Below are 57,671 nucleotides of genomic sequence, written 5' to 3' on the forward strand. Positions count from 1 at the left end.
TGCTCCGCATCGAGTCTCCTCGGTCCCATGCGACCGACACTGGTGATCCCAGGGTGGGTGTGCGTCCGGGTGATGCGGCGTATGTGATGTACACCTCGGGTTCGACGGGTGCGCCCAAGGGGATCGTGGTGACGCATCGCAATGTCGCCGCCCTGGCTCTGGATCCGCGGTTCGACCGTTCGGCGCATGAGCGGGTGCTGCTGCATTCGCCGGCCGCGTTCGATGCGTCCACCTACGAGTTGTGGGTGCCGCTGCTGAGCGGCGGCACCGTTGTGGTGGCCCCGGCCGGTGATCTGGACGTCCCCGCTCTGCGCCAGGCCGTCACCAGCCGGCGTGTGACTGCGTTGTGGCTGACCAGTTCCCTGTTGAACGTGGTCACCGAGCACGCTGCGGACGCGTTGTCGGGCGTGCGGCAGGTGTGGAGTGGGGGCGAGGCCGTTTCCGGCGCCACGGTGCAGCGTCTGCACGAGGTCTGCCCGGGGCTGACCGTGGTGGACGGGTACGGGCCGACGGAGACGACCACGTTCGCCACCCACCACCGCGTCCCGCGCCCCTACAGCGGCCCGGCGACCGTGCCGATCGGCCGTCCGATGGCCAACACCCGTGTCTATGTGCTGGACGAGCGCCTGCGGCCGGTGCCGCCGCAGGTGACGGGTGAGCTGTATGTCGCCGGGGCAGGCCTGGCGCGCGGCTATCTGAACAAGCCCGGTATGACGGCGGAGCGGTTCGTCGCCGATCCCTTCGGTGTTGAGTGCGGTGGTCGGATGTATCGCACGGGTGACCTCGTGCGTGTCAACGCCGAAGGCGATCTGGAGTACATGGGCCGGGCCGACCACCAGGTCAAGGTCCGTGGTTTCCGGATCGAGCCGGGTGAGATCGAGATGGTCCTCACCGATCATCCCGAGGTCGGTCAGGCCGCCGTGGTCGCCCATCACGACCAGCCCGGCAGCACCCGCCTGATCGCCTACATCGTCCCCGACCCCGGCGGAACACTGGCAGATCTGCGGGAGTTCGTGCGGCAGCGGCTGCCCGAGTACATGGCGCCGTCCACGTACGTCACCCTGGACCGGCTGCCGTTGACGGCCAACGGCAAGCTCGACCGGGCCGCGCTGCCCGAACCCGATCGGGGCGCGCGGGCGGATGTGCCGCGCCGTGAACCGCGGACGGAGCGCGAGCGACTGCTGGGGACGCTGGTCGCGCAGGCCCTGGGCGTGGACAACGTCGGGCCCGACGACGACTTCTTCGCGCTCGGTGGCGACAGCATCGTCTCGATCCGGCTGGTCAGCCTCGCTCGCTCGGCGGGTGTCAAACTGGCGGTCCGGGACGTCTTCGAGCAGCGGACCGCGGCCGGACTGGCCGAGGTCGCCGAGGAACTGGCCGTGTCGGCACTCGATTCCGGCGACTCCGGCGTGGGAGGGCTGGAACCGACGCCGATCATGCGCTGGTTCGACGCGCGCGGTGGCGACATCGACGCGTTCTACCAGGCGATGCTGCTGGAGGTGCCGGCCGGGTTGCGCGAGGACCACCTCGTCGCGGCCGTGCAGGCGCTCGTGGACCACCACGACGCGCTGCGGTTGCACCGGAAACGAAGCGGTCAGGACAACGGGGCGTGGTCGCTTGAGGTGGGCCCGGTGGGGTCCGTGTCGGCCGCGGACATGGTGCATCGTGTCGACACCGCCGGTGCGGCCGTCGACGCGACGCTGGTACGCGCACAGGCGGAGGCGGCGTCCGATCGACTGTCGGCCGAGCGTGGCCTGCTGGTTCAGGTGGTCTGGTTCGACGCCGGACCGGCCGAACGGGGCAGGCTGCTGGTCGTCGTCAACCATCTCGTCGTCGACGGGGTGTCCTGGCGGATCCTGCTTCCCGATCTCATCGCCGCCTGCGAGGCCGTCGGGGGCGGCCGTCCCCCACGGCTGGACCCGGTGGGCACCTCCCTGCGCCGCTGGGCGAGTCTCCTCACGGTCGAGGCCCGGCAGCCGGCCCGCACCGCCGAGGCGGCGCTGTGGGCCGGACTGCTCACCGCGGCCGACCCACCGCTGACCACTGGCCGGCCCGATGCCGCGCGGGACACCGTGGGCCGGGCCCGTGCGCTCACGCTCTCCCTGCCGTCCGAGGTCACCACCCCGCTGCTGACGACGGTGCCCACGGCCTTCCACGCGAAGGTCGACGACGTTCTGCTCGCCGCGCTTGCCCTGGCGGTCGCCCAGTGGCGCCGGACCCATGCACGTGGGCGGCACACGGCTCTCCTCGTGGACGTGGAGGGACACGGGCGCGAGGAGATCGTCGAGGGCGTGGACCTCTCGCGCACCGTGGGATGGTTCACCTCGCTGTATCCCGTCCGCATCGACCCCGGCCCCCTGGCGTGGGAAGAGGTCGTCGGCGGCGGGCCGTCGCTCGGACAGGCACTGAAGCGGGTCAAGGAGCAGGTCCGCTCCCTGCCCGACCGGGGCATCGGCTACGGCCTGCTGCGGCACCTCAATCCCGGCACCGCGCCGGAGCTGGCCGGGCTCGCCGTACCGCAACTCGGATTCAACTACCTCGGCCGGTTCCCCTCGGCGGGCGCCCCGGTGGTCCCCGGCGGCCCGGAATGGACGGTGGCCGCCGAGACGGGCCTGCTGAGCGGCGCCGACCCGGCGACCGCCCTGGCACACGGGGTTGAGGTGAACAGCATGGTCCGCGACCTCCCGGACGGGCCGGAACTGGAGGCCGTCTGGACCTGGGCGCCGGATCTGTGGACCGAACGGCACGTCCGAGCCCTGGCCGACCACTGGTTCCGAGCGATCCGCGGACTGGTCCGGCACGGCGAGCGCTCCGGCACCGGCGGCCACAGCCCCTCGGACTTCCCCCTGACCGAACTCAGCCAGCACGACATCGAGCAGCTCGAAGCAGCGTGGAGGGTGCAGAAATGACGTCGTCGGGCCTGGAAGACATCCTCCCCCTCTCCCCGATGCAGGAGGGTCTGCTGTTCCACTCCCGCTACGAGCAGGACGGCGCGGACGTCTACGCGGTGCAGCACGTCTTCGCCATCGAGGGCGTCCTCGATGCGGCGCGGCTGCGGGCCGCCGTGCTCGCCCTCGTCCAACGGCACCCGAACCTGCGCGCCGGATTCCGGCAGGTGGACTCCGGCCGCACAGTACAGCTGATACCACGTCAGGTAGACGTTCCGTGGGACGAGTTCGACCTGTCGCCGCTTCCCGAGGCCGACGCGGAGGCGGAGCTGGCCCGGCTCGCCGCCAAGGAGCACGCCCGCCGGTTCGACCTGGCCGAGCCGCCCCTGCTGCGCTTCTCCCTGGTGCGCCTGGCCGCCGAAAGCCACCGCCTCATCATGACCACCCACCACATCCTGCTCGACGGCTGGTCGACGCCACTGCTCGTGCGCGAGCTGGCCACGCTGTACGACAGCCAGGGCGACACCACCGTGCTGCCCCGAGTGGCCCCCTACCGGCAGTACCTGGGGTGGCTCGCGCAGCAGGACCAGCCAGCGGCGGAGGCCGCCTGGCGGGAGGCGCTCGGCGGACTCGAACAGCCGACGCTGCTCGCCCCGGTGGACCCGGGCCGTCCCGGCCTGATGCCGGAGCGGATCACCGTGGAACTGGACGAGGACCGCACGGCAGCGCTGGCCGACTGGGCGCGCCGGCACGGGGTGACCCTGAACACCGTGCTCCAGGCGGCCTGGGGGCTTGTGCTGAGCCGGCGCACCGGCCACGACGACGTCGTGTTCGGGGCCGTCGTGGCCGGGCGCGACCCTCAACTACCCGGCGTCGAGAGCATGGTGGGGCTGCTCATCAACATGGTGCCGGTGCGGGTGTCCCTCAACCCGGCGCAGTCCCTGCTGACCACCGTCGAACAGGTGCAGAGCGCGCAGTCGCGGCTCACCGGGCACCACCACCTCGGACTCGCCCGCATCCAGCGACTGGCCGGTCTGGGCGACCTCTTCGACACCTCCCTGGTCTTCGAGAACTACCCGTGGGACGAACCCGGCGAGCGGCCGGAGACCGGGCTGCGGATCACCCCTGACCTGGGTCGCGGGCGGGACGCGACGCACTATCCCCTGACCCTGATCGCCGCCCCGGGTCGTCGTCTGTACCTCCGCCTGGACTACCGCGACGACCTGTTCGACCAGGCGACGGCCGCCGGGTTCATCGACCGGCTGATCCGGGTGCTCGACCTCGTCGTCACGGATTCCTCCCGGCTGATCGGGCGGATGGATCTGCTGTCCGCGCAGGAGCGGGCGGCTGTGTTGGCGGTGCCGGCTGCTGTGGTGTCGTCGCGGGTGACGTTGCCGGAGTTGTTCGAGGCGCGGGTGGTGGCTGCGCCGGGTGCGGCGGCGGTGGTGTGGGAGGGTTCCGCACTGTCGTACGGGGAGTTGAACGAGCGGGCGAACCGGCTGGCTCATGTGCTGGTGGGGCGTGGTGTCGGTCCGGAGGACGTGGTGGCGGTGGCGCTGCCGCGCAGCGCGGACCTGGTCGTCGCGGTCTTGGCGGTGCTGAAGGCGGGCGCGGCCTATCTTCCTGTTGATCCGGCCTATCCGGCGGCTCGGGTGGCTCAGATGGTCGGCGATGCCCGGCCCGTCCTTGTGCTGTCGGCGACCGGGCACCGTCCCCCGGCGGACGCTGTCGCCGCGGCGCCGGTGCTGTTGCTGGACGCGCTCGACGTGACGGATCAGCCCTCGGACAATCCCGTCACCGCACTCGCGCCGGATCACCCCGCGTACGTCATCTACACCTCAGGCTCCACCGGCCGACCCAAAGGCGTCGTCATGCCCGCGGGTGCGCTGGTGAACCTGCTGGAGTGGCACCACGAGGCGATCGGCGGCGAACCCGGCACGAGCACCGCGCAGTTCACGGCCATCAGCTTCGACGTCTCCGCGCAGGAGATGCTGTCGGCCCTGATGTTCGGCAAGACCCTGGTGATCCCGGACGAGGACGTCCGGCGGGACGCGGCCCGGTTCGTCGAGTGGCTGGACGAGCACGAAGTGGAGGAACTCTTTGCGCCCAACCTCGTCCTGGAGGCCGTCGCCGAGGCAGCCGTCGAGCAGGGACGTGCGCTGCCCCGGCTGCGGACCATCGCGCAGGCCGGCGAGGCCCTTACGCTGAGCCGCGTCGTCCGCGAGTTCCACACCTCGGCACCAGAACGCGTGCTGCACAACCACTACGGCCCCACCGAGACCCACGTGGTCACGGCCCACACCCTGAGCGACGACGCCGACAGCTGGCGGCTCACCGCGCCGATCGGCCGACCGATCGCCAACACGCGGGCCTACGTCCTGGGTTCGGGGCTTGAGTTGGTGGCGCCCGGCGTGGTGGGGGAGCTGTACGTCGCGGGGGCCGGTGTCGCCCGCGGGTATCTGGGCAAGCCCGGTATGACGGCCGAGCGGTTCGTGGCGGACCCGTACGCTGCCGAGCCGGGTGGGCGGATGTACCGCACCGGTGACCTCGTGCGCTGGAACCAGGACGGCGAGCTGGAGTTCGTCGGCCGCGCCGACCACCAGGTCAAGATCCGCGGCTTCCGCATCGAACCCGGCGAGATCGAGAACGTCATCACCGAGCACCCCCATATCGCCCAGGCCGCCGTAGTCGTCCGCGAGGACCAGCCCGGCAGGACCCGGCTGGTGGCCTATGTGGTGGCCCGGGAGGCCCTGCGGCCCGAGGAGTTACGGGAGTTCGTCCGTGAGCGGCTGCCCGAACACATGGTGCCCTCGGCCGTCACACTCCTGGACCGCCTGCCGCTGACCGCCAACGGCAAGCTGGACAAGGCGGCGCTCCCGGAGCCGCACATCGCCGTGCCCAGGGCGGGGCGGGAGGCGCGCACGCCGCAGGAGCAGATCATCTGCGATCTGTTCGCACAGGTGCTGGGGCTGCCCCTCGTCGGCGTGGACGACGACTTCTTCGAGCTCGGCGGCCACTCGCTGCTGGCCACCCGGCTGATCGCCCGCATCCGTGCCGCGTTCAGCGTCGAGATCGGCCTGCGCACGCTCTTCGAGGCACGGACCGCGGGGGCGGTCGCGGCCCGGCTCGACACCGCCGGGCCCGCACGGCTCGCCCTGACCAAGCAGCAACTGCCCGACGCCGTGCCTCTGTCGTTCGCCCAGCGGCGGCTGTGGTTCCTGCACAAGATGGAGGGGCCGAGCGCCACCTACAACATCCCTCTCGTCTTACGACTGACCGGCACGTTGGACCGTGACGCGCTGCGGGCCGCCCTCGGTGACGTGGTGTCCCGGCACGAGAGCCTGCGGACGGTGTTCCCCGAGACTGACGGCACGCCGTACCAGCACGTCCTCGACAGCGTGAACGTGGAGCTGCCCACCACGGACATTACCGAGAGGGAACTGCCGGAGGCCCTGAAGTCGGCGGCCCGCTACCCCTTCGACCTGGCAACCGAAACACCGCTGCGCGCCGAGCTGTTCCGACTCGCCCCCGACCGCCACGTCCTCGTCCTGGTTCTGCACCACATCGCGGGTGACGGGTGGTCGTTGGGCCCGTTGGCCGCCGATCTGACCCGTGCTTATACGGCGCGGGTGGAGGGGCGGGTGCCGGAGTGGTCTGCGTTGCCGGTGCAGTATGCGGACTACACGTTGTGGCAGAACGAACTGCTGGGTGATCAGAACGATCCGGACAGTCTGTTCGCGACGCAGATCGGTTACTGGACGCAGGCGTTGGCGGGTCTGCCGGATCAGTTGACGCTTCCCGTGGATCGTCCGCGTCCGGCCGTGATGACCTACCGGGGTGACTACCTCACGGTCGATGTCGACCCGGACCTGCACCGGCGGTTGGCCGATCTCGCGCGGGCGTCGGGTGCGAGTTTGTTCATGGTGCTGCAGGCCGGACTCGCTGCTCTGCTGACGCGGTTGGGGGCGGGTGAGGATGTTCCGGTGGGCAGTCCGGTGGCCGGTCGCACCGATCAGGCGCTGGATGAGTTGATCGGGTTCTTCGTGAACACGCTGGTGCTGCGTACGGACACGTCCGGTGACCCGACGTTCGCTGAGTTGATTGCTCGGGTGCGGGAGCGGAGTCTGGCTGCCTACGCGCACCAGGACGTCCCGTTCGAGTACCTGGTGGAACTGCTCAACCCGACCCGCACCCTCTCGCACCATCCGCTGTTCCAGGTCATGCTGGCGCTCCAGAACGCGCCCGAGGCGAGTTTCCGGCTTCCCGGTCTGACGATCGACGTCGCTCCCGGACGGACCGGTACCGCGAAGTTCGACCTGTTCTTCAGCCTCGCCGAGCAGCGCGGCGCCCATGGCGAGCCGCAGGGCATCAGCGGGGCGATCGAGTACTCCAGCGACATCTACGACGCGCCCACCGTGCGGGCCTTGTTCGAGCGGTGGCTGCACTTCCTCGACATCGCCACCACCCACCCCGACCAGCCCCTCAACCACATCGACATCCTCACCCCCGACGAACACCGGCAGTTGCTCGGCACCTGGCTGGAGACCGAGACCGAGGTCGGCGAGAAGCTGCTGCCGGTCCGCTTCGCCGAGCAGGCCGCCGCCACCCCTGACGCCGTGGCCGTGATCGCCGGGGACACCTCCCTGACGTATGCGGAGCTGGACCGCCGCGCCAACCGCCTCGCGCACGTCCTGCTGCGCCGGGGCGCGGGTCCGGACCGGGTGGTCGCGCTGGCGCTGCCGCGTTCGGCCGAGCTGGTGATCGCCCTGTTGGCCGTGCTCAAGAGCGGTGCCGCGTACCTGCCACTGGACCCGGACCACCCGGCCGGCCGCCTCGCCTACGTCCTCCAGGACGCACGGCCCGCCCTGTTGCTCACCACATTGGCGACCGACTCCCGGACGCCGGACGGTGGTTCGGCGGCACGACTGGTGCTGAACTCCCCGGACGTACACGCACTTCTGTCCGCCAGCCCCGACACCGACCCGGCCGAGACCGGACACGCAGCACCGCCGGCCCCCGAGGCCGCCGCGTACGTGATCTACACGTCAGGCTCGACCGGTCGCCCCAAGGGCGTGGTCGTACCGCACGCGGCGCTGCTCAACTTCCTGGAAGCGATGCGGCGCAAGGTCCCGCTCCGAACGGGGGAACGGCTGCTCGCGGTCACCACGGTGGCGTTCGACATCGCCGCGCTGGAGCTGTACCACCCGCTCCTGTCGGGCGCCACGGTCGTCCTCGCCCCCAAGGAGGCCGTCCCTCAACCGTCCGCGGTGCTCGACCTGATCGCCCGGCACGGCGTCACGGTCGTGCAGGGCACCCCCTCCCTGTGGCAGCTGCTCGTGGCGCACGAGCCGGAGGCGCTGCGGGGCCTGCGTGTGCTCGTCGGCGGTGAGGCGCTGCCCACTCCGCTCGCCGAGTCGATGCGCAGGCTCACCGACGACGTGACCAACCTGTACGGTCCCACCGAGACCACCATCTGGTCGACGGCCGCGGACCTCGGCGGCGGCGCGGGCACACCGCCCATCGGCCGGCCGATCGCCAACACGCGGGCCTACGTGCTGGGTTCGGGGCTTGAGTTGGTGGCGCCCGGTGTGGTGGGAGAGCTGTACATCGCAGGATCCGGTGTGGCCCGCGGCTACTTGGGCAAGCCCGGCTTGACGGCTGAGCGGTTCCTGGCGGACCCGTACGCTCCCGAGCCCGGTGGGCGGATGTACCGCACCGGTGACCTCGTGCGCTGGAACCAGGACGGCGAGCTGGAGTTCGTCGGGCGCGTCGACCACCAGATCAAGATCCGCGGTTTCCGCATCGAACTCGGCGAGATCGAGGAGGTCCTCACCGACCATACGGACATCGCGCAGGCAGCCGTCGTCGTCCGCGAGGACCAGCCCGGCGACACCCGACTCGTCGCCTACGTCGTCGCAGACACCTCGGCGCGCGACCACGACGAGGCTGTGGAGCAGGACCAGCTCAGCGAGTGGCAGAACCTGTACGACGCCGTGTACACCGCGGCGGAGCAGACGGCCTTCGGTGAGAACTTCGCCAGCTGGAACAGCAGTTACGACGGCCAGCCGATCCCACTGCCCGAGATGCGGGAGTGGCGGGACACGACCGTCGACCGCATCCGGTCCCTGAGGCCGCGCCGCGTCCTCGAAATCGGTGTCGGCAGCGGCCTGCTCCTGGCCCGACTGGCGCCCGAGTGCGAGGAGTACTGGGGCACCGACTTCTCCCGCACCGTCATCGACGAGCTTCGGCGGCACATCGACGCCGATCCCGTCCTGGCCACCCGGGTCCACCTGCGCACCCAGCCCGCCCACGACTTCGCCGACCTTCCGCAGGGCCACTTCGACACGATCGTGCTCAACTCCGTGGCCCAGTACTTCCCGAACGCCGGTTACCTGGAACAAGTCGTCCACCACGCGCTCCGCGCCCTCACCCCCGGTGGCGCGTTGTTCTTGGGCGACCTGCGCAATCCGCGGTTGCTGCGGACCTTCGCCTCGGGTGTGCAGACGGCGCGTGCCGAGGACCCTGGCGACACGGCCGCGATCCGCCGTGCCGTCGAGCAGAGCCTGGTCCTGGAAAAGGAACTCCTCGTCGACCCCGAGTACTTCAGCGCCCTCGCCCACCACGTCCCCGACCTGGCGGGCACCGACATCCAGCTCAAGCGCGGCACCGCCCACAACGAACTCACCCGCTACCGCTACGACGCCACCCTCTACAAGACCGGCATCACCACCCACCCCCTCGACGACGCTCCCGCCCGCCCCTGGCTCGCGCACGCCGACGCCCAAGCCAACCTCAACGATCTGAGGCAACAGCTGGCGGTCGACCGGCCCGCGGAAATCCGCCTGACCGGCGTCCCGAACCCCCGCCTCGTCCACGAACTCGCCGTGCGACAGGCCCTCGAAGACGGCGCACCGCTGCCCGACCGCCCCAGCGCCTCACCCATCGGCCTTGAGACCTTCCACACCCTGGGCGACGAGCACGGCTACTGGACCGGCATCACCTGGAACACCCAGGACACCGACGCCGTGGACGTCGTCTTCGTCGACCGGACCCGGCTGTCCGGCCGCGCCCCCGTCGGCACCTACGCCGCGCTCCCCACCAGCTCCGTCACCGCATCCCTTTCCACGTGGGCGACCAACCCCGCCGCCCGCCGCGGCACCGGTGCCCTGGTCGACAAGCTCCGTGAGCACACCCGCGACCGTCTGCCCGACTACATGGTCCCGTCGGCCATCGTTCCCCTCGACCGGCTCCCCCTGATGGCCAACGGCAAGCTGGACCGGGTGGCCCTGCCTGTGCCGGAGTTCGCGTCGGCCGGATCGGGCCGAGGGGCGCGCACGCCGCAGGAGCAGATCGTGTGTGATCTGTTCGCGCAGGTGCTGGGGCTGCCGCGGGTCGGTGTCGAGGACGACTTCTTCGACTTGGGCGGGCACTCACTGCTGGCCACTCGCCTCATCGCCCAGATCCGCGCCGCGTTCGGAGCCGAGCTGGAGTTGCGTGCGCTGTTCGAGGGTCCGACGCCGGCCGCGGTGGCGGCACTCCTCGACACCGCCGCCCCCGGACGCCTGGCTCTCACCGTCCGCAGGCGACCCGAGGTCATGCCGCTGTCCTTCGCCCAGCGCCGGCTGTGGTTCATCCACAAGATGGAGGGGCCGAGCGCCACCTACAACATCCCACTGGCCCTGCGGCTGAACGGCGAATTGGACCGTGACGCACTGCGGGCCGCCCTCGGTGACGTGGTGTCCCGGCACGAGAGTCTGCGGACCGTGTTCCCCGAGGCCGAGGGCGTCCCCTGCCAGCAGGTGCTGTCACCCGAGGCGGCCGTCCCGCACCTCACCGTCCACCCCACGACCGAGACGGAACTGCCGGATGCCCTGAAGGCGGCCGCCCGCTACCCCTTCGACCTGGCGACCGAGATACCGCTGCGCGCCGAGCTCTTCGAACTCGCGGCGCAGGAGTACGTACTGCTGCTGGTTCTGCACCACATCGCGGGTGACGGGTGGTCGTTGGGCCCGTTGGCCGCCGATCTGACCCGTGCTTATACGGCGCGGGTGGAGGGGCGGGTGCCGGAGTGGTCTGCGTTGCCGGTGCAGTATGCGGACTACACGTTGTGGCAGAACGAACTGCTGGGTGATCAGAACGATCCGGACAGTCTGTTCGCGACGCAGATCGGTTACTGGACGCAGGCGTTGGCGGGTCTGCCGGATCAGTTGACGCTTCCCGTGGATCGTCCGCGTCCGGCCGTGATGACCTACCGGGGTGACTACCTCACGGTCGATGTCGACCCGGACCTGCACCGGCGGTTGGCCGATCTCGCGCGGGCGTCGGGTGCGAGTTTGTTCATGGTGCTGCAGGCCGGACTCGCTGCTCTGCTGACGCGGTTGGGGGCGGGTGAGGATGTTCCGGTGGGCAGTCCGGTGGCCGGTCGCACCGATCAGGCGCTGGATGAGTTGATCGGGTTCTTCGTGAACACGCTGGTGCTGCGTACGGACACGTCCGGTGACCCGACGTTCGCTGAGTTGATTGCTCGGGTGCGGGAGCGGAGTCTGGCTGCCTACGCGCACCAGGACGTCCCGTTCGAGTACCTGGTGGAACTGCTCAACCCGACCCGCACCCTCTCGCACCATCCGCTGTTCCAGGTCATGCTGGCGCTCCAGAACGCGCCCGAGGCGAGTTTCCGGCTTCCCGGTCTGACGATCGACGTCGCTCCCGGACGGACCGGTACCGCGAAGTTCGACCTGTTCTTCAGCCTCGCCGAGCAGCGCGGCGCCCATGGCGAGCCGCAGGGCATCAGCGGGGCGATCGAGTACTCCAGCGACATCTACGACGCGCCCACCGTGCGGGCCTTGTTCGAGCGGTGGCTGCACTTCCTCGACATCGCCACCACCCACCCCGACCAGCCCCTCAACCACATCGACATCCTCACCCCCGACGAACACCGGCGTGCCGTGGTCGAGTTCAACGACACGGTGCATGCCGTACCGGATGTCTCCCTGGGCGAGCTGTTCGTCCGGCAGGTGGCTGAGAGGCCCGATGCCCCGGCGGTCACCGACGGCGCGGTCACGCTCACGTACGCACAGCTCGACGCGCTCGCGGACGAGTTCGCGCATGACGTGATCGGCAGGGGAGTGTGGCCCGGTGACGCGGTCGGTGTCCTGCTGGAGCGTTCGATCGGAACGGTGAGCACGGTCCTGGGCCTGATGAAAGCCGGCGCCGTCTACGTGCCCCTCGACGCCCGCTATCCGGCCGACCGCATCCGCCATGTCCTGGCCGACACCGGCGCCACGCTGGTGGTGACGGACGACGCGTCTCAGCCGCACCTCCCGGCCGATGCGGCAGACGTGTTCCTCATCGACTCCACACCCGGGGGAGAGGAACGGCGTGAAGCGCCTGGGGTGGGTGTGCGTTCGGGTGATGCGGCGTATGTGATGTACACCTCGGGTTCGACGGGTGCGCCCAAGGGGATCGTGGTGACGCATCGCAATGTCGCCGCCCTGGCTCTGGATCCGCGGTTCGACCGTTCGGCGCATGAGCGGGTGCTGCTGCATTCGCCGGCCGCGTTCGATGCGTCCACCTACGAGTTGTGGGTGCCGCTGCTGAGCGGCGGCACCGTTGTGGTGGCCCCGGCCGGTGATCTGGACGTCCCCGCTCTGCGCCAGGCCGTCACCAGCCGGCGTGTGACTGCGTTGTGGCTGACCAGTTCCCTGTTGAACGTGGTCGCCGAGCACGCTGCGGACGCGTTGTCGGGCGTGCGGCAGGTGTGGAGTGGGGGCGAGGCCGTTTCCGGCGCCACGGTGCAGCGTCTGCACGAGGTCTGCCCGGGGCTGACCGTGGTGGACGGGTACGGGCCGACGGAGACGACCACGTTCGCCACCCACCACCGCGTCCCGCGCCCCTACAGCGGCCCGGCGACCGTGCCGATCGGCCGTCCGATGGCCAACACCCGTGTCTATGTGCTGGACGAGCGCCTGCGGCCGGTGCCGCCGCAGGTGACGGGTGAGCTGTATGTCGCCGGGGCAGGCCTGGCGCGCGGCTATCTGAACAAGCCCGGTATGACGGCGGAGCGGTTCGTCGCCGATCCCTTCGGTGTTGAGTGCGGTGGTCGGATGTATCGCACGGGTGACCTCGTGCGTGTCAACGCCGAAGGCGATCTGGAGTACATGGGCCGGGCCGACCACCAGGTCAAGGTCCGTGGTTTCCGGATCGAGCCGGGTGAGATCGAGATGGTCCTCACCGATCATCCCGCGGTCGGTCAGGCCGCGGTGGTCGCCCATCACGACCAGCCCGGCAGCACCCGCCTGATCGCCTACGTCGTCCCCGACACCGGTGGACCGACGGGGGACGAGGAGGAGCGGGATCAGATCGGCGAGTGGCAGGATCTCTACGACTCCTTGTACTCGGCGCCCGGTTCGACGCTGGGGGAGGACTTCTCCGGCTGGAACAGCAGTTACGACGGCGAGCCGATCCCGCTGCCCGAGATGCGGGAGTGGCGTGCGGCCACGCTCGAACGGATCAGGGCGCTCAAGCCCGGCCGTGTCCTGGAGATCGGTGTCGGCACCGGTCTGCTGCTGTCCGGACTGGCGCCCGAGTGCGAGGAGTACTGGGGCACGGACTTCTCCCCGGTCGTCGTGGAGGAGTTGCGGCGCCATGTCGACGGTGACCCCGAGCTGGCCCGGCGGGTCAGGCTCCGGGTGCAGGCCGCCCATGAGCACGGCGACCTTCCGCAGGGGCACTTCGACACGATCGTGGTCAACTCCGTGGCCCAGTACTTCCCGAACGGCGGATATCTGACGCAGGTCGTCGAGCAGGCCTTCCGTCTGCTCGCGCCCGGTGGCGCGCTGTTCCTGGGCGACCTGCGCAATCCGCGGTTGCTGCGGACCTTCGCCTCGGGTGTGCAGACGGCGCGTGCCGAGGACCCTGGCGACACGGCCGCGATCCGCCGTGCCGTCGAGCAGAGCCTGGTCCTGGAAAAGGAACTCCTCGTCGACCCCGAGTACTTCAGCGCCCTCGCCCACCACGTCCCCGACCTGGCGGGCACCGACATCCAGCTCAAGCGCGGCACCGCCCACAACGAACTCACCCGCTACCGCTACGACGCCACCCTCTACAAGACCGGCATCACCACCCACCCCCTCGACGACGCTCCCACTCGACCCTGGACCCGTGACCTGGGTGCCCTCGCCGATCATCTGGGCAGCGCGCGGCCCGACCGGTTGCGCGTCACCGGGGTACCTCACGCGCGCATCGCGGCCGACCTCGCCGCACAGCGCGCGCTCGAATCCGGGACGGCACCGGAGTCCCGGGACACGGCCGGCGTCGATCCGGAGGACCTGCACCGCCTGGGCGGGAAGTACGGCTACTGGACGGCGATCAGCTGGAACGGGCACGAACCGGCCGCTCTCGACGTCACGTACGTCAAGCGCGAACTGCTCGGCGAGAAGGTGCCCGTCGGTGCCTACGCACCCACGGGCGCGGCCGGCCCCGGCACCCCGCTCTCGTCCTGGACCACCAGCCCGGCCACCCGCCGGAGCACTGGAGCCCTGCTCATGGCCGTACGGGAGCACCTGCGCCGTCGGCTGCCCGAGTACATGCGCCCCGCCGCCGTCGTTCCGCTCGACCGGCTGCCGCTCACCGCCAACGGCAAGCTCGACCGTGCGGCGCTGCCGACGCTCGAACCGGAGCGCGCCGACATTGGGCGGGCGCCTGCCACCCCGCAGGAGCAGGTGGTGTGCGAGCTGTTCGCGGAGGTCCTGGGCCGACCGGTGGTCGGTGTGAGCGAGGACTTCTTCGACCTGGGCGGGCACTCGCTGCTGGCCACCCGGCTGCTGGCCCGGCTGCGCGCGGCCTTCGGTGTCGAGCTGGGCGTGCGGAGCCTGTTCGAGGCGCCGACACCGGCGGGCATCGCGGCCCGGCTCGACGTCGACGACGCGGACGGCTCGTACGAGGTGATGCTGCCGCTGCGCACCGGAGGCAGCAGGCCGCCGCTGTTCTGTGTCCATCCGGGCGGGGGCATCAGCTGGTCGTACAGCGCGCTCATCAAGCACCTGGCGCCGCAGTATCCGCTCTACGGTATCCAGGCGCGCAGTCTGGCCCGGCCGGAACCCCGGCCCGCCAGCATGGAGGAGATGGCGGTGGATTACGCCGACCAGATCCAGCGGGTGCAGCCGCACGGGCCGTACCACCTGGCCGGCTGGTCGTTCGGCGGGCTGTGCGCGCACGCGCTGGCCGCGGAGTTCCAGCGGCGCGGCGAACCGGTGGCGCTGGTCGCGGTGCTCGATGTGATCCCGGACTGGCAGGGCCTCACCCACGCCGACGTGCCCGCCCCGGACGACCGGGTGATGCTGCTCTACCACGTCGGTCTCGTCGACGACGGCGACCACCACGACGACGGCGAGATGACCTTCGCCAGGGCGCGGGAGATCCTGCGCCGCCAGGGCAGTGTGCTGGCCAACCTGGAGGAGGACCGGCTCACGACGATCACCGAGATCTCGGCGAACAACACCCATCTGACCGTCGACTACCGGCCCGGCCAGATCGACGGGGACCTGCTGCTGATCGCCTGCTCGCAGGAGCAGGACCCGCCGGTGACCGCCGCGGCCTGGCAGCCGTATGTGCGCGGCTCCGTCGAGGCCCATGTGGTGCCCGGCGACCACGGGTCGATGCTGACCCGCCCGGACACGTTGGCCGAGATCGGCCGCATCCTCTCGGCCAAGCTCCACGACCTCACCGGCGACGAGTGACCTTCGCGGGCCGCCCACCAGGAACCCGCCGTCCGCTGTCCGCGAGGACCGACACCCGAGGACTGACACTGATGCTGACCGACGTGCTCTCCGTCGACGTGGCCAAGGCCCTGGCCGCCGTGGAGGAATGGCTGAGCGAGTACATCCGCCGACCCCACGGCGAACTCGGACGCACCGGCCCGGTGTGCCCGTTCGTCGAACCCGCCCAGCGTGCCGGCGCGCTGGAGATCCGCGTCAGGCTCGTCGGCCCCACCCCGAGCCAGGCCCTGCTCGACGAGATCGTCCGCTGCGGTCTCGACGAGTTCAGCGAGGTCGACTGGAAGTCCGGCAACCCGAATCTGCGCTCGCTGCTGCTGGTCCTGCCGGACCTTCCGGCCGAGCACCTGCACCTGCTGGACGCGGCGCACACCGCGCTGAAGCCGGAGAGTGTGCGGCGGGGGCTGATGATCGCCCAGTTCCACGAGAAGTGCGAGGAGAAGGCCGCGCGCAACCCGGCGTTCGAGGTGAGTCATGCCCCGGTGCCGATGATGGCGGTGCGGTCGATGGCGATCCACGACGTGCTGTTCCTGGCCGACCGGCGGGAGTGGTTCGAGGAGTACGCGAGCCGTTTCGGCGCCCGCTACCGCACCGGGTCGCACGGCATCGACCCGCTGCTGACCGAGATGTACGAGCGGGCCCGTGCCGACTACGCGCCGGGGAGCTGAGCGCATGCGCGACGCACCGCCGGCCGCGGGTGCCGTGTACCGGGGCATGAACCAGGCCACGCTGGACCGGCAGTACTCGCCGAGTTCGCGCGTGGCGAGCCTGGACGCCTACCTGCGCGCATACGAGCGGCTCAGCGAGGCCGCCCGCCGGGACCACCCGGTGCGGACCTCCCTCGCCTACGGCCCGCACCCGGCGGAGCGGCTCGACTACTTCCCCGGGCAGGCGGCCGGGCGGGCTCCGCTGCTGGTGTTCGTGCACGGCGGGAACTGGCAGGCACTGAGCCGCGCCGAATCGGCGTTCCCGGTGCCGCCGCTGCTGGCCGCCGGCGCGGCGGTCGCGGTGATCGAGTACGGGCTGGCGCCGGACGTCGGCCTGGACGCCATGGCGGGCATGGTGCGCCGGGCCGTGGACTGGCTGCTGCGGCACGCGGACGGGCTCGGGTTCGCCCCGGACCGCCTCCATCTGTGCGGCACCTCGGCCGGCGCGCACCTGGCCGCCATGGCCCTGCTGCCGGACGCGTCGGCCGGCCCGGACGTGACCGGCCGGATCGCCGGGGCGGTGCTGCTCAGCGGCATGTACGACCTGGAGCCGGTGCGCCTGTCCTACGTCAACGACGCGCTGCGGCTGGACGAGGCCGCGGCCCTGCGCAACAGCCCGATCCTTCGTCTGCCGGCGCGGCTGCCCCCGACGGTGGTCGCCCGCGGCGGGAACGAGACCGAGGAGTACGTCCGCCAGCACGACCGGATGGTGGCGGCGCTGCGCCCCCGGGCGGCGGTGACGGAGGTCGTCGCCGATCGGCGCGACCACTTCGACCTCCCCTACGACCTGGGCGTGCCGGGCACCGCACTGGGCGACGCGGTCCTGGCGCAGATGGGACTGGAAGGAACGACCGCATGACCACCGAACAGAGGACCGCGAGCCCCGCGTGCCCGTTGTCCGCCGGATCCTCGTCGGACACGACCCCGTACGCCCACTACGCGCGGATGGACGAGCTGCTGGGCTTGCAGCATCCGCTCAGTTCGGCCCGCACCGAGCCGGGGTTCATCATCATGAGCCAGGTCAAGGAGCTGCTGTTCAAGCTGCTGCACACCGAATTCAGCACTGCGCGCGACCAGTTGGCCGACGACCTGCTCGACGACGCGCTGTGGACGCTGCGCCGCGCCGCACGGGTGCAGCAGGTGCTGCTGGTGTCGTGGGAGACGTTCTCCGTGCTGTCCCCGGTGGAGTTCGCCGAGTTCCGGGACGTCCTGGGGTCGGCCTCCGGCTTCCAGTCGGCCGGCTACCGGCGCCTGGAGTTCCTGCTCGGCAACAAGAACCCGGCGATGGCCGCGCCGCACCGGAACACGGCGGGCTACGACGCGGTCGTCGGTCAGCTGCACGAGCCGAGCCTGTACGACGCCGCGCTCGCGCTGCTGGCACGCCGCGGACTGCTCACGCCGGACGACGCGACGAGCCGGGACGTCACCCGGCCGTACCGCGATGGCGCGGAGGTGGAGGAGGCCTGGCGGGCGGTCTACCGGGACCCCGTCCGCCATCGCGACCTGCATCTGCTCGCGGAGGCGCTGACGGACACCGCCGACCAGTTCGCCCGCTGGCGCTACACCCATCTGGTGACCGTGCAGCGGATGCTGGGCGCCAAGCCCGGGACCGGCGGCACCGAGGGGGTGGCCTGGCTCGCCCGGATCAGTGAGCACCGTTTCTTCCCGGAACTGTGGTCGGTGCGCTCCACGCTCTGACCGGACGCCCAGGGCCTGCCCGCGGACGGCGGGACACGCGGACACGCACGACACGAGACAGAAGGAGGGCCGATGGTGAGCGGGATCCCGCGCACGGTGGCCGAGGAACTGGACGCGGCCGATCCGCTCGCCGCGTTCCGCGAGCGGTTCGTCATCGCCGATCCGGAGCTGATCTACCTGGACGGCAACTCGCTGGGCCCGCTGCCCGCCGCCACGCCGGAGGTGCTGCGGGAGGTGGTCGAGGAGGGCTGGGGCGGCGGGCTGGTGCGGTCGTGGCAGGGCTGGATCGACTGGGGCGCCCGGCTCGGCGACCGCCTCGCCGAGCACGTGCTCGGCGCCGCGCCCGGCGAGGTGGTGATCTCCGACTCCACGTCGGTCAACCTCTACAAGCTGGCCGCCGCCGCCCTGGACGCGGCACCGGGGCGCGGCACCGTCGTGACGGACGCCGAGGACTTCCCCACCAACCGGTACATCGTCCAGGGCCTCGCCGAACAGCGCGGGCTGCGGCTGGTGCGGCTGCCGTCCGACCTCGACGGCGGCCTCGACCTCGACGTCCTGCGCTCGGCACTCAACGGTGACGTCGCGCTGGTGGTGCTGTCCCTGGTGTCCTACCGAAGCGGCGCGCTGCTGGACATGGCGCAGGTGAACGACCTGGCCCGGACGGTCGGCGCGCGGGTGCTGTGGGACGTGTCGCACGCCGCCGGAGCCGTCCCCGTGGACCTGGCCGGCACCGGCGCGGAGCTCGCCGTCGGCTGCACCTACAAGTACCTCAACGGCGGCCCGGGTTCACCCGCCTTCCTCTATGTGCGGCGCGATCTGCAGTCCCGGCTGCGGCAGCCGGTGTGGGGCTGGTACGGGCAGCGCGGACAGTTCGAGATGGGGCCCGACTACGACCCGGTGCCGGGCATCGAGCGGTTCCTTGTGAGCACCCCGCCGCTGGTGTCGCTGGCGGCGATCGATCCCGCTCTCGCCCTGGTCGAGGAGGCCGGGACGGCGCGGATCCGGGCCAAGGGGCTGCGGCTGGGCCGGCTGGCCGACGAGCTGGCGGACGCCTGGCTCACCCCGCTGGACTTCCGGCCCGCCTCGCCCCGCCCGCCCGAGCGGCGCGGTTCGCATCTGTCCCTGTACCACCCCGACGCCTGGCGGATCTGCCAGGCACTGGCCGCGGACGCGAAGGTGATCTGCGACTACCGGGTCCCGGACCGGCTGCGTATCGGTCTGTCCCCGCTGGTCACCCGGTTCACCGACGTCTGGGACGCGTTGGCCCGTATCCGCGACGTCGTGGCCGAGGGCTCCTACGCCTCCCGGCCCGCCGGCCTCGCCCGGGTGACCTGACCTCCGGCCTTCCCGCACACCACCCTTTCCGCCTCAGCCGATTCGGAGTGCCCATGGCTCACGCGTCCCCGCTCACCACCGACGGACTGGTACAGATCCTGTTCGGCTCCTCCGCCTTCCAGATGCTCCGCGCGGGCAGCGAACTGGGCCTCTTCACCCTGCTGCACCGGCGACCGGGCCTGACCCCGCCGGAGATCGGCCGGGAACTTGACCTGGAGGAGCGTCCGGTACAGATCCTGCTGCTCGGCACCACCGCCCTCGGACTGACAAGGCGTCAGGGCGAGGGTTACGAGAACGCCGACGTACTGAACGGCCTGTTCGCAGAGGGCACGTGGGAGATCATCGAGGATCTCGTCGAGTACGAGGAACGGATCGTCCGGCCTGCCGAGGTGGACTTCATCGCGTCGCTGCGCGAGAACACCAACGTCGGCCTGCGACGGATCAAGGGCTCGGGGGAGGACCTCTACCACCGGCTGTCCGCGGACCCCGAGCTGGAACAGCTGTTCTACCGCTGCATGCGGTCCTGGTCCCGGCTGTCCAACCCCGTACTGGTGGAGAAGGCCGACCTCAGCGGAGTGCGCCGCGTGCTCGACGTCGGCGGCGGCGACGGCGTCAACGCCCTCGCCCTCGCCCAGGCCAACCCCGGCGTCGAGTTCACCGTCCTGGACCTGCCCGGCACGGTGGAGATCGCCCGCAAGAAGATCGCCGAGCACGGCCTGTCCGACCGCATCTCCGTACGGGCCGCGGACATCTTCGCCGACACCTACCCGACCGGCCACGACTGCGTGCTCTTCGCCAACCAGCTCGTGATCTGGTCACCGCAGGAGAACATACGGCTGCTGCGCAAGGCACACGCGGCGCTGCCGGACGGCGGGCGGGTCCTGGTGTTCAACGCCATGTCCGACGACAGCGGGGACGGCCCGCTGTACGCGGCCCTGGACAACGTGTACTTCGCGACACTGCCGGCCGCCAGCAGCACGATCTACCGGTGGGGCCAGTACGAGGAGTGGTTCGGCGCGGCCGGGTTCGTCAAGCCCGAGCGGCTGCCCGGCGGTCGGTGGACGCCGCACGGCGTGATCAGCGCGGTCAAGTGACGCCCCAGCGAGTACCGGAGCCGACCATGTCTTCCACGTTCCCGGACGCCCCGCCGGCCGGTGCGGCAGCGGCGTGCCCCGCAGGCCCGCACATGATGGACCCCGATCTGCTCGCGGACCCCTTCGGCGGGTACGGCCGGCTGCGCGAGCAGGGCCCGGTCGTCCGCGGCCGGTTCGTCGACGGCACGCCGGTGTGGTTCGTGACCCGCTACGACGACGTCCGCGCCGTGCTGCGCGACCCACGGTTCGTCACCACCCCTTCGCACGTGCCCGGCGCACGGGGCGCCGATCCGCGTGAGGGGATGATGGAACTGCTCAACGTCCCCGAGCACTTACGGGTCTACCTGCTCGGCTCCCTCCTGGACAGCGACCCGCCGGACCATCCGCGGCTGCGCCGCCTGGTGACCCGGGCGTTCACGGCCCGCCGAATCCTCGATCTGCGTCCCGCCATCGAACAGATCGCCGACGGGCTGCTCGACGAGCTGCCTCACCGGGCGGTGCAGGACGGGTCGGTGGACCTGCTGGAGCACTACGCCTACCCCCTGTCCATCACGGTGATCTGCCGGCTCGTCGGAATTCCCGCGGTCGACCTCGAGCGGTGGCGGGAATGGGGCGGGGACCTCGTCTCGATGCGGCCCGAACGCCTCCAGCACTCCTTTCCCGTGATGATCGACTACTGCCATCAACTGATCGAGCAGCGTCGCGCCGCGCTCAGGGACGATCTGCTGAGCGAGCTGATCCGGGCGCAGGACGACGACGGCGGACGGCTCAGTGACACGGAGACGGTCACCATGGTGCTCACCCTGGTGCTGGCCGGCCACGAGACGAGCGCGCATCTGATCGGCAACGGCACCGCGGCCCTGCTCACCCATCCCGACGAGCTGGCACGGGTGAAGGAGAACCCGGCGCTGCTCCCGAGAGCGGTGCACGAGCTGATGCGCTGGTGCGGCTCGGTGCAGGTGGCTCGACTGCGCTACGCCACCGAGGATCTGGAGATCGCCGGTACGCGCGTCGCCCGCGGTGACGCGGTCCAACCGGTGCTGGTCTCCGCCAACTTCGACCCGCGGCACTACACCGACCCGGACCGGCTGCACCTGACCCGTCAGCCGGACGGGCAGGCCGAGAACCACGTGGGCTTCGGCCACGGCATCCACTACTGCCTGGGCGCGACGCTGGCCCGGCAGGAGGGCGAGGTGGCGCTCGCCCGGCTGCTGGGCCGCTACCCGGATCTCGCGCTCGCGGACGGCGATCCGGAGCGGGAACGCGCCCAGCTGCCCGGCAGTTGGCGGCTGCACGCGTTGCGCCTGCGGCTCGGCTCCTGAAGTGCACAGCCGAAATGAGCACAACCCTCTTCGGACCATGAGGTGAGCGGAGCACTGAGGGCTCCATGATCTGCACCATGGAGCCCTCAGCCCTGGGGGGTGGCGCGAGTCGCGTCGTCAGGCGTCGGGTGGTGCGTTCCCCACAGCGATCGCCTGGACGGGGCAGGACAGCGCGGCCTGGGTGACCTGCCGTGGGGTGGCCGTCCGCGCCCCCTCGGGCACGAGTGTGGCGTACCCGTCGTCGTCCTGGGTGAAGACGGCGGGTGCCGTCAGGGTGCACTGCCCGGACCCGATACAGGTGCGGTGGTCGATGCGGATCTCCATCTGGGGCGGTCTCCGGTGGTCGGGCGGGGTGTCATTGGCCGAGCTCGTGCGCGGTGGCACGGTCGAGCGTCAGCAGGACCCACTCCTCGAAGTCGCGGTCTCCTCTCGACGCGGCCTCCCGCCAGCGCTGGACGCGGTCGGAGGGGGCGCTGATCCGGAGCTGGCTGGCCCGCGGGGGCATGGCGGCCCGGTTTCCTCTGCGGCTCTCCCGCAGCCGCAGTCGGAGCTGGTTGCGCGACCAGCCGTGCTGCTCCGCCTGGTCGAGCCAGGTGTCGGCCTCCGCCGACGGCAGGGAGGCGACCTCGGCGTGGTGGCCGAAGCTCAGTGTCTCGCGTCGGCGCCAGAGCTCGAAGTTCCGTGCCACCCAGGCGTAGTTGCGCAGTGTCTGGTAGTCGAGGCCCGCGGCCTGGACTCCGGTCTGGTAGCGGTCTGCGTAGCGGTCCTGGCCGTAGACGAGCCAGTCGCCCAGGCACCAGGCGGAGGAGTCGGCGATCTTGAAGATGTGCTGCCCGGCCCTCTCCCATCGGTCGTAGGTGAGGCTGGTGGGCATCTTGAGGCCGACCCGGGTGGTGAAGATTCGTTCCTGCTCGCCGGGTCTGCGGGGGCAGGCCGCCTCGGTCGCTCGGCGGTCGACTGGCAATTGACGGTCACTCCGGTCGTACTTCGCGATGTGCTGCACCGGCTTTCTCCTGAAATCGGGGCATGATGCATCTCGCACCATTCATCGCACCCTCAAGTCATTAAGGGCGCAAGTTCGAAAAACGGTAGTCACCGTCCGAGATGCCGTCAATGAACATTTCCGGCCGGAGATGGCCGATGGGCGTCCAATCGGCTTCGAGACCGACCGCTTCGGAGGTGCCGCAGGTGCCGGATCGTGCGGGCCCGCCGCGGCCCGCACGACCCCGTCAGGGGGTGCCGGCCGAGGCGTGGAGCGTGCCGTCGGAGTCCGTCCGCACTGCCGCCTCGACGCCGTCGAGGATCAGGCCCAGGCCCACCCGGAACGCCTCTCCCGCCTCCCGCTCCATGTGTGACGCGACGCCGCCCGCCTCCGCCTCGGTCATGGCGGCGAGGCTCGCGGTCGACTCCAGGGCCGCGAGGGCGGGGAAGCGCTCGGTGAAATCGGGCGCGAACTCCGCGAGCAGCGCGGACCGCTGCGCCCACCACTCCTCGTCGGGCACCCCGGTCTCCGTCGCCGCCTGCCGGTGTTCCGACGCGACCAGGGCCATACTCCGCACGAACTGGGACAACATCGCGATGACCCGTCTGACGTGCAGGGGTTCCAGGCCGATTCCGCCCAGGATCCGCACCACCGCCTCCAGCCGGGCGTACTCGTTCGGCCCGAGCACGGGTCGGGCCTGCGAGACCTGAAGCACCCAGGGGTGGCGCAGATAGAACGCCCAGGCGTCGGCGGCCCAGTCGGTGATCGCCGGCCGCCATCCCGCGCTCGTGTCGTACTCCGTGGGCAGTTCGGCCAGGACCCGGTCGTGCATGAGGTCGACCAGTTCGCTCTTGCTCGGCACGTACGTGTAGAGCGCCATGGCGGTCCGCCCGAGCCGGGTCCCGACCGCCCGCATGGACAGGGCCGCCATGCCCTGTTCGTCCGCCACCGCGACACCCGCGGCCACGATCGTGTCCACGTCGAGTCCGGGTTTAGGGCCGGGTTTCGAGCCGGGTTTGGGGGCGGCCCCCCCGGATTCGGCCGATCGCCAGAGCAGGGCCATGGATCGGCGGGCATCGCCCTGTCCGGCGAAAACAACCACCTTGCAACTCCTTACCGCATAAAGTAACCTCACCGGCGTATCTCTTTACGCTGTAAGGATATCAGCTGGGCGGCCAGCCGCCCCGGTATGCCCGTACGTTCGTGGAAGGTTTCCGATGGCAGAGCTCCCCGTCACGTTCCTCCAGGTCACCGATATCACACGCATCACACCGCGGATGGCCCGCGTGACGTTCGAGGCCGACCACCTCGAAGACTCCGTCGGCCTGACCCCGGACCAGCAGCTCAAGCTCTGCTTCCCCCGGCCCGGCCAGGAGCGGCCCGTCCTGCCGGAGCAGAGCGACGACGCGACGGGCTGGTACCAGGCGTTTCTGGCCATCCCGGAGGACGAACGGCCATGGATGCGCAGCTTCACCCTGCGCCGGCGGGTGCCCTGGACGAACACCGTAGAGGTCGACTTCGTCCTGCACGGCGACAGCGGCCCCGCCGGCGCCTGGGCCGAGTCCGCCCGCCCCGGCGACCGGCTCGGCATGGTCGGCCCCTCCGCGCTCTATGCCGGACCGGTCTCCCTGACGGACTCGATCACCTCCGCCGACTGGCTGCTGATCGCTGGCGACGAGACGGCACTGCCCGCCATCGGCACCCTGCTGGAGGCCCTCCCCGAGCGGGCCCGCGCCGAGGTCTACATCGAGGTCACCGACCAGGCCGAGCAGCAGACCTTCCAGACGGCGGGCGACGTCACCCTGCACTGGCTGCACCGCGACGGAACCCCGGCCGGCCGCAGCGACGCCCTCATCGACGCCGTCCGCGGCGCCGAGTTCCCGCCCGGGCGCCCCTTCGCCTGGCTGGCCGGCGAGGCCGGCGTCATCCGGACCCTGCGCCGCCACCTGGTCAACGACCGGGGGCTCGACAAGCGCGCGATCGACTTCAGCGGCTACTGGCGCGTCAAGCTCACCCAGGACGACGCCCCGACCGCCGAGGACATGGCCGAGGCGCAGGAGCGCCTCGCCGAGTACCAGGCGGCGGCCGATGGCCAGTCCTGACGAGCCGCGCGCCGAAGCCGGCATCCCGGCCGGGCGCCGCGAGTCAGCCAGACGGCTGCCGGGCCGAGAGAGGGATTTCATGATCACAGTACGAGGTCTCGCCCGCCGGTTCACCGTGCGCGGCCGGGATGTCGAAGCGGTCAAAGGCATCGACTTCGACGTGGCGCCCGGGGAGGTGGTCGGCTTCCTCGGCCCCAACGGAGCGGGCAAGACCACGACCTTACGGATGCTCACGACCCTGCTGCGCCCCACCGGCGGAACCGGCACCGTGGCCGGCTGTGACCTGCTGAGGGACCCCCAGGGTGTGCGGCGCAGGATCGGCTGCGTCCACCAGGGCGGCGCCACCTGGCCCGAGTCCAGGGTCGGCGAGGAGATCGAACTCCAGGCCCGGCTCTACGGCCTGTCCCGCACCGAGGCCAAACGGCGCGGAGCCCTGCTTGCCGAGCGGCTCGACCTCGCCGGCCTGCACCAGCGGCCCGTCAAGACGCTCTCCGGCGGTCAGCGCCGCCGGCTCGACATCGCGCTCGGACTGGTCCACGAACCGACGCTCGTCTTCCTCGACGAGCCCACCACCGGCCTCGACCCGCAGAGCCGGGCCAACCTCTGGGACCACGTCCGTCGCCTGCGCTCCGAGCAGGCCACGACCGTCTTCCTCACCACCCACTACCTCGACGAGGCCGACGCGTTGTGCGACCGGATCCTCGTCACCGACCACGGCACGATCGTCGCCGAGGGAACCCCCGACGCGCTCAAGGCCCGGGTCGCCGGCGACGCGATCACCATCGAGGTGACCGACCAGGCCGCGGAGGCGGCCGACGTCGCCGGGCGGCTGACCGGCGCGAGCGAGGTGAGCGTCGACGGCGACATGGTCCGCTTCCGGGTGCCCCGCGGCGACGAGGCCCTGCCGGAGCTGCTGCGCGCGCTCGATGGACAGGGCATCTCCATGGCCTCCGTCAAGGTCAACCGGCCCACCCTGGACGACGTGTTCCTCAGCCTGACCGGACGCTCCCTGCGGGACGGCGAAGCCGCGCCCGGGGCCAGGGAGGCCGCCCATGCTGCGTGACACCCAACTGATCTTCGTCCGGGACATGAAGCTCGCGCTGCGCAGCCCGACCTGGCTGCTCATCGGGATCATGCAGCCGCTGCTGTACCTGTTCCTCTTCGGACCTCTGATGGTGTCCGTGGTCGACCACACCCCCGGCTTCCCGCCCGGCAGCGCGTGGGAGGTCCTCACCCCGGCCCTCATCGTCCAGACGGCGCTGTTCAGCGGCTCCTTCGCCGGGGTGGGGCTGCTCACCGAGTACCGGGTCGGCGTCGTCGACCGCTTCCGCGGCACGCCCGCGAGCAGGGCCGCCCTGCTGTTCGGCAAGGTCCTGGCCCAGGCCGTGCAGGCCACCGCGCAGTCCGTACTGATCGTGCTGGTGACGCTGCTCGTCTTCGGCCTCGACGTCTCAGCGACCGGGCTGCTGCTCAGCCTGGCGATCGCCGCGGTCCTGGCCATCACGCTGTCCTCGGGATCGTACGCACTGGCGATGGTCCTCAAGAGCGAGGCCGCGTTCCCCGCGCTGATGAACGCCGTGCTCCTGCCGTTGCTGCTGCTGTCCGGGGTGCTGCTGCCGGTCTCCGAGGAACTGGCCCCCGGCTGGCTGTACAACCTGGCCCGGATCAACCCTCTGACCCACGTGGTCGACGCCGAACGGGCCGCCTTCCGGGGGGACATGAGCGCCACGGGACTGCTGACCGGCTCCCTCGTGCTGCTGGTCATGGCCGTCCTCGCCCTGCTGTGGGGCACGCGGACCTTCCGCAAGGAAAACGCCTGACGGCACCGCCCGCAGGCCCACCCGAGACCGGGCTCCCCCCTCACATCCCCCGCAGGGGGGAGCCCACCCGCACCACCGAGGAGCACACGTGAGGACCGACGCCATCAAGGTGACCGGTGCCAGGGAGAACAACCTCAAGAACGTCTCGCTGCAGATCCCGAGACAGCAACTGACCGTCTTCACCGGCGTCTCGGGCTCGGGCAAGTCGTCCCTGGTGTTCGACACCCTCGCGGTCGAGGCCCAGCGGCAGCTCAACGAGACCTTCAGCGCGTTCGTCCGGACCTTCCTGCCCGACCACGGGCGTCCGGACATGGACGCCGTCGAGAACCTCTCCGCAGCCGTCGTCATCGACCAGAAGCGCTTGGGCGGCAACCCGCGCTCCACCGTCGGCACGGTCACCGACATCAACCCGCTGCTGCGTCTCCTGTTCTCCCGGGCCGGCGATCCCGCGGGCCTGCCACCGAGCGCGTTCTCCTTCAACGACCCCCAGGGCATGTGCCCCACCTGCGAGGGCCTCGGCACGACCGTCCGCCTCGACCTCGACGCGTTCCTCGACCGCGCCAGGTCCCTGAACCAGGGCGCGCTGCTGCACCCGGACTTCTCCACCGACAGCTGGTACTGGCTGAGCTATGTGGAGTCCGGCCTGTTCGACAACGACAAGCCGCTGGCTGACTTCACCGAGCGGGAATGGCAGCTGCTGCTGCACGGCGAACTGCCTGACAAACTCCGCCTCCTCTGGCAGGGCAACACCCTCAACGTCCGCTACGAGGGCCTCGTCGACAAGTTCACCCGGCTCTACGTCAAGAAGGAGGACATGTCCGAGCGCGGCCGCCGGGTGTTCCAGCGGTTCGCCCGCACCGCCTCCTGCCCCGACTGCGACGGCACCCGCCTCGCGCCCGCCGCGCTGGCCACCCGGATCGGCGGCCACCACATCGCGGATTTCACCGCGATGGAGGCCCAGCACCTCGCACGCGTCCTGGCGGAGCTGGAACTGCCGCGGGTGAAACCGGTCCTGGACGACCTGACCAGTCGTCTGCACCACCTGGTCGACATCGGACTCGGCTATCTGAGCCTCGACCGGGAGACCCGCACGCTCTCGGGTGGCGAGTCCCAGCGGATCAAGATGGTCCGGCATCTGTCCAGCAGTCTCACCGAGATGCTGTACGTGTTCGACGAGCCGAGCATCGGCCTGCACCCCCGGGACGTGCACCGGCTCAAAAAACTCCTCATCGCGTTGCGGGACAAGGGCAACACGGTGCTCGTGGTCGAGCACGACCCCGACATCATGGCCATCGCGGACCATGTGGTCGACATGGGCCCGAAAGCCGGGACGCTCGGCGGTGAAGTGGTTTTCGAGGGCAGCTTCGACGCACTCACCCGTGCCGACACCCTCACCGGGCACCACCTCAAGCACCGGCTGCCTCTCAAGACCGAGCCCCGGCGCGCCACCGGGACGCTCACCGTCACCGCCGCGACGAGCCACAACCTCAAGAACGTGACGGTCGGCTTCCCCACCGGCGTCCTGACGGTCGTCACCGGCGTGGCCGGATCGGGCAAGAGCACGCTGGTCAACCACGAGTTCCTCAGCCGGTACCCCGACGCGATCGTCATCGACCAGTCGGCGGTGACCACCAGCCGGCGCTCCAACACCGCCACCTACACCGGCCTGATGGACCCGATCCGCAAACTGTTCGCCAACGCCAACAACGTCAGCGCCTCCCTTTTCAGCGCCAACTCCAAGGGCGCCTGCCCCAATTGCCAGGGGCTCGGCGTCCTCTACACCGACCTGGCGTTCATGGACACGCTGAAGTCGGTGTGCGAGGTCTGCCGAGGCCGCCGCTTCTCCGAGGACGTCCTCGGCCACCACCTGCGGGGCAGGTCCATCAGCGACGTCCTGGAGATGACGACGGCCGAGGCGGCGGACTTCTTCACGGAGCCCAAGCTCCGTCCCGTCCTGCACGCCCTGAACGAGGTGGGGCTGGACTATCTTCGCCTCGGCCAGCCGCTCAGCGCCCTGTCCGGCGGCGAGTGCCAGCGCCTCAAGCTCGCGGCCGACCTGCACCGCGTCGGAAGCGTCTACGTCATGGACGAACCCACCACGGGTCTGCACATGTCGGATGTCCACCGCCTCCTCGGCACCATCGAGCGCCTTGTCGACCAGGGCAACACCTGCATCGTCATCGAGCACAACCTCGACGTCGTCAGGAGCGCCGACTGGATCATCGACCTCGGCCCCGAAGGGGGCAGCGGCGGCGGACGAATCCTGTTCGAAGGAACTCCGTCCGATCTTCTGAAGACGACCGACTCCCACACCGCCGCACACCTCCGGCAGGACCTCTCGCGTGCGGGCCGCGTCTGATCATCGGGGCCGTGGAGGCAACGTCGTGAGCCGACATGCTCGTCGCGCCGAATGAGGCCGTGCGGTGGCGCACGGTGCTGCACTGGTTGCTGAGCGTGCTTGTCGTGCTGGGTGGTCTGGAGAGCAACAGTGCCTTCAGACCACCCACTTGAAGGTCCTAGAAGAACCCGAGCTTCTGAGGGCTGTAAGAACAAAGAATGTTCTTCGTCTGCTGGTAGTGCTCCAGCATCATCTTGTGCGTCTCCCGGCCGATGCCGGACTGCTTGTAGCCGCCGAACGCCGCGTGCGCGGGGTAGGCGTGGTAGCAGTTGGTCCAGACGCGGCCCGCCTGGATCGCCCGGCCCGCGCGGTAGGCGGTGTTGGCGTCGCGCGTCCACACGCCCGCGCCGAGCCCGTACAGCGTGTCGTTGGCGATCTTGATGGCGTCGTCGAAGTCGTCGAAGGAAGCCACCGAGACGACCGGGCCGAAGATCTCCTCCTGGAAGACCCGCATCCGGTTGTCGCCCTCGAAGATGGTCGGCTGCACGTAGTAGCCGCCCTTCAACTCGCCGTCGTACTCGATGCGTTCCCCGCCCGTGAGGACCTTCGCGCCCTCCTGCCGGCCGATGTCCAGGTAGGAGAGGATCTTCTCCAGCTGGTCGTTGGACGCTTGTGCGCCGATCATCGTGTCGGTGTCGAGCGGGTGCCCCGGCTTGATCTGCCGGGTGCGCTCGACCGCGGCCGCCAGGAACTCCGCGTAGTGCCCGCGCTGGACGAGCGCCCGCGACGGGCACGTGCACACCTCGCCCTGGTTGAGCGCGAACATCGTGAAGCCTTCCAGCGCCTTGTCGCGGAAGTCGTCGTCGTGCGCCCACACGTCGTCGAAGAAGATGTTCGGCGACTTGCCGCCCAGTTCGAGCGTGACCGGCTTGATGTTCTCCGAGGCGTACTGCATGATCAGCCGCCCTGTCGTGGTCTCCCCGGTGAACGCCACCTTCGCCACCCGCGGGCTCGACGCCAGCGGCTTGCCCGCCTCGACACCGAAGCCGTTGACGATGTTCAGCACGCCCGGCGGCAGCAGATCCGCGATCAGGCTCACCCAGTAGTGGATGGAGGCCGGGGTCTGCTCGGCCGGCTTGAGCACCACCGCGTTGCCCGCGGCGAGCGCCGGCGCGAGCTTCCACGCGGCCATCAGGATCGGGAAGTTCCACGGGATGATCTGCGCGACGACCCCGAGCGGCTCGTGGAAGTGGTACGCCACCGTGTCGTCGTCGATCTCGCTCAGCGACCCCTCCTGCGCACGGATCGCCCCCGCGAAGTACCGGAAGTGGTCGATCGCCAGCGGGATGTCCGCCGCCAGCGTCTCCCGCACCGGCTTGCCGTTCTCCCAGCTCTCCGCCACCGCGAGGGCCTCTAGGTTGGCCTCCATCCGGTCGGCGATCTTCCGCAGGATGTCCGAGCGTTCCGTCACCGACGTACGGCCCCAGCCGGGGGCGGCCTCGTGCGCCGCGTCCAGTGCACGCTCCACGTCCTCCGCGGTGCCGCGCGCGATCTCGGTGAACGGCCGCCCGTTGACCGGTGACGGGTTCTCGAAGTACTGGCCGCGCACCGGCGGCACGTACTCGCCGCCGATGAAGTGGTCGTAGCGCGACTGGTAGGAGACGATCGCGCCCTCGGTGCCCGGCGCCGCGTAACGAGTCATCCTGGTGTGCCTCCCGGTGCAGCGCTGCCCGCCGTTGGGCAGCTCTGGGCGCGAGGCTAGGCGGGCGGACGTTGCAAGTACGTTGCACCGCGGGCCCAGCCCCCCTCCCGCGCCACCGGAACCGCCAACTCCGCCTCCAGCGCCGCCAGTCGGGCCCGCACCGATGCCGCCGGCCGTACCGTCGCGAGCGCCCGCCACACCTCGATGTCGTCCTCGCCCCAGGGCGCGTGCGCCCAGTCCGCCAGCAGATCGGGATCGCGGTGCGCGACCAACGCCGTCCGCAGCCCCCGCGCGAGCCGGTCCCGCAGCCGGGCGATCGCCGGCGCCTGCGAACCGGGCAGCAGCGGACCGGCGTACGCCTCGGCCGCCGCGGTGATCGCCCCCGACGCCAGCCGCCGCTCCACCACGGTCGCGTCCGCGTCGACCGCTGCGGTCAGCCGGTACGGCCGCGAGGCCAGCATCCCCGGCCTCAGCACCCGCCGCAGTCGCGCCAGTTCCGCGCGCAACGTCACCGGGGTCACCGACTCGTCCGCGTACAGCGCGCACAGCAACGCGTCACCCGTCAGCCCCTCGGGATGCCGCGACAGCAGCAGCACGATCTCGCTGTGCCGACGGCTCAGCCGCATCCGCCGTCCCTGTACAACGAGTTCGGCCTCGTCCCGGCCCAGCGCACGCAGCATCGGCGCGTCCGCGGTACATCGCGCCGGGGTGAGCAGCGCCAACTGAGCCTCCGCCGCTCGCGCCACGGCCTGCACGAACCCCAGGCTGTGCGGGTGCGCCAGCCCGTCCCCGCCGGTGACGTCCACGGCACCCAGCACCCGCCCGGTGCGCGGATCGTGCACCGGAGCGGCCACGCACGTCCAGGGCTGGACCCGCCGGGTGAAGTGCTCCGCGGCGAACACCTGCACCGGCCGGTCAAGCGCCACGGCGGTCCCCGGCGCGTTGGTGCCCACCGCCGTCTCCGACCAGCGCGCGCCCGGCACGAAGTTCATCGCGTCCGCCCGCCGCCGCGCCGCCGGATGCCCCTCGACCCACAAAAGCCTGCCCTGCGCGTCGCACACCGCGAGCAGTTGCTCGTCCTCGGCGGCGAAAGTGCCCAGGAGCTCCCGGAACAGGGGCATCACCCGTGCCAGCGGATGCTCCGCCCGGTAGGCACCGAGGTCGCCGTCGGACAGCTCCACGCTGGCCGTGCCGTCCGGTACGACGCCGGCCCGTGCGCTGCGCCGCCAAGACTCCGCCACCACCGACCGCACCGGGCGCGGCACCGCGCCCACCGTGGTGAACGTCTCGTGCGCGCGGCGCAGCACCCGGACCCGCTCGGCGGGATCGGCCCCCGGTTCCAGGGCCACCCACGGATCGGTCAACTCGGCCTCCCGGACGGTGTGACGGCGATGATCCGGCTGGCACCATCGTCACGTGCCGTGTCCGCGCAGACAACCGGTGTGACGCTGGTTCGGGACAGGTGCTAGGCGAAGTTGACGAGTCTGATGTAGCGGACCCAGTCCCAGTTGGGCCCCGGGTCGGTGTGGTCGGTGCCGGGTACCTGGTAGTGGCCGATGATGTGCTCCCTGTCCTTGGGGATGCCGTATCTGTCGCAGATGGAGGCCGTGAGCTTCGCGGACTGCTCGTAGAGGGCGTTGGTGAAGTAGGAGGGCTGGTCCACCCAGCCCTCGTGCTCGATGCCGACACTGCGGGTGTTGTAGCTCCAGTTCCCCGCGTGCCAGGCGATGTCGTGTTCGCGCACACACTGGGCGATGTGCCCGTCCGCCGACCGCACCAGGTAGTGCGCGGTCACCTGTTTCTCCGGGTTCTGGAAGATGGCCAGGGTGTTGGCGTACGTCTCCTGGGTCACATGGATGATGACCCGGTCGATGGCATAGCTGCCGGGCCGGTCGGAGGCCGTGTAGTTGGCGGTGCTGGCGGGCACCCACTCGGCGGCCGGGTAGTCGACGGAGCCGCTCGCGCCGGCGCGCGCTTCCGGCAGCAACGCGTACGGAACGGCGGCGAGCGCCGCGCCCTTGAGGATCCAACGTCTGCTCAGACGCGGTCTTTCCCGGTCCATGTCCATCGCGGGGTGCCTTTCTGGTGTGGGGGAGTCGGGGAGTGATGGGAGTACGGGGGAGGGTGGTGCGTCCTGCGTGTTCGGAGAGGGTGGCTCAGGGGGGACGGGGCCGGCGCAGGTGCGCTGATGCGCCGGGGCCGGAACGGGGAGTGGGGGGCCGATGCCGCATCCGTGTGCGCTGCCATGACCGGCCGTCAGCCGCGCAGGGATCGTGCGGCTTCCCGGTGCCGCGCGTGCGCACCGCGGTAGGTCTCCCACGCGGGCAGCCACTCCTCACGGAGTTGGCCGCACATGTGTCGTTCGTGTCGCACGCGTTCGCCGGCCACCGCGCCAGGTCCGCCTGCGATCTCTGGAACGCTTCCTCCAGCGACCGCGCCCAGCCGGTCGAGACGAAGGGGCTGTCCGACCTCAGCCGGGGCCACGGGGGCGTGACGCCCTTGAGGAGGTCCTCGATCACCACGGTGTTCATCGCGCACTCCACCGCCACCCCCGTCCGTCCGTTGCCGCCTGATCTGTGTGAATGCCGCTCGAAATCACGAGGTCCGTGCGGGCTCTGACGCCCCGGCAGCGCGTGCCTCGTGCGATTCACGGTACGGCGCGGGCGGCCCCGGCAGAAGGGTCCGCCACGGTTCCGTGGACAAGCGAAAGCCTGTGGATAACTTCGCCACCCCTTCGGGTGAGGACAATGCGCCGAAGGGTGGTGTGGCCGAGCCTGAGCCGTCGGCGGACCCCTGCCCGCCGATGCTTGACGAATCGTCAGGAACGTTTCGCCGCCGATGCCGGATCATCGAGCACGGCCCGGACGACGGAGTGCGCCGCGCCCAGCAGCGGTCCCTCGGGGCCGAGCGGCGACACCGCCACCGGGCAGGGCAGCCCTGACGTGCGGCCGACCAGTTCCGCCTCCAGCGAGGGCAGCAGCCAGGGGGAGAGCTCCGCCAGCGCGCCGCCCAGGACCACCGTCTCGGGGTCGAGCAGGTTCACCGCCCCGGTGAGTGCGATGCCGAGCGCCGTGCCCGCGTCCCGCAGCGCCACCCGCGCCCCTTCCTCGCCCTTCTCGGCATGTTCCGCGAGCAGGCCGACGAGATCCTCGCGCGGCCGGAGCCCCGCCGCGCGCAGCACCGCCTCCTGACCCGCGTACTGCTCCAGACAGCCGCGCCCGCCGCACGCACAGGACGGCCCGTCCGGTCGTACCGGCACATGGCCCAGCTCACCCGCGAACCCACGCGTGCCGCGCAGCAGTCGGCCGTCCACGACGATCGCCGCGCCGATGCCGATCTCGGCCGACACGTGCAGGAACTCGCGCGCGGTGCCGGCGCCGAGCCAGAGTTCCGCCAGCGCGCCGAAGTTGGCCTCGTTGTCCACGGCGAGCGGCCAGTCGCCGGGCAACAGGTCACCGAGGTCGGTGTCGTGCCATCCGAGGTTGGGTGCGCGGACGACCGTACGGCCGTCACGCGCCACCAGTCCGGGTACGGCGACCGCGAGCCCGGCGGGCCAGAGCTCCTCCCGCTCGGCCTCGGCGACCACCTGGCGGACCAGCGTCGTCAGCTCCGCGATCACCGGCTCGGGCGCCCGGCCGCGGTTGGCGCCCCGGCGCACAGCCCGCGCACGGACCGCGCCACGCAGGTCGACCGCGGACACCGCGAGGTGATCCACGCCGATCTCGGCCCCGATCCCGGCCGGGCCGCGGCCGCTCACCGCCAATGCCGATCCGGGCCGGCCCACGCGCCCCGGCCGCTCGGGGCCCAGTTCCTCCAGCAATCCCCAGCGGATCAGATCGTCCACCAGGGTCGACACCGCGGCCCGCGTCAGACCGATGCGCGAGGCCACCGCCGCCCGGGACAGCGAGCCCTCGGCGCTGACCGCGTGCAGCACCCGCGCGAGGTTGCGCCGGCGCATGCCCTGCTGGGTGTCCGGCAGGGCCCGGCCGACCCCCGCGGGTCGGGCCTCGTGCAGCGGTGCGGTCATGCCTGCGTCAATCCTCGTTCAAGGCCGGGCGGCTCGGCTCAGCGGTTTTCCCTGCCCCGTTCCAGCAGCGGGGCCGCGTCGGAGAGTACCCCGCCGATCCGGGCCAGCGTCTCCTCGTCCCGGTGCACGGGCTCCAGCACCGGCCCGGCCGCGGTGTTCCAGCGGCGAGCCACCGCCGCCGGGTCCTCACCGGTCAGCAGCCCGGCCGCCTGGGCCGCCGCACCCAGGGCGACCAATTCCTTGGCCGCGGGGATCTGGACTGGCCGCCCGGACAGCCGCCGCACGGTCTGCTGCCAGGCCCGGCCCCGCGCGCCGCCGCCGATCAGCAGCAGCGGCCCGTCCCGGTCCGCGTCCTCTTCGAGGACCAGGTCGAGGGCGCCGAGCAGCGAATGCACGGCGCCGTCGTACGCCGCCTGGAGCAGCTGGCCCGGCGTCGTGTCGTGGCGCAGCCCGTGCAGCAGCCCGGAGGCGTTCGGCAGGTTGGGGGTGCGCTCGCCGTCCAGGAACGGCAGCAGGGTCACGGAGCCGCCGGGCGCCACGGCCTCGCGGTCCAGGCCCAGCAGGGTCGCGACGCGGTCCACGGCGAGCGTGCAGTTCAGGGTGCAGGCCAGGGGCAGCCAGTCCCCGCGCGCGTCGGCGAAGCCCGCCACCGTGCCGGTGGGATCGGCCGGGCGGTGCCGGGAGACGGCGTACACCGTGCCGGACGTCCCGAGGCTCAGCACCGGGGTGCCGGGCAGCAGGCCGAGGCCCAGCGCGGCCGCCGCGTTGTCACCGGTGCCGGGGGCCACCAACGTGCCCCTCGAGAAGGGCAGTCCATGGCCGTCGCGCACGGTCCCGGCCACCTCACCCGGATGTACCACCCGTGGCAGCAGCGCCGGATCGAGTCCGATGTGCGCCAGGATCTCCTCGTCGTACCGCCCCGTGCCGGACGCCCACCAGCCGGTGCCGGAGGCATCGCCGCGATCGGTGACGGCCTGCCCGGTCAGGCGCTCGGTGAGGTAGTCGTGGGGGAGCCGTACGGCCCTGGTGGCGCGCGCCGCCTCCGGTTCGTGCTCGGCGAGCCACGCCCACTTGGTCACGGTGAACGACGCGCCGGGCACGCTGCCGGTGCGCTCCGCCCAGGCTTTCGGGCCGCCCAGCTCCTCCGCCAGCCGACGGGCCTGCGGCGCGGAACGGACGTCGTTCCAGAGCAGCGCCGGACGCACCGGCTCACCGTGCTCGTCCAGGGTGACCAGGCCGTGCTGCTGGCCGCCGATCGACACCGCGGCCGCCTCGTGCGCCGCGTCCCCGCATTGGCGCAGCGCTTCACCCAAGGCGTCCCACCACTGGCGCGGATCGCTCTCCCGGCCCGCGCCGCCGGTGACGGTGTGCGGCGCCTGGCCGCTCGCCACCACCCGCCCGGTGGCCGCGTCGACGACCAGGGCCTTCGTGGACTGGGTGGACGTGTCCACACCGACGACGAGCGGACCCTCCGCTGCTGACATGGGGTTCTCCCTCTTCCGCGGCTCACCGGGATGCGCTGTGGGGGCTTCCGGAGGACACCTCCGAGGGCACCCATGGAAGCCATCTGTCGAAGACACCTGGTGGTCGAAGACACCTTGTCTCTTCCCAGAAACGTGGTCGCATACTAATTTGTAAACGGCCATGACGAAATAGTCGTACGGAACAAGGAGCCGCGGCATGAGCTTCCAGCCCACCCCCGAGGACAGGTTCACCTTCGGTCTGTGGACCGTCGGCTGGCAGGGGAAGGACCCGTTCGGAGATGCCACCCGCCCGGCCCTCGACCCGGTCGAGACCGTGCAGCGCCTGGCCGAGCTGGGCGCCTACGGAGTGACCTTCCACGACGACGACCTGATCCCCTTCGGGTCCTCCGACACCGAGCGCGAGTCGCACATCAAGCGGTTCCGCCAGGCCCTGGACGCCACGGGCATGAAGGTGCCCATGGCCACCACGAACCTCTTCGCCCACCCTGTCTTCAAGGACGGCGGATTCACCGCCAACGACCGCGATGTGCGCCGGTACGCGCTGCGCAAGACGATCCGCAACATCGACCTGGCGGTCGAGCTGGGCGCCGAGACGTACGTCGCCTGGGGCGGCCGTGAGGGCGCCGAGTCCGGTGGCGCCAAGGACGTGCGCGACGCCCTCGACCGCATGAAGGAGGCGTTCGACCTCCTCGGCGAGTACGTCACCGCCCAGGGCTACGACCTCCGTTTCGCCATCGAGCCCAAGCCCAACGAGCCCCGCGGCGACATCCTGCTGCCCACCGTCGGCCACGCGCTGGCCTTCATCGAGCGCCTGGAGCGCCCCGAGCTGTACGGCGTCAACCCGGAGGTCGGCCACGAGCAGATGGCCGGCCTGAACTTCCCGCACGGCATCGCGCAGGCCCTGTGGGCGGGCAAGCTCTTCCACATCGACCTCAACGGCCAGTCCGGCATCAAGTACGACCAGGACCTGCGGTTCGGCGCCGGCGACCTACGGGCGGCGTTCTGGCTGGTCGACCTCCTGGAGAGCGCCGGTTACGAGGGTCCGCGGCACTTCGACTTCAAGCCGCCGCGCACCGAGGACTTCGACGGCGTGTGGGCCTCGGCCGCGGGCTGCATGCGCAACTACCTGATCCTCAAGGACCGCGCGGCCGCCTTCCGCGCCGACCCGGAGGTGCGGGAGGCGCTGCGTGCCGCGCGCCTGGACCAGTTGGCCCAGCCGACCGCGGCCGACGGCCTGGACGCCCTGCTCGCCGACCGGACCGCGTTCGAGGAGTTCGACGTCGAGGCCGCCGCCGCGCGCGGAATGGCGTTCGAACACCTCGACCAGCTGGCGATGGACCACCTGCTGGGCGCCCGCGACTGACGGCCGCACGCGCGAGGCGGGGACGGAAGGGAGGCCGGGGAGCACGGCGCATACGCGAGCCGCGCTCCCCGGCCGTTCCGTCGCGCACGGCATGGGGCTTTCTCGGGTAAACCTCCCGGCCGACCCACTAGGGGCGCACATCAGGGATGTCTCAGGGGTGAGGCCCGGAACCGCGGGGAGCGGGACGCCGTTCTCACAGCAGAGAACGGCAGTGGCCGTGAAGGAGGCGACGCTCATGTCGAGAAACGCGAAGATCGCCGCAGGGGGCGTGGCGGTCGGTCTGATACTGCTGCTCCTGGGACTGCCCTGGTGGGTGGCGCTCTTGGTCGTGGTGGGAGTCCCGGCCGCCGCCTATCTGGCGCTGGACCCGTCCCAGCGGCGCAGGCTCCGCAGGATCACCCGCAAGGAACTCGGCCGCTGAGACGGACACCGCGCCGCCTCTGATCACAGGGGCCGTACGGCCATCTTGTCGAGGGCGTCCAGCAGTCCGGGCAGCTCCGGGCCGCGACCGACCGGCAGGACCTCGCCCGGCTCGTCGTCGAGCAGGACGAAGGCGATGTCGTCGGTGCGCGCCACCATCGACCAGCCGGGGCCGTCCGCGCGCAGTGTGCGGGCGTCACCGGGGGCGAAGGTGGAGCGCACCCGGCCCAGCGGCGGCGGCGAGTCGACGTAGGCGCGCGCCTCCGCGAGCACCCGCCGTATCCCCTGGTGTCCGCCCCTCGGCGGTTCCGCGTCCCCTGGCCCCTTGCCCTCGGCCTGCGCCGGGGGCTCGGCAGCGGAGGACCGGCCGGCCGGTGCGGCGAACTCGTCGTCGTTGATCTGCTGCCGCCAGGCCGCCCACTGCAACGCGATCTCGTCGGCGCCCAGGCGCCGCTGAGCCGGGCCCCAGACACTGGTGTCCGGCGGCCGCAGCGGGGGCCGCTCACCCGTCTCGGGAGCGGGATCGTGCGGCGCGGGGACGCCGGGCGCCGCGACGGCGACCGCCAGCGGCCAGCCGGGCAGCGCGGTCACGATGGCGTGCTCCGCCGGCGACAGCTCGTACTCCAGCCCGCAGTCCCAGGACGCGATCGCCACCGCGACCAGCGAGACATCGTCGATGACGACCGTCCAGCGGGCGCCCTCGCCGTCCTGCCCGAGCACCAGGCCGTACCCATCGGCGCGGGGCGCGAGCCCCAGCGCCGCGCACGATTCCGGATAGTCGTCGCCCAGCACGCTCGGGAACTGCGCCGGCGTCAGCAGCACCGCCGTCAGCACATACAGCGCATCGTCCGCGGCGGCGACGGCCCCATCGTCCGTCCCGGCCATCCCTGCCTCCCAGTGGTTTGTCCAACCGCGCGCACCCTAATGCGGACGGAAGGCCCTTGTCACGACTCCTCACACCACGCGGACCTGCAACTTTCCCCCTGGACGGGGGCGAAACGACCACGGTCTCCACGGGACTTCCCCAGACCGGCCCCGTCCTCGGACCGCCAGGGCGCGAATCCCACCACACAAAGGTGCCCGCCCCGCTTCCGAGATGGGCAGATCGGTGATGGTTCATCTCCCCTGGCTCCGCATAGAGTTGGGTTCCGGCGACAGAAGGGGGATGGCGCGGTGAAGCGCTTCGAACGGCTGGAGCGGATCCGCCGGCTGGACCCGGTGGCAAACGCCCCGGAGATCTACCGGCTCAGCACCGCCTACGAATTCCCCTGGGACTACACACGCGCCCTCGAACTGGCCCTCTACCGCACCTACGCCGTCCCGAGCATCGGTCGGCTCCTGGCGCAGACCGCCGAGCTGACCGACCGCACCCAGAAGCGGTACGACGACACCGCGCTGCTTCTCGACACCGTCGTGGAGCACGGTTTCGCCGCCGCACAGGGGCGCACGGCCATCCGCCGCATCAACCAGATGCACCGCAGCTACGACATCAGCGACGACGACATGCGGTACGTGCTCAGCACCTTCGTCGTGGTGCCCAAACGCTGGATCGACACCTACGGCTGGCGCCGGCTGTCCCGGCACGAGATCGTCGCCGCCACCGAGTACTACCGGACCCTCGGTCGGCACATGGGCATCCCCGGTCTTCCCAAGAGCTACGAAGAGTTCGAGACCCTTCTCGACACCTACGAAGAGGCGCATTTCGGCTGGGACGAGAGGGGTCGGCGCGTCTCGGACGCCACCCTCGACCTGATGGCCTCCTGGTACGCGCGCCCCTTGGCGCCTCTGCTGCGCACGGGCGTGCTCGCCCTGCTCGACGAGCCGCTGCTGAACGCGTTCCGCTATGAGCGGCCCGGAGCGACCACCGTCGCCCTGGTACGCCGCGCCGTGCGGGCGCGTGGCCGGATCGTGCGGCTGCTGCCGCCGCGCCGGACGCCCCACTTCGCGCGCCAGAACCGGGAGATCAAGGGCTACCCGAACGGTTATCGCGTGGCCGACCTCGGCACCCGCCCGGTTCCGGGACTGCGTGGCTGCCCGGTGCGGCACCTGGACACCTCAGACTCCCCCGAGTGAGGCGAGGGTCGCGCGCAGCCAGCCGAGTTCGGCCCGGCTCGTGGCGCGCGCGATGGTGAGGATGCCCTGCCGGAAGGGGTCGTTCACTTCCTCGGCCCGGACCGGCCGGTCGCCGTCGTAGAAGAAACTCGTCGGTTCCTCCAGGAAGGCGAGCCGTCGCCTCAGCACCGCGGCCTGCGCGGTGGGGTCCGCCAGATGGCGCAGGAAGGCGAGCAGGACGAACCACTGGTTCTCGTCCGTGATCTCGCGCTGCCCGGGTTCGGCGAGCCGGCGCCACAGCTCCTTTCGGCCCTCCTCGGTCAGCCGCAGCACATGACGCGGCGCGGCCACGGCGCCCGGCTCGGTGGCCCGCACCAGTAGTCCGGCCTTCTCCAGCCGCTTGATCGCCGGATACAGCGTGCTCTCCGCGACGGGCCGCACATGCCCCGTGAGCGCCGCGATGTGCCGGCGCAGGACGTATCCGTGCAGGGGAGCCTCGTACAGGAATCCCAGGATGGCGAGTTCGAGCATGCCCGCATTCTTCCGTACGGCGGCGCGGTACAGCGACATGCTCATACTCTGTTGACGCCATACCTCGGTAGCGATGTATGGTGAGGTGGTGATCAAGAGCGACAGGGAGGGAGCCTTGCGGCAAGCCGTATTCGATGGCGAGGGAAGCCACATCCGCTGGACGGAGGTGTCGGGAGAGGGCCCCGCACGGGTCTACCTCCACGGTCTGGGGTCGATGTCCGCGCCCTATCACGCGCACATCGCGGCTCGCTCAGAACTCGCGGGAAGGCGCAGCCTGTTCATGGACCTGCCCGGCCACGGCCTCAGCGACCGGCCCCCGCACTTCGGCTACACGCTGGAGGAGCACGCCAACGCGGTGGCGGCCGCGCTGGACGCGGCGGGGATCGGCGGCGCGGAGCTGATCGCGCACAGTATGGGCGGTGCCGTCGCCATCGTGCTCGCACACCGGCGGCCCGAACTCGTCTCCCGGCTGGTGCTCTCCGAGGCCAACCTGGACGCGTTCCCGCCTCTGGCGGCGGGCAGTAGCGCGATCGCCACCTACGGGGAGGAAGAGTTCGTCGAGGAGGCGTACACGCGTGTCCTGGAGGCCGTCGGTCCGCTGTGGGCTGCCACCATGCGGCTGGCGGACCCGCGCGCCCTGTATCGCAGCGCCGTCGGCCTGCGCCGCGGCTCCGACCCTGTGATGCACAGGATCCTGGAGGGTCTGGACATCGACCGGGTGTATCTGCAAGGGGAGGCGAGCGGCGAACTCGAGGGCCGGGAGCGGCTGGCGGCGGCCGGCGTACGGGTGCTGACGGTGCCCGGCGCCGGGCACAATGTCATGTTCGACAACCCCGACGCTTTCGCGGCCGCCGTCGCCGCAAACATCTGACCCTTCGGACCTGGCGCATGACCCTTCAGGCCTCGCGCACGGCGAGGGCGAGGAAACGGGCGTCCTCGTCCACGTATGAGGTCATACGCCACCCCGAAGCGGACAGCAGGGAGCGGAGATTGGGCTCGGCGCGCAGGTCGTCCGGTGTGATCTGCCGGCCCTGCCGCGCCGCCAGGGCCGCGCGGCCGATGGGGTGGAAGAGGGCGAGCCGTCCACCGGGGCGTACCACGCGGGCGAGTTCGCGCAGGTTGTCCACCGGGCGCGGCAGGTGGGCGATCAACCCGGCCGCGAACACCGCGTCCAGGCTTGTCGAGCGCAGGGGCAGGGCGGCGACGTCCGCGAGCAGCAGTGCTCCCTCCCCGTCCCGGCCCGCCGTCACGGCGGCCGCGAGCATCGCCGGGGTCAGGTCGGCCCCGAGCACCACTCCGGTGGGGCCCACGGCGGCCCGCAGCGGGGGCAGTGCGCGCCCTGTTCCGCACCCCGCGTCCAGCACGCGGTCGCCAGCCCGCAATCCGAGGTCGGCCACCGCGGCCGCGTACGCGGGCCCGTCGTCGGGGAACTTGCGGTCCCAGTCGGCGGCCCGTGCGGTGAAGAACTCCTGGACATGCGCGTGGTCGTCACTCATGACCCGCATGATGCCCTGCTTCCACGGCCCTGTGCTGTCCGCGTTCCGCTGCGGTGGCGGGCGCACCGCGGCTGTCGGCAGGCCGGGCCGCCGCTCAGGCCGCCAGGTCCCGCACCGCCGCGACCTGTTCGACGGGAACGCGCACCAACAGCTCACCGGGAACTCCGTTGCGGGCCCCGAACTCCTCGGCGCGGTCCTCACCCATGTACCGGGCGGCGACCCGTGCGGCCCAGTGGCGCAGTTGCGCCGGATCCTCCGACAACCGGGCGCGGCCGCTGAGCACCACGAAATGGAACGGCGGCCGGTCGTCGTCCACACACAGGGCAACACGCCCGTCACGGACGAGATTGCGCCCTTTCACGGTCTCCCGGCCGGTGAGAAAGACCAGTTCGTCCCCGTCCAGCAGGAACCAGACCGGGGCCACATGCGGGCTCCCATCGGCGCGAACAGTGGACAGTTTGCCGGTGCGGGTGCCTTTTGAGACGAACGCCCGCCATTCGTCGTCGGTCATCTTCTGTGCCATGCGCCCATCCTGCTTGCCCGTACGCCGCACGTGGGGAAGGCTTGCGGAGGGTTCCTCCGGCCAGGGGGGAGAGATCACACGGGGAGACGGAAATGGCGCAGAACCAGGGACTCGGGTGGCTCCTGGACGACCTGACGGAACGTGTGGACGATGTACGGCACGCGCTGGTCCTGTCCAACGACGGACTGGTCACCGGCGCGAGCACCGGCCTACGCCGCGAGGACGCCGAACACCTCGCCGCCGTGGCGTCCGGACTGCACAGCCTGGCAAAGGGCTCGGGCCGCCACTTCGGCGCGGGCGCGGTGCGCCAGACGATGATCGAGTACGACGACGCCGTGCTGTTCGTGACCGCGGCCGGCCCCGGTAGCTGCCTGTGCGTGCTCAGCGGGGCGGAGGCCGACATCGGGCAGATCGCCTACGAGATGACCCTGCTCGTCAACCGGGTCGGCGAACATCTCGGCGTCGACGCCCGGAAACCCGAACGGGCACCTGACGCAGAGATCTGACCTGGGAGTTTGTGAAGTCCTGCGGAGTTATCCACAGGCTGACCACGCGCTGCGCCGATCCGGCTACGGTTTGTGCATGGCGAACGCACCGGGCGTGAGCCACCGACTCCATGGGGGAGTAAGACCATGTCGGCACACACCTTCGAACCAGTACGCACGGACATCTGCACACTGAGCCGGGCCGCTCGTGAACTGGGCGTCCTGCGCGGCGAGTTGGACCTCGCCGTCCAGCTCGGCCATGTGCGGACCGTGCCCGACGAGGGCGGGGGAGGGGGTCGGCTGGTGGAGCGCGCGGAGATCGCCCGGCTCCGGGCGCAGGACGGATTCCCGGACAAGCTCAAGGACCGGGTGCGCGTCGTGGGCACCACCGAGGGCGCCGAGCTGATGGAGATCTCGGCCGGCCGCTTCACCCGGCTCGCCCGCCTCGGCCTGCTCGTGCCCGCGAAGGTCTACGTCAACCGGTACGGCGCCGTGGTCTGGCTCTATCTCACCGAGGAGCTGAAGCACTTCGCGGCCGTCAGCGAGAACGCGCAGCTGCTCAAGGGGCGCACCCCCGAGACGCTGCGCGGTCAGCTCGCGGAGGGCGTGGACCTGCGCGCCCGCAACTGGCGCATGCGGCAGCTGGGATGCCTGCTGCGGCAGGCCGAGGACCCGTGGGCCCGAGCCGGGGCTCTGGCCGCCCTGCTCCCTCCCGTCGAGGTCGCCGACGTCGTCGAGGACCCGTACGAGCGCGCCTGGGTCAACCGATTGCGGCCCGCGCTCCCCGGCCAGACCCTGGCCGGAACCTCCTTCGCCCACCTCGCCGAGCGGATCACGACCGCGCAGGACGCGGACGAGATCGACTGGCTGCGCAGCGACCTCGCCCACTCGGTCGAGGAAGCACGGGCTCTCTCGCCGGCCCCACGCCCCGCCGTCCGCCGTGCCGGGCCGACGACGCGTCCGACGCCGCGGCCGATCCCACCCATGGCGCGCACGGTCACGGCGCCGGTGGCGCCGACACCGACCCCGGTGGAGCCGACGGAGACCACGGCCGTGCCGAGGCCGGCGACGTCCGGACCGATGGCGGAAGCCGCGGAGCCGACGGCGCGGACTGTCAAGCCGCGTCGAATCACCGGAGGGTGCGCGCCCGAGCCGCGACACGCACCCGAGCGACGTGCACCCGAACCGGACGCGCCCGAGCGGCGGCACGTGCCGCGTGTACGGCCCGCTCCGGCCCCCGTACCCCGCTTCCCCGGATCGGGACAGGCGCCACCGCGCTCCACGCGCCGTCTGCGCGCCTGGCTGCGGCGCGGACCGGCTCGGTCCGCGGCAGAGGTCCGGGTACCCGCGGTCGAGTCCGGTCGGCAGCCCGCTACAGGGACCTGAACAGTCCCTCCTGGACGACCGAGACGAGCAGTCGCCCCTCGATGTCGTAGATACGCCCGCGTGCCAGGCCCCGCCCGCCCGTGGCGATCGGCGACTCCTGGTCGTACAGGAACCACTCGTCGGCGCGGAACGGCCGGTGGAACCACATGGCGTGGTCCAGCGAGGCCATGTCGAAGTTCCTGCGGCCCCACAGGGGTTCGATGGGGATGCGCACCGCGTCCAGGAGCGTCATGTCGCTGGCGTAGGTCAGCGCGCAGGTGTGGACCAGCGGGTCGTCGCCCAGCGGGCCCACCGCGCGCATCCACACCGCGCTGCGCGGCTCGGCGCCCCTGATCTCCTCGTCGTTCCAGCGCAGCGGTTCGGCGTACCGGAGGTCGAAGGGCTGGCGGCGCGCCATCCGCTCCAACTGCTCCGGCAGCGTGCCCAGGTGCTTGCGTATCTCCTCGGCCACCGTCGGCAGCGACTCGGGATGCGCCAGCTCACGGGCCGGCGGCAGCTGGTGTTCGAACGGTCCTTCCTCGGGCTTGTGAAAGGAGGCGGTCAGATTGAAGATCGTGCGGCCCTGCTGCACCGCGGTGACGCGGCGCGTGGTGAACGAGCGCCCGTCGCGGACCCGCTCCACCTGGTACACGATCGGCACCCCCGGTCGGCCGGGGCGCAGGAAGTACGCGTGCAGTGAGTGCACCGGGCGGTCGCCGTCCGTGGTGCGGCCGGCGGCGACCAGTGCCTGGCCCGCCACCTGGCCGCCGAAGACCCGCTGCAAGGACTCCTGCGGGCTTCGGCCACGGAAGATGTTGACCTCGATCTGCTCCAGGTCGAGCAGATCGACCAGTCTTTCGGCCGGGTTCGTCGTCATGGGTGGAATTCTCCTGTGGTCACAGCTGGCCGACATCGGTGACGCGGACGACCGCACGGCCCTCGGCGTCCGAGGCCGCGAGATCGACCTCCGCGCTGATGCCCCAGTCGTGGTCCCCGCTCGGGTCGTCGAAGATCTGGCGGACCCGCCACAGCCCGTTCTCCGGCTCTTCCTTGATGACCAGCAACTTGGGGCCGCGGGCGTCGGGGCCGGTGCCGAGATCCTCGTACTCGTCCCAGTACTTGTCCATCGCCTCGCCCCAGGCGTCGGCGTCCCAGCCGGACTCCGCGTCCATCTCGCCCAGCTCCTCGACCTGGTCCAGCGCGGCCAGTTCCACGCGGCGGAACAGCGCGTTGCGGACCAGCACCCGGAAGGCGCGCGCGTTGGTGGTGACGGGCTTGACCTCGTCGGCCTTCTCCTGGGCCTGCTCGGCGGTCATCTCCTCGGGGTTCGCGAGCTGCTCCCACTCGTCCAGCAGGCTGGAGTCCACCTGGCGCACCATCTCGCCGAGCCACTCGATCAGGTCCTGGAGATCCTCGGACTTCAGGTCGTCCGGGATGGTGTGGTCGAGGGTCTTGTAGGCGCTGGCGAGGTAGCGCAGCACGATGCCCTCGGTGCGGGCCAGCTCGTAGAAGGACACCAACTCGGTGAAGGAAAGCGCCCGTTCGTACATGTCGCGGACGACCGACTTCGGCGACAGCGGATGGTCGCCGACCCAGGGGTGGCTCTTGCGGTAGGTGTTGTACGCGTGGAACAGCAGCTCTTCCAGCGGCTTCGGGTAGGAGACGTCCTGGAGGCGCTCCATGCGCTCCTCGTACTCGACACCATCGGCCTTCATCGCCGCCACCGCCTCGCCCCGCGCCTTGTTCTGCTGGGCGACCAGGATCTGCCGCGGGTCGTCCAGGGTGGACTCCACCACGGAGACCATGTCGAGGGCGTAGGACGGCGACTCGGGGTCGAGCAGTTCGAACGCGGCGAGGGCGAAGGTGGACAGCGGCTGGTTGAGCGCGAAGTCCTGCTGGAGGTCGACCGTGAGCCGCACGATGCGGCCTTCGGCGTCGGGCTTGTCGAGCTTCTCCACGATGCCGCCGTCGAGCAGCGAACGGTAGATCGCGATCGCCCGGCGGATGTGCCGCAGCTGCTGCTTGCGCGGCTCGTGGTTGTCCTCCAGGAGATGGCGCATCGCCTCGAAGGCGTTGCCCGGCCGGGCGATCACCGACAGCAGCATGGTGTGCGTCACGCGGAAACGCGACGTCAGCGGCTCCGGCTCCGAGTCGATCAGCTTCTGGAAGGTGTTCTCCGTCCAGCCGACAAAGCCCTCCGGCGCCTTCTTGCGCACCACCTTGCGCCGCTTCTTCGGGTCGTCGCCCGCCTTCGCCAGCGCCTTCTCGTTCTCGACGACGTGCTCCGGCGCTTGGGCGACGACAAGACCGGCCGTGTCGAAGCCGGCCCGGCCGGCCCGGCCCGCGATCTGGTGGAACTCACGTGCCCGCAGGGTCCGCACCCGGCTGCCGTCGTATTTCGTCAGCGCGGTGAACAGCACGGTGCGGATGGGCACGTTGACACCGACGCCGAGCGTGTCCGTGCCGCAGATGACCTTCAGGAGGCCGGCCTGGGCGAGCTTCTCCACCAGCCGCCGGTACTTGGGCAGCATGCCGGCGTGGTGCACACCGATGCCGTGCCGGACGTAACGGGAGAGGTTGCGGCCGAACTTCGTGGTGAAGCGGAAATTGCCGATCAGCTCGGCGATCTGGTCCTTCTCCTCGCGCGAGCACATGTTGATGCTCATCAGCGCCTGGGCCCGCTCCACGGCCTGCGCCTGGGTGAAGTGGACGATGTACACCGGCGCCTGCTTGGTCTCCAGCAGTTCGGTGAGCGTCTCGGTGAGCGGCGTCAGCTTGTACTCGTAGGAGAGCGGCACCGGACGGGTCGCCGAGCGGACCACCGCGGTGGGGCGGCCGGTGCGGCGGGTGAGGTCCTTCTCGAAGAAGGACACATCGCCCAAAGTGGCCGACATCAGAATGAACTGCGCCTGGGGCAGCTCCAGCAGTGGAATCTGCCAGGCCCAGCCGCGGTCGCCCTCCGCGTAGAAGTGGAACTCGTCCATGACGACCTGGCCCACATCCGCGTTCTTGCCGTCGCGCAGCGCGATCGAGGCCAGCACCTCGGCGGTGCAGCAGATCACGGGGGCGTCGGCGTTCACGGAGGCGTCGCCGGTGAGCATGCCGACGTTCTCGGTGCCGAACAGCTTGCACAGCTCGAAGAACTTCTCCGACACCAGTGCCTTGATCGGCGCCGTGTAGAAGGTGACCTCGTCGCGGGCCAGCGCCGCGAAGTGCGCGCCCGCGGCGATCATGCTCTTGCCGGAGCCGGTCGGGGTGGAGACGATCACGTTCGCCCCGGACACCGCTTCGATCAGCGCCTCTTCCTGGTGCGGGTAGAGGGTGAGGCCGCGCTCCTGGGTCCACGCCTCGAAGGCTTCGTACAGGGCGTCGGGGTCGGCGGTCGGCGGCAGCTGATCGATGAGGGTCACCCTCCCATCTTGCCTGTCCTCCTCCCCGATCGGGGAATCGGCTGGGGCCGGGAAGATCACGGCAGCTACGCTGTGTCGCCGACGGAGCGTCAGCGCACCGTGTCAACTGGACAGCGGTATCTGAGGAATGGGGCGGGAAGCGGCCATGATGGGACCAGCACACTCACTGTCGGGAGCCGCGGCCTGGCTCGGCGTCGGGGCGGCCGCCGCCGCGGCCGGGCACCCGATGCCCTGGCCGGTCCTGCTGGTCGGCGCCCTGATCTGCGCGGGCGCCGCGCTCGCACCGGATCTCGACCACAAGGCCGCCACCATCTCGCACGCCTTCGGGCCGATCTCCCACTGGCTCTGCGAGATCGTGGACAAGCTGTCCTACGCCGTCTACAAGGCGACCAGGAAGAAGGGCGACCCGCGCCGCTCCGGCGGCCATCGCACGCTGACGCACACCTGGCTGTGGGCGGTCCTGATCGGCGCCGGCGCATCGGCGGCGGCGATCACCGGGGGCCGCTGGGCGGTGCTGGCGATCCTGTTCGTGCACATGGTGCTGGCGATCGAGGGCCTGCTGTGGCGGGCGGCCCGCGGCTCCAGCAGCGACATACTGGTCTGGCTGCTGGCGGCGGCCTCCGCGTGGATCCTCGCGGGCGTGCTCGACAAGCCCGGCAACGGCTCGGACTGGCTGTTCACCGAGCCCGGACAGCAGTACCTGTGGCTGGGGCTGCCGATCGTGCTGGGCGCGCTGGTACACGACATCGGGGACGCGCTGACGGTCTCGGGCTGCCCGATCCTGTGGCCGATCCCGCTGGGCCGCAAGCGCTGGTACCCGGTGGGACCGCCGAAGGCGATCCGGTTCCGGGCGGGCAGCTGGGTCGAGCTGAAGGTGCTCATGCCTGTGTTCATGGTGCTCGGCGGAGTGGGCTGCGCGGCGGCCCTCAACGTGATCTGAGGGCGCCTTGCCGCTCAGGTGGCGTCGCCCGTGTCCGCCCCGCCGTAGCGGCGCTCGAAGCGCGCGATGCGGCCCTCGGTGTCGACCTGCCGGGCCTTGCCGGTGTAGAAGGGGTGGCTCTCCGAGGAGATCTCCACGTCGATCACCGGGTAGGTCTGGCCATCGTCCCAGTCGATGGTCTGCTCGCTTTGCGCCGTGGACCGGGTGAGGAACGCGTAGCCGGCGGCCCGGTCGCGGAAGACCACGGCGTGGTAGTCGGGGTGCTTGTCCTGCTGCATGGCGGCTCCTTGGACGGGGCGGTCGGGCAGGGCGCGGGCGGGACTGCCAGGGTGCGCGGGTCAGCCGGAGACGGAGTCCTCGTCCACGATGTGCATCGCGGCCTCCTCCGCGGAGGCGGCGGCGCCGTCGATACCGACGTCGCTGGCCACGAGGGCGGCTTCTTCGTCCTCGTGCGCCCCCTCGTCGGGCGCCACCAGGCGGCCGGAGCGCAGATCGCCGACCTCGTTGTCGAGAAGTTCCCCGTCGGTACCCGCGCAATCCCCGATGCCGTCGCCGTCCGGGGGGTCCCGGTCGGGGATCTCCTCGGCGAGGCGCTGGTCGAGGGTCTCGCCCGCTCGCCGCTCCGCCGCGGTCACGCCGTCGTGTTCCACCGCCCAGGGGCGCTCCGGAGGCGACCAGCCGCGGTCGAGGGGGTCGTCGACACCGTCGAAGTCCAGAGTGTCCTCGACGTCGAGCACCCCCGAGTCCTCCCGGACCTCCAGGGGATCGGGATCGGGCTGGTAGACGTCGTCCCCCCAGCTGTCGGCGCTGTCCACGACTACCTCCAGGTGGTGAGGACGGCCGGATACCGCCGAAGCGGGCGGCGGGCCGCCGGCACGGGCGGCACGGATGTCACACGGTGCGAACCGGGAGGTTCCCGGACGAAAACCGAGCCGGTTCCGTTTTCCAGCCTTCCACTGCTGCTCGCCACCGCGCAACGGCACGGAGCCCCGGCGGCCTCCGAGGAGGCCGCCCGAGCGGGACGCTCAGCCGTGCCAGGACCGCCACAGGGCCGCGTACGCGCCGTCCGCCGCGACCAGCTCGTCATGGCTGCCCAGCTCGCTGATCCGGCCGCTCTCCACCACGGCGATCACATCCGCGTCGTGGGCGGTGTGCAGCCGGTGGGCGATGGCGACGACCGTGCGGCCGTCGAGGACCCGGGCCAGGGACCGCTCCAGGTTACGGGCGGCGCGCGGGTCCAGGAGCGAGGTCGCCTCGTCCAGCACCAGCGTGTGCGGATCGGCCAGCACCAGCCGGGCCAGCGCGATCTGCTGGGCCTGCGCCGGGGTCAGCGTCAGGCCGCCGGATCCGACCTCGGTGTCCAGACCGGCGTCCAGCGCCCGAGCCCAGCCGTCGGCGTCCACGGCACCCAGGGCCGCCCACAGTTCCGCGTCGTCGGCGCCGTCGCGGGCCAGCAGGAGGTTGTCCCGCAGCGAGCCGACGAAGACGTGGTGCTCCTGGTTGACCAGGGCGACGTGCGAGCGGACGCGTTCGGCCGGCATCCGGGACAGCTCGGCCCCGCCGAGGGCGATCCGCCCGGCGCGGGGCGCGTAGATCCCGGCGAGCAGCCGGCCCAGGGTGGACTTGCCCGCGCCCGAGGGGCCGACCAGGGCGAGCCGGGTGCCGGGGGCGACCTGGAGGGACACCTCGCGCAGCACGTCGACGCCCTCCCGGTAGCCGAAGCGCACCCGGTCGGCGTGCACGTCCCGGCCCTCGGGCGCCACCGACGCGTCCCCGGCGCCCGGCTCGATCTCCCGGACCCCGACGAGGCGGGCGAGCGAGACCTGGGCCACCTGCACCTCGTCGTACCAGCGCAGGATGAGGTTCACCGGATCGACGAGCATCTGCGCCAGCAGCGCGCCCGTGATCAGCCGGCCCACCCCGAGCCAGCCGTGCAGGACGAGCGTTCCGCCCACCATCAGGACCGAGCCGAGGACGATGACATGGGTGGCGTTGATGACCGGAAACAGCACGGACCGCAGCCACAGCGTGTACCTCTCCCACGCGGTCCAGGATTCGATCCGCTGCTCGGACAGCGCGACCCGGCGGGCGCCCAGCCGGTGCGCCTCGATGGTGCGGCCCGCGTCCACGGTCTCGGCGAGCGCGGCGGCGACGGCCGCGTACCCGGCGGCCTCCGAGCGGTAGCCGGCGGGCGCCCGCTTGAAGTACCAGCGGCACCCGGCCACCAGCACCGGCAGGGCGAGCAGCACGGCGGCCGCGAGCGGCGGGGCCGTCACCACCAGCCCGCCGAGGAGCAGGAGGGCCCATACGACACCGATCGCGAGCTGCGGTACGGCCTCGCGCATGGCGTTGGCCAGGCGGTCGATGTCGGTGGTGATACGGGAGAGCAGGTCGCCGGTGCCCGCGCGTTCCAGCACGCCCGGCGGCAGGCCGACCGAGCGGACGAGGAAGTCCTCGCGCAGGTCGGCGAGCATCCGTTCGCCGAGCATGGCGCCGCGCAGCCGCACCTGCCGGACGAACACCGCCTGCACGGCGAGTGCCAGCAGGAACAGCCCCGTGGTGAGGCCGAGGTGCGGCTCCCGAGCCCCGTCCGACACCCGCTGGACCAGGTCGCCGAGCAGGTAGGGCCCGGCCATGGAGGCGATCACGGCCACCGTGTTCACGGTGATCAGCAGCAGGAAGGCCCGGCGGTGGCGGCGGAACAGCTCGGCGGCGTAGGCCCGTACGGTCGCGGTCGTGCCGACAGGCAGGGTGGTGGCGGTCGTCGGGGCCGCCGGGTCGTACTCCGGTGGTGCGACGCCGATCATGCGCTCTCCTCGATCTCTTCCAGCTCGCCGAGGGCGTCCAGCAGCGCGCCCTCGTCGGCGGTGGCCGGTTCGTCGTCCGTCTCCCGTGTCACCACGGCCCGGTACCGGGGTTCGCTCTCGAACAGCTCCCGGTGCGTGCCGGTCGCCACGACCGTGTCCTCGTGGACCAAGGCCACCCGGTCGGCGCGGTCCAGGAGCAGCGGCGAGGAGGTGAGCACGACCGTCGTGCGCCCCGAGCGCAGCAGGCGCAGCCCGTCGGCGATGCGGGCCTCGGTGTGCGAGTCGACCGCGGAGGTCGGTTCGTCCAGCACCAGGACCTCCGGATCGGTGACCAGCGACCGGGCCAGGGCGAGCCGTTGGCGCTGGCCGCCGGAGAGGGACCGGCCGCGCTCGGTGATGCGGGCGTCCATCGGGTCGGCGGCGACCAGGGAGCCCTGCACCAAGGCGTCCAGGACGTCCTCGCACCCCGCGGCCGCGAGCGCGTCGGCGGCCGTGACGGCGCCGGAAGCGGGTACGTCGAGCAGTTCGCGCAGGGTGCCGGAGAGCAGCACCGGGTCCTTGTCCTGGACGAGGACGGCGCTCCGGGCGAGGTCCAGGGGGAGTTCGTCCAGGGGCGTGCCGCCGAGCAGGACCGAGCGGCCCGGCTCCGTGGGGTGGCCGCCGAGCCGCTCCGCGAGCCGTCCGGCGGCGTCCGGGTCGCCGCACACCACCGCGGTGAGCCTTCCGGCGGGAGCGCTGAGACCGCTGGCGGGGTCGTACAGATCACCGCGGGGCACCGCCGGCCGGTCACCGCCCGCCGCCTCGCGAGCGCCGCCGCCTGTCGCCGCCGACCGTTCCAACGACAGCACCCGTGCGGCGCGCTCGGCCGAGGGGCGGGAGAAGGAGTAGGACATCGCGATCTCTTCGAAGTGCTGCAAGGGATAGCTGAGGACCATCACGGAGCTGTAGACGGTGACCAGTTCGCCGACGGCGATGCGGCCCTCGCGGACCAGGTGGACGCCGTACCAGACGACCGCGATCAGCAGCAGGCCCGGCAGCAGCACCTGCACGGCCGAGATCAGTGACCACATCCGGGCGCTGCGCACGGCCGCGTGCCGCACCTCCTGGGAGGCGTGGCGGTAGCGGGCGAGGAAGAGTTCCTCGCCGCCGATGCCGCGCAGTACCCGCAGTCCGGCGACGGTGTCCGAGGCCAGCTCGGTGGCGCGGCCCGCCTTCTCGCGCTGTAGGTCGGCGCGGCGGGTGGCGCGCGGCAGCAGCGGCAGTACGGCGAGTGCCACGACGGGCAGCCCGGCGGCCACGACCGTGCCGAGCGCGGGCTGGTAGACGAGGAGGCCGACACAGACGACGACCACGGTCAGCGCGGCGGCGGTGAAACGGGACACCGCCTCCACGAACCAGCCGATCTTCTCCACGTCGCCGGTGGACACGGCGACCACCTCGCCGGCGGCCACCCGCGGGGTCAGCGCCGAGCCGAGTGCCGCCGCCTTGCGGGCGAGGAGCTGCTGGACGCGGGCGGCAGCCGTGATCCAGTTGGTGACGGCGGCCCGGTGCAGGAAGGTGTCGCCCACCGCGACGGCCGTACCGCACAGCAGCACTGAAACGCCCGTCAGGGCCAGCCGGGTGCCGGACCGGTCCACGACGGCCTGTACGGCGAAGCCGACGCAGAAGGGGAGGGCGGAGACGGCGACGAAGTGGAGGAGGCCCCAGGCCAGCGCTTTGAGCTGGCCACCGAGCTGATTGCGCCAGAGCCACCACAGGAATCGGGGCCCCGAGCGTGCGTCGGGCACGCCGGGGTCGGGATAGGGAAGGTCGTGAATCTGCATGACGTCCAGACGGCTCGTGACAGCGTGTCAGGGAACGGCGGCAGCCGAGGGCGGCGGCGGACCGGGACAAGCCGTGACAGGGTCGCTTCACGCGGTCGGGAATTTCAAACGGTTTTCGCGTCAATGGGGCGTCATGTCAGCATGGCCCGGTGCGGATAGACAGTGTGCGGCGCTCGACGCGCTGGGCGGCGGCCCTCGGAACCCTGCTCCTGACGACCCTTACGGCCTGTGGCACGGGCTCGTCCGGCTCCCCGCCCGGCCACCACGGCCCGGCCGCGCCGACCGCCTCCCCTTCCGCGCCCGCCCCCGACCCGGCCCGCGTTCCGGGTGTCGGCAAACGTCTGTACGCACGGATACCCGGCCAGTCCCGCCAGGTCGTGGCCGTGTACGGCAAGGGCCGGAACTCGGCCGAGTCCGAAGTGGTGCTCTACGTGAGACAGGGCGGCGGCTGGCACCAGGAGGGCAGCTGGGCGGCGCACAACGGGCGCCGCGGCTGGACCCTCGACCACCACGAGGGCGACAAGCGCAGCCCGGTGGGCGTGTTCACGCTGACCGCCGCGGGTGGTACGTACGCCGATCCGGGGAGCAAGCTGCCGTACGACCACAACACCTACGCCTACGCCTCCCCGAAGGAGTGGCCCAAGGCGTACCAGCACGACTTCGGTTACGTCATCGCCATCGACTACAACCGCGTGCCGGGCACCCCGCCGCGCGACGGCACCCGCCCCTGGGGCGAGGCCAAGGGCGGCGGTATCTGGCTGCACCTGGACCACGGGAGCGGCACGTCGGCCTGCGTGAGCATGCCCAAGAGCGCCATGGAGACGCTGCTGCGCACGCTCGACCCGGCCCGGCACCCCGTGGTGGTGATGGGGGACCGGGCGGATCTCGGCGCCTGACGCCCGCGCGGCCCTCAGTTGACCGCCGAGCCGCCCTGAGGCGCCGAGGAAGGCCCCGCCGCGACGGCCGAGCCGATCACGTCCACATCGCTCGATCGGACGTACGCGATCCGGTGGTCGAACTGGATCTGGTAGTAGGTCTCGTCGCCCTTGACCACCGGCTCGGGCGTGTCGACGAAGGCCGAACGGGGCACGAAGGAGCTGTCGATGGTGCCCTCGGTGACGTACCGCTGGCCCGCCCGGAAGTGGTAGGGGAGCGGCGCCTCGGGCTCCTCGTCCACGCCCTCCGGGTAGGCGTCCTCCTCGGGCAGCGCGCGGCCGAAGACGGGAATCTCGTCCAGGCCCTCCTTGGGCGTCACCATCTTGCCGGCCGCGCCGACCGCCGTCGCCTGGTTCCTCGGGTTCTTGAACCAGGCCTTGCGGCCCTGGTACCAGACCGCCGTCCAGTCGCCGCGGCGTTCGGCGACGGCGAACGTCTGGCCGGCCGAGGCGCGCGCCCCGAGGTCGTCGACGTCCAGCGTGGAGACCCCGCCGTCCGGATGGCGGCCCGGGTCCTGGATCAGCGGTGCCTTCTCGTCCGGACGGGTGTACATGCGCACGGCGCTGGAGCCGTGCTTCGGGCACGGCGCGCCGGGCTTGAGGCAGCCCGTGAACTTGGGCGAGTGGGTGGCGTAGTCCGGCAGGATCGTCACCATGTCGCTGTTCGGCCCGGCGGTGGCCTTCAGGGGCGCCCCGAGCAGGTCGAAGTAGTGGCGCCAGTCCCAGAAGGGGCCCGGATCGTCGTGCATGTCGGGGATGGAGTCGCCGGTCGGCGAGGGCACGTTGTCGTGGCCGAAGACGTGCTGCCGGTCGAGCGGGATGTCGTACTTCTTGGCCAGATAGCGGACCAGGCGCGCCGAGGTCCTGTACATCTGTTCGGTGAACCAGGTGCCCGGCTGCCGCAGGAAGCCCTCGTGCTCGATGCCGATGGAGCGGGCGTTGACGTACTGGTTGCCGGAGTGCCAGGCCTCGTCCTTGGTCTGCACGTGCTGGGTGACGTGGCCGTCGCTGGAGCGGATCGAGTAGTGCCAGGACGCCTCGGTCGGGTCCTGCACCGTCTGGAACATGCTCGACAGTTTGGCCTCGGTGTCGTGGATGACGATGTACTCGATCTTCTGGTCGCGCGGCCGGTCGGCGAGGTCGTGGTTGCCGTAGTCGCCGTCGTCGTCGATCTCCTCGTAGGGCGCCGCGAGCCAGTCGCAGGACACCTCGGCCGGGCACTCCGTCCCCTTGGCGTGCCGGGCCTTCGCCGTGCGGACGGTGTGGGGGCGCACGGAGGGGCTCGCGGGCAGGGAGACCTCCTGGCCCTCGGCGGTGGTGCGGTGGGCGCCCTTGCGGATCACCGCGAAGACGTCGTTCGCGTACGTCGCCGCCGAGGTGACGTCAGGAGTGCCGGGGAAACGTTCCACCGCCTCCCACCAGTCCGCGGGATCGTCGCTCAGCGGCTTGCCCAGCTGCTGCTGAGTGGCCGCGAGCAGGGCGGCGCCGCCGCGCACATTGGCGGTGGCATCGGTGCGCAGGCGTCCGGCGGGGGCACCGGTCAGCCGGGCGGCGCGCTGGAGATCCGCAGGCTTCACGGACCGGCCGGCCGGCACACCGTCAGGCCGCGCGGCGGGCGCGCCCGCCGCCCCCGCGCTCGGCTGCAGCGCGCCACCGCCCTGGCCCGGAGAGGGCGACGCGGCCGGGAACTGGCCGGTGTCCACCAGATGCATCGGCCCGTAGCCGCCCGCGACGCTCGGGGAGCCCGGATGGGCGTCCCAGCGGGTCTGCACATACGACACGCTCATCAGCACACTGCGCGGCACATGGTAGTCGTGGGCGGCATCGGTGAAGGCGACCTGAAGGCGCTGCTCCGGCGCGTCGTCGTCGGTCATCGGGGTGAGCAGCAGCGGCGCCAGCAGGGCCGCCGATCCGATGGCACATGCGGTCAGGCGGCACACGCGACCATTGGGGACACGTGGGGAGGTGGGTCTTTTCATGGCACGGGTCTCCAAACATGTTCATCGCGCGCTTCGCAGCCAGGGCGAAGGAGTTGCCCCTGACAACCACCCCTTGTACGTTTCCGTGCCCCGCGTGTCCCGTCGCGCCAACCGTCACCGGGGTGGACCAGCGGCCCGGCAGAGGCCACCCGGTCGGCGGCAGCGGCACCGCTCCGACGGCCCGTCAGCGCGGGTGCCCCGGCGGGCCGGTGACCGAGGGCATCCGGCTCAGTCCTCGACCGGGTCGACCTGCCAGTCGGGGTGGCCCGGCATGGGCGGGGTGCGCGGCCCGTAGAGCCAGGCGTTCAGAAAGGGTTTCAGATCCTGTTGCGCGACCCGTGAGGCGAGGTCGACGAAGTCCCGTGTGCCCGCCGCGCGGCCCCGGTAGGTGCTCACCCAGGACTTCTCGATCCGCTCGAACGCCGCGGGGCCGACCTTCTCCCGCAGGGCGTACAGCACCAGGGCGGACCCGTCGTAGCGCATCACCTTGAACAGCGTGCCGGCGCCGGGTTCGGCGGGCGCGCCGTCGTCGTGGCGCCACTGGTCGTGCTGCGCGTAGGCGTCGCGCATCGCGTCGTCCAGGCTGACGCCGCCGTGCGATGCGGAGTAAAGCCGTTCGTAGAACCGGGCGTGACCCTCGCTCAGCCACAGGTCGGACCAGCGCCGGATGGCGACGCTGTCCCCGGTCCAATGGTGTGTCAGCTCGTGCACGAGATTGCGTTCGGCGTCGACCCGGTCACCGAGCAGATCGTCCTTCGGTACGACGGACAGCGACTGGGTCTCCAGCGCCACCGGCAGCTCGGTGTCCCCGACCAGCACGCCGTAGCGGCGGAACGGATACGGCCCGAGCCGCTGTTCCAGCCAGGCCAGATGTTCCGGGGTGAGCGAGCGGTACTCCTCGGTGTCGCCGACCAGATCGTCCGGGACCACGTCGCGGACCGGCAGCCCGCGCGGGCCGCTGCTGTTGACGACGCGGAACCTGCCGATCGCCAGCTGGACCAGCTGAGCCGCGATCGGCTGCTCGGAGTCGTAGGTCCGTTCGACGCGGCCACCGGGCCGTGCGGCCGTGCTGACGAGGCGTCCGTTGGCCACCGCGCCGATGTCCGCCGGGGTGGTGACGTGGAAGGTGACCGGTGCGCGCAGGCTCGGGTGGTCGTCCGCCGGGAAGATCATCTTGGCGCCGTCCGGCTGGGCGCAGACCACGGTGCCGTCGGGCGTGGGCACCCAGCCGTAGTCCCGGATCGCGTCGTCGCGGTGGCGCTGCTGGGTG

General features: G+C 71.3%; 40 protein-coding genes and 1 pseudogene (2 of these 41 cut by a window edge). 20 read left to right on the plus strand and 21 right to left on the minus strand.

Going from position 1 to position 57,671, the window contains the following annotated elements; all coding sequences use genetic code 11:
• The 8 genes from ACE4Q9_RS29185 to ACE4Q9_RS29220 all read left to right on the plus strand — a co-directional run.
• Positions 1-2,909: the 3' end of an amino acid adenylation domain-containing protein gene (locus ACE4Q9_RS29185; RefSeq protein WP_397987497.1), read on the plus strand. The gene continues 4,918 nt to the left of window position 1, outside the view; only the last 2,909 of its 7,827 coding nucleotides appear in the window; its start codon lies off the left edge, out of view; its stop codon occupies positions 2,907-2,909.
• Complete coding sequence (locus ACE4Q9_RS29190) at positions 2,906-15,625, plus strand: amino acid adenylation domain-containing protein (protein ID WP_397987498.1); 12,720 nt, start codon at positions 2,906-2,908, stop codon at positions 15,623-15,625. The genes ACE4Q9_RS29185 and ACE4Q9_RS29190 overlap by 4 nt, the downstream gene beginning before the upstream one ends.
• A 71-nt stretch (positions 15,626-15,696) precedes the next feature.
• Positions 15,697-16,329 carry a DUF6875 domain-containing protein gene (locus tag ACE4Q9_RS29195; protein WP_397987499.1) on the plus strand — a complete coding sequence of 211 codons (633 nt, stop codon included), beginning with the start codon at positions 15,697-15,699 and terminating at the stop codon, positions 16,327-16,329.
• Between the two features lie 4 nt (positions 16,330-16,333).
• The gene (locus ACE4Q9_RS29200) at positions 16,334-17,227 is read left to right on the plus strand and encodes an alpha/beta hydrolase (protein ID WP_397987500.1); all 894 of its coding nucleotides are present in this window, start codon (positions 16,334-16,336) and stop codon (positions 17,225-17,227) included.
• The gene (locus tag ACE4Q9_RS29205; protein WP_397987501.1) at positions 17,224-18,066 is read left to right on the plus strand and encodes a tryptophan 2,3-dioxygenase; all 843 of its coding nucleotides are present in this window, start codon (positions 17,224-17,226) and stop codon (positions 18,064-18,066) included. The genes ACE4Q9_RS29200 and ACE4Q9_RS29205 overlap by 4 nt, the downstream gene beginning before the upstream one ends.
• A 72-nt stretch (positions 18,067-18,138) precedes the next feature.
• A complete protein-coding gene (locus ACE4Q9_RS29210; RefSeq protein ID WP_397987502.1) occupies positions 18,139-19,401 on the plus strand; it encodes a kynureninase in 1,263 nt (420 codons plus the stop codon).
• Positions 19,402-19,454: 53 nt separating this feature from the next.
• On the plus strand, positions 19,455-20,495 hold the full coding sequence (gene acmL, locus ACE4Q9_RS29215; RefSeq protein WP_397987503.1) for a 3-hydroxy-D-kynurenine methyltransferase AcmL: 1,041 nt from the start codon (positions 19,455-19,457) through the stop codon (positions 20,493-20,495).
• Positions 20,496-20,521: 26 nt separating this feature from the next.
• Positions 20,522-21,817 (plus strand): cytochrome P450, encoded by a 1,296-nt coding sequence (locus ACE4Q9_RS29220; protein ID WP_397987504.1) that lies wholly within the window; start codon positions 20,522-20,524, stop codon positions 21,815-21,817.
• A gap of 117 nt (positions 21,818-21,934) precedes the next feature.
• Here the strand turns inward: ACE4Q9_RS29220 and ACE4Q9_RS29225 are convergent, their stop codons facing one another.
• The 3 genes from ACE4Q9_RS29225 to ACE4Q9_RS29235 all read right to left on the minus strand — a co-directional run bounded on the left by ACE4Q9_RS29225 (position 21,935) and on the right by ACE4Q9_RS29235 (position 23,901).
• A complete protein-coding gene (locus tag ACE4Q9_RS29225) occupies positions 21,935-22,141 on the minus strand; it encodes a ferredoxin (RefSeq protein ID WP_397987505.1) in 207 nt (68 codons plus the stop codon).
• Between the two features lie 31 nt (positions 22,142-22,172).
• Positions 22,173-22,820, minus strand: coding sequence for an LmbU family transcriptional regulator (locus ACE4Q9_RS29230; protein WP_397987506.1), 648 nt, complete (start codon positions 22,818-22,820; stop codon positions 22,173-22,175).
• A 226-nt stretch (positions 22,821-23,046) separates the two neighbouring features.
• A complete protein-coding gene (locus ACE4Q9_RS29235; protein WP_397987507.1) occupies positions 23,047-23,901 on the minus strand; it encodes a TetR/AcrR family transcriptional regulator in 855 nt (284 codons plus the stop codon).
• A gap of 115 nt (positions 23,902-24,016) precedes the next feature.
• Here ACE4Q9_RS29235 and ACE4Q9_RS29240 point away from each other — a divergent pair, with 115 nt between their 5' ends.
• The 4 genes from ACE4Q9_RS29240 to ACE4Q9_RS29255 all read left to right on the plus strand — a co-directional run bounded on the left by ACE4Q9_RS29240 (position 24,017) and on the right by ACE4Q9_RS29255 (position 29,080).
• Complete coding sequence (locus ACE4Q9_RS29240) at positions 24,017-24,901, plus strand: siderophore-interacting protein (RefSeq protein ID WP_397987508.1); 885 nt, start codon at positions 24,017-24,019, stop codon at positions 24,899-24,901.
• A 79-nt stretch (positions 24,902-24,980) separates the two neighbouring features.
• Positions 24,981-25,964 carry an ATP-binding cassette domain-containing protein gene (locus tag ACE4Q9_RS29245; protein WP_397987509.1) on the plus strand — a complete coding sequence of 328 codons (984 nt, stop codon included), beginning with the start codon at positions 24,981-24,983 and terminating at the stop codon, positions 25,962-25,964.
• Positions 25,954-26,721 carry an ABC transporter permease gene (locus ACE4Q9_RS29250; RefSeq protein WP_397987510.1) on the plus strand — a complete coding sequence of 256 codons (768 nt, stop codon included), beginning with the start codon at positions 25,954-25,956 and terminating at the stop codon, positions 26,719-26,721. The genes ACE4Q9_RS29245 and ACE4Q9_RS29250 overlap by 11 nt, the downstream gene beginning before the upstream one ends.
• An 88-nt stretch (positions 26,722-26,809) precedes the next feature.
• Complete coding sequence (locus ACE4Q9_RS29255) at positions 26,810-29,080, plus strand: ATP-binding cassette domain-containing protein (RefSeq protein WP_397987511.1); 2,271 nt, start codon at positions 26,810-26,812, stop codon at positions 29,078-29,080.
• A 157-nt stretch (positions 29,081-29,237) separates the two neighbouring features.
• Here ACE4Q9_RS29255 and adh read toward each other — a convergent pair whose 3' ends face one another.
• The 6 genes and pseudogenes from adh to xylB all read right to left on the minus strand — a co-directional run bounded on the left by adh (position 29,238) and on the right by xylB (position 36,272).
• Complete coding sequence (adh, locus tag ACE4Q9_RS29260; RefSeq protein WP_397987512.1) at positions 29,238-30,761, minus strand: aldehyde dehydrogenase; 1,524 nt, start codon at positions 30,759-30,761, stop codon at positions 29,238-29,240.
• 56 nt (positions 30,762-30,817) lie between these two features.
• Positions 30,818-32,125: a GAF domain-containing protein gene (locus tag ACE4Q9_RS29265; protein ID WP_397987513.1), complete on the minus strand. Its 1,308-nt coding sequence runs from the start codon at positions 32,123-32,125 to the stop codon at positions 30,818-30,820.
• A 101-nt stretch (positions 32,126-32,226) separates the two neighbouring features.
• A complete protein-coding gene (locus ACE4Q9_RS29270) occupies positions 32,227-32,823 on the minus strand; it encodes an N-acetylmuramoyl-L-alanine amidase (RefSeq protein WP_397988252.1) in 597 nt (198 codons plus the stop codon).
• A 194-nt stretch (positions 32,824-33,017) separates the two neighbouring features.
• Positions 33,018-33,328: pseudogene (locus tag ACE4Q9_RS29275) on the minus strand (acetamidase); the annotation flags it as partial.
• A gap of 251 nt (positions 33,329-33,579) precedes the next feature.
• Positions 33,580-34,788 carry an ROK family protein gene (locus tag ACE4Q9_RS29280; protein ID WP_397987514.1) on the minus strand — a complete coding sequence of 403 codons (1,209 nt, stop codon included), beginning with the start codon at positions 34,786-34,788 and terminating at the stop codon, positions 33,580-33,582.
• A gap of 38 nt (positions 34,789-34,826) precedes the next feature.
• Positions 34,827-36,272: a xylulokinase gene (gene xylB, locus ACE4Q9_RS29285; RefSeq protein ID WP_397987515.1), complete on the minus strand. Its 1,446-nt coding sequence runs from the start codon at positions 36,270-36,272 to the stop codon at positions 34,827-34,829.
• 196 nt (positions 36,273-36,468) lie between these two features.
• Here xylB and xylA point away from each other — a divergent pair, with 196 nt between their 5' ends.
• Together xylA and ACE4Q9_RS29295 are read left to right on the plus strand one after the other, a co-directional pair.
• Positions 36,469-37,635, plus strand: a complete 1,167-nt coding sequence (gene xylA / locus ACE4Q9_RS29290) for a xylose isomerase (protein WP_397987516.1) — start codon at positions 36,469-36,471, stop codon at positions 37,633-37,635.
• Between the two features lie 235 nt (positions 37,636-37,870).
• The gene (locus tag ACE4Q9_RS29295; protein ID WP_397987517.1) at positions 37,871-38,056 is read left to right on the plus strand and encodes a hypothetical protein; all 186 of its coding nucleotides are present in this window, start codon (positions 37,871-37,873) and stop codon (positions 38,054-38,056) included.
• Between the two features lie 23 nt (positions 38,057-38,079).
• On the opposite strand, the gene ACE4Q9_RS29300 is transcribed toward ACE4Q9_RS29295, so the two are convergent.
• Entirely contained in the window at positions 38,080-38,940 is an 861-nt protein-coding gene (locus ACE4Q9_RS29300; protein ID WP_397987518.1) for a hypothetical protein, read from the minus strand.
• A 288-nt stretch (positions 38,941-39,228) separates the two neighbouring features.
• Here ACE4Q9_RS29300 and ACE4Q9_RS29305 point away from each other — a divergent pair, with 288 nt between their 5' ends.
• Entirely contained in the window at positions 39,229-40,128 is a 900-nt protein-coding gene (locus ACE4Q9_RS29305) for an oxygenase MpaB family protein (protein ID WP_397987519.1), read from the plus strand.
• Here ACE4Q9_RS29305 and ACE4Q9_RS29310 read toward each other — a convergent pair.
• On the minus strand, positions 40,111-40,638 hold the full coding sequence (locus tag ACE4Q9_RS29310) for a PadR family transcriptional regulator (RefSeq protein ID WP_397988254.1): 528 nt from the start codon (positions 40,636-40,638) through the stop codon (positions 40,111-40,113). The genes ACE4Q9_RS29305 and ACE4Q9_RS29310 overlap by 18 nt on opposite strands.
• Positions 40,639-40,753: 115 nt before the next feature.
• On the opposite strand from ACE4Q9_RS29310, the gene ACE4Q9_RS29315 reads away from it, so the two are divergent.
• Complete coding sequence (locus tag ACE4Q9_RS29315) at positions 40,754-41,509, plus strand: alpha/beta fold hydrolase (protein WP_397987520.1); 756 nt, start codon at positions 40,754-40,756, stop codon at positions 41,507-41,509.
• 25 nt (positions 41,510-41,534) lie between these two features.
• Here ACE4Q9_RS29315 and ACE4Q9_RS29320 read toward each other — a convergent pair whose 3' ends face one another.
• Positions 41,535-42,134, minus strand: a complete 600-nt coding sequence (locus tag ACE4Q9_RS29320; RefSeq protein WP_397987521.1) for a class I SAM-dependent methyltransferase — start codon at positions 42,132-42,134, stop codon at positions 41,535-41,537.
• Positions 42,135-42,228: 94 nt separating this feature from the next.
• Complete coding sequence (locus tag ACE4Q9_RS29325; protein WP_397987522.1) at positions 42,229-42,657, minus strand: PPOX class F420-dependent oxidoreductase; 429 nt, start codon at positions 42,655-42,657, stop codon at positions 42,229-42,231.
• Between the two features lie 92 nt (positions 42,658-42,749).
• Here ACE4Q9_RS29325 and ACE4Q9_RS29330 point away from each other — a divergent pair, with 92 nt between their 5' ends.
• Both ACE4Q9_RS29330 and ACE4Q9_RS29335 read left to right on the plus strand, forming a co-directional pair.
• The gene (locus ACE4Q9_RS29330; protein WP_397987523.1) at positions 42,750-43,163 is read left to right on the plus strand and encodes a roadblock/LC7 domain-containing protein; all 414 of its coding nucleotides are present in this window, start codon (positions 42,750-42,752) and stop codon (positions 43,161-43,163) included.
• Between the two features lie 126 nt (positions 43,164-43,289).
• A complete protein-coding gene (locus tag ACE4Q9_RS29335; RefSeq protein WP_397987524.1) occupies positions 43,290-44,528 on the plus strand; it encodes a DUF6397 family protein in 1,239 nt (412 codons plus the stop codon).
• Here the strand turns inward: ACE4Q9_RS29335 and ACE4Q9_RS29340 are convergent.
• Together ACE4Q9_RS29340 and ACE4Q9_RS29345 are read right to left on the minus strand one after the other, a co-directional pair.
• Complete coding sequence (locus ACE4Q9_RS29340) at positions 44,515-45,384, minus strand: acyl-CoA thioesterase (RefSeq protein ID WP_397987525.1); 870 nt, start codon at positions 45,382-45,384, stop codon at positions 44,515-44,517. The genes ACE4Q9_RS29335 and ACE4Q9_RS29340 overlap by 14 nt on opposite strands.
• Before the next feature lie 19 nt (positions 45,385-45,403).
• Positions 45,404-47,917 carry a DUF3516 domain-containing protein gene (locus ACE4Q9_RS29345; protein ID WP_397987526.1) on the minus strand — a complete coding sequence of 838 codons (2,514 nt, stop codon included), beginning with the start codon at positions 47,915-47,917 and terminating at the stop codon, positions 45,404-45,406.
• Positions 47,918-48,062: 145 nt separating this feature from the next.
• Between ACE4Q9_RS29345 and ACE4Q9_RS29350 the strand changes: the two genes are divergently transcribed.
• Complete coding sequence (locus ACE4Q9_RS29350; protein WP_397987527.1) at positions 48,063-48,857, plus strand: metal-dependent hydrolase; 795 nt, start codon at positions 48,063-48,065, stop codon at positions 48,855-48,857.
• A 14-nt stretch (positions 48,858-48,871) separates the two neighbouring features.
• Here ACE4Q9_RS29350 and ACE4Q9_RS29355 read toward each other — a convergent pair whose 3' ends face one another.
• From ACE4Q9_RS29355 to ACE4Q9_RS29370, 4 genes are all read right to left on the minus strand, one after another.
• Positions 48,872-49,135: a type B 50S ribosomal protein L31 gene (locus ACE4Q9_RS29355; RefSeq protein ID WP_397987528.1), complete on the minus strand. Its 264-nt coding sequence runs from the start codon at positions 49,133-49,135 to the stop codon at positions 48,872-48,874.
• Positions 49,136-49,195: 60 nt separating this feature from the next.
• Positions 49,196-49,672, minus strand: coding sequence for a DUF5709 domain-containing protein (locus ACE4Q9_RS29360; RefSeq protein WP_397987529.1), 477 nt, complete (start codon positions 49,670-49,672; stop codon positions 49,196-49,198).
• Between the two features lie 210 nt (positions 49,673-49,882).
• On the minus strand, positions 49,883-51,664 hold the full coding sequence (locus tag ACE4Q9_RS29365) for an ABC transporter ATP-binding protein (RefSeq protein WP_397987530.1): 1,782 nt from the start codon (positions 51,662-51,664) through the stop codon (positions 49,883-49,885).
• Positions 51,661-53,487, minus strand: coding sequence for an ABC transporter transmembrane domain-containing protein (locus ACE4Q9_RS29370; RefSeq protein WP_397987531.1), 1,827 nt, complete (start codon positions 53,485-53,487; stop codon positions 51,661-51,663). The genes ACE4Q9_RS29365 and ACE4Q9_RS29370 overlap by 4 nt, the downstream gene beginning before the upstream one ends.
• A 149-nt stretch (positions 53,488-53,636) precedes the next feature.
• On the opposite strand from ACE4Q9_RS29370, the gene ACE4Q9_RS29375 reads away from it, so the two are divergent.
• Positions 53,637-54,383 (plus strand): L,D-transpeptidase family protein, encoded by a 747-nt coding sequence (locus ACE4Q9_RS29375; RefSeq protein WP_397987532.1) that lies wholly within the window; start codon positions 53,637-53,639, stop codon positions 54,381-54,383.
• A gap of 14 nt (positions 54,384-54,397) precedes the next feature.
• Here ACE4Q9_RS29375 and ACE4Q9_RS29380 read toward each other — a convergent pair whose 3' ends face one another.
• Complete coding sequence (locus ACE4Q9_RS29380; RefSeq protein WP_397987533.1) at positions 54,398-56,401, minus strand: N-acetylmuramoyl-L-alanine amidase; 2,004 nt, start codon at positions 56,399-56,401, stop codon at positions 54,398-54,400.
• A gap of 228 nt (positions 56,402-56,629) precedes the next feature.
• Positions 56,630-57,671 carry the 3' portion of a M1 family metallopeptidase gene (locus ACE4Q9_RS29385; protein ID WP_397987534.1) on the minus strand. The gene runs 557 nt beyond the window's last position, so the window shows 1,042 of its 1,599 coding nt (coding positions 558-1,599); the start codon falls outside the window, past its right edge; it ends in the stop codon at positions 56,630-56,632.

The sequence above is a fragment of the Streptomyces sp. AM6-12 genome (assembly GCF_044327085.1).
Lineage (GTDB): Bacteria > Actinomycetota > Actinomycetes > Streptomycetales > Streptomycetaceae > Streptomyces.

What these genes read in the sequence shown, in the direction of transcription:
- adh (WP_397987512.1), bottom strand. Translation starts at nt 30,761, where the DNA reads ATGACTCGTTACGCGGCGCCGGGCACCGAGGGCGCGATCGTCTCCTAC.
- ACE4Q9_RS29195 (WP_397987499.1), top strand. Translation starts at nt 15,697, where the DNA reads ATGCTGACCGACGTGCTCTCCGTCGACGTGGCCAAGGCCCTGGCCGCC.
- ACE4Q9_RS29310 (WP_397988254.1), bottom strand. Translation starts at nt 40,638, where the DNA reads ATGCTCGAACTCGCCATCCTGGGATTCCTGTACGAGGCTCCCCTGCAC.
- ACE4Q9_RS29295 (WP_397987517.1), top strand. Translation starts at nt 37,871, where the DNA reads ATGTCGAGAAACGCGAAGATCGCCGCAGGGGGCGTGGCGGTCGGTCTG.
- xylA (WP_397987516.1), top strand. Translation starts at nt 36,469, where the DNA reads ATGAGCTTCCAGCCCACCCCCGAGGACAGGTTCACCTTCGGTCTGTGG.
- ACE4Q9_RS29350 (WP_397987527.1), top strand. Translation starts at nt 48,063, where the DNA reads ATGATGGGACCAGCACACTCACTGTCGGGAGCCGCGGCCTGGCTCGGC.
- ACE4Q9_RS29300 (WP_397987518.1), bottom strand. Translation starts at nt 38,940, where the DNA reads ATGGCCGGGACGGACGATGGGGCCGTCGCCGCCGCGGACGATGCGCTG.
- ACE4Q9_RS29225 (WP_397987505.1), bottom strand. Translation starts at nt 22,141, where the DNA reads ATGGAGATCCGCATCGACCACCGCACCTGTATCGGGTCCGGGCAGTGC.
- ACE4Q9_RS29280 (WP_397987514.1), bottom strand. Translation starts at nt 34,788, where the DNA reads ATGACCGCACCGCTGCACGAGGCCCGACCCGCGGGGGTCGGCCGGGCC.
- ACE4Q9_RS29220 (WP_397987504.1), top strand. Translation starts at nt 20,522, where the DNA reads ATGTCTTCCACGTTCCCGGACGCCCCGCCGGCCGGTGCGGCAGCGGCG.
- ACE4Q9_RS29205 (WP_397987501.1), top strand. Translation starts at nt 17,224, where the DNA reads ATGACCACCGAACAGAGGACCGCGAGCCCCGCGTGCCCGTTGTCCGCC.
- ACE4Q9_RS29340 (WP_397987525.1), bottom strand. Translation starts at nt 45,384, where the DNA reads ATGACGACGAACCCGGCCGAAAGACTGGTCGATCTGCTCGACCTGGAG.
- ACE4Q9_RS29320 (WP_397987521.1), bottom strand. Translation starts at nt 42,134, where the DNA reads ATGAGTGACGACCACGCGCATGTCCAGGAGTTCTTCACCGCACGGGCC.
- ACE4Q9_RS29240 (WP_397987508.1), top strand. Translation starts at nt 24,017, where the DNA reads ATGGCAGAGCTCCCCGTCACGTTCCTCCAGGTCACCGATATCACACGC.
- ACE4Q9_RS29210 (WP_397987502.1), top strand. Translation starts at nt 18,139, where the DNA reads ATGGTGAGCGGGATCCCGCGCACGGTGGCCGAGGAACTGGACGCGGCC.
- ACE4Q9_RS29270 (WP_397988252.1), bottom strand. Translation starts at nt 32,823, where the DNA reads ATGGACCGGGAAAGACCGCGTCTGAGCAGACGTTGGATCCTCAAGGGC.
- ACE4Q9_RS29380 (WP_397987533.1), bottom strand. Translation starts at nt 56,401, where the DNA reads ATGAAAAGACCCACCTCCCCACGTGTCCCCAATGGTCGCGTGTGCCGC.
- ACE4Q9_RS29250 (WP_397987510.1), top strand. Translation starts at nt 25,954, where the DNA reads ATGCTGCGTGACACCCAACTGATCTTCGTCCGGGACATGAAGCTCGCG.
- ACE4Q9_RS29365 (WP_397987530.1), bottom strand. Translation starts at nt 51,664, where the DNA reads ATGATCGGCGTCGCACCACCGGAGTACGACCCGGCGGCCCCGACGACC.
- ACE4Q9_RS29325 (WP_397987522.1), bottom strand. Translation starts at nt 42,657, where the DNA reads ATGGCACAGAAGATGACCGACGACGAATGGCGGGCGTTCGTCTCAAAA.
- xylB (WP_397987515.1), bottom strand. Translation starts at nt 36,272, where the DNA reads ATGTCAGCAGCGGAGGGTCCGCTCGTCGTCGGTGTGGACACGTCCACC.
- ACE4Q9_RS29190 (WP_397987498.1), top strand. Translation starts at nt 2,906, where the DNA reads ATGACGTCGTCGGGCCTGGAAGACATCCTCCCCCTCTCCCCGATGCAG.
- ACE4Q9_RS29200 (WP_397987500.1), top strand. Translation starts at nt 16,334, where the DNA reads ATGCGCGACGCACCGCCGGCCGCGGGTGCCGTGTACCGGGGCATGAAC.
- acmL (WP_397987503.1), top strand. Translation starts at nt 19,455, where the DNA reads ATGGCTCACGCGTCCCCGCTCACCACCGACGGACTGGTACAGATCCTG.
- ACE4Q9_RS29355 (WP_397987528.1), bottom strand. Translation starts at nt 49,135, where the DNA reads ATGCAGCAGGACAAGCACCCCGACTACCACGCCGTGGTCTTCCGCGAC.
- ACE4Q9_RS29330 (WP_397987523.1), top strand. Translation starts at nt 42,750, where the DNA reads ATGGCGCAGAACCAGGGACTCGGGTGGCTCCTGGACGACCTGACGGAA.
- ACE4Q9_RS29370 (WP_397987531.1), bottom strand. Translation starts at nt 53,487, where the DNA reads ATGCAGATTCACGACCTTCCCTATCCCGACCCCGGCGTGCCCGACGCA.
- ACE4Q9_RS29245 (WP_397987509.1), top strand. Translation starts at nt 24,981, where the DNA reads ATGATCACAGTACGAGGTCTCGCCCGCCGGTTCACCGTGCGCGGCCGG.
- ACE4Q9_RS29335 (WP_397987524.1), top strand. Translation starts at nt 43,290, where the DNA reads ATGTCGGCACACACCTTCGAACCAGTACGCACGGACATCTGCACACTG.